We start from the raw sequence: 43,194 nt of genomic DNA on the forward strand, positions 1-43,194 counted from the left end.
CGTTATTCGGGTTACAGATGTGGTGGCTGCGTATGCTCGCCCCGGTCACATAGTGGCCTATGCTCCCGGGGATTCGGCCACTTGCCGTCATCTTGCAGCCGGAATTATTTAGGGTATACCCGTTAACTTGAATGCAGATATGTTGGTTGGATTTGCTCACCCCGGCCTGTGGCCGGGGTTTGCTGTCGAACGAGGAGGGCTAGCGGATATTGGCGCAGGTTAAGCAGAAGGCGTAGCGGTTCTGCGGATCGTTAAACGCCGCCAGCTTGTCGCTTTCGGCTTTCACCGCATTAGCGGCGGCCGCGACGGGCGCAGGCAGCCAGGCCTGCAGCGCCGTCGGCAGAGAGGCGCGAACGGAGCCGGTCAGGCTATCAACCACCATTGAGAAGAAGGTCGGATCTTCCTGGTAGTAGTCGATGTGCCACTGCTTCAGCTTCGCCAGCTCAGCGGCTTTCGCCACCGCGTCATCGAAGTCGCCGAGGCTATCCACCAGGCCGTTGGCTTTGGCATCTTCACCGGTCCAGACGTGGCCTTGGGCAATCTGGTCAACTTTCTCCGGCGTACTCTTACGCGCGTTAGCCACCAGAGTAATAAAGCGCTTATAGCCGTTCTCAATGCTCATCTGCATCATCTGCTGCACTTCTGGCGGCAATGATTTGGTGGTGGAAACATCCGCCAGCGGCGACGTTGATACGCCGTCGGTATGCACGCCGATAGAGCCGAGGGTGTTTTCAACGGTGTTGATCACGCCAAAGATGCCGATTGAACCGGTGAGGGTGCTCGGGTTCGCCACGATGTAGTCCGCAGGGGTAGAGATCCAGTAGCCGCCGGAGGCTGCCATGCCGCCCATGGAAACCACCACCGGTTTGCCTGCCGCTTTCGCCGCCGCCAGCTCTTCGCGAATCACTTCCGAAGCGCTGACGCTGCCGCCGGGGCTGTTAACGCGCAGCACGATGGCTTTCACCTTCGGATCGAGGCGCGCATCGCGGATCTGGGCCGCGGTGGTATCGCCGCCGACGTTGCCCGGCGTTTCTTCACCGTCCATGATCGCGCCGTTGGCGAAGATAACCGCAATCGAGGCGCCCTGGTCGGAAGGCGTCTTAACGCTGTAATCGTAATAGCTGATGGCGCGATAGTTGTTATCCGCCTTGCTCCAGCCAAACTGTTTGGTCAGCGCCTTTTCGATGTCGGTGGAGGTTGCCAGCTCGTCAACCAGCTTGCTGTCCAGGGCGTATTTCGCCGTATCACCATCGACCTTACGCAGGCCGTCGAGCACGCCCTGAGCGCCGGGGAAGAGCTGCTGGGCGGTGATCTGCCGGTTGGCAGCGATGGTATTGAGATAGTTCTGCCACAGCTCGCCTATCCAGCGGCCGTCGGCTTCACGGGCGGCAGGAGACATATCGTCGCGGATAAACGGCTCGACCGCTGACTTGTAGGTGCCGACGCGGAAAACGTGGGTTGAGACCTTCAGCTTGTCGAGCAGCGATTTGTAGTACAGGCCGTTAGTGGCAAAACCGTGCAGATCGACTTCGCCCTGCGGCGAGAGCCAAATTTTATTGGCGAAGCTTGCCAGATAGTACTGCCCCTGGCTGTAGCTGCTGCCGACGGCGTAGACCGGCTTGCCGCTATCGCGGAATTCGCGCAGCGCTTTACCGATGTACTGCATCGACGGCTGGTCACCGCCGGCAAAATTTTTCAGATCCAGCACGATACCCGTGATATTACGGTCGTCTTTGGCCTGACGGATGGTTTGTACGATATCAAACAGCGAGTTTTCCTGCAGGCGATCGGAGCTGGCGCCAAACAGCTGACGGCCAATGACCCCAAGCTTGCTGCTGGCTGAAGGCTTGTCGACCACCACGCCGGTGATATTCATCAGCAGCGCGCCGCGGGCGGCATGCTCGGTAGTGGTGCTGCTGAACTGCGCCCAGATGCCGAAGCAAACCAGCACCAGCAGCAGGAAAACCAGGTTCAGCGCGAGCTGACGAACAAAATTAAGTACTCGCCACGTCCATTTAAAAAATCCGGCAATCAGTCGCCAAAGGGTTCGCATGTATTCTCCCTAACATTATCAAAAGTGGGCTAACCGCAGGGGCTGCCGCGTCTGGCTATCCTAAAGAGACCATCGGCGCTTGTCAGCAGGAATCACCCGTCGGGCTGTAACAAAATTCGTGTGCATGTTAATTTTATGAAAAATAACCTCACAGGAGTCACATAGATGGATGCTCTCGACCTACTGATTAACCGCCGCAGCGCCTCGCGCCTGGCTGAACCAGCCCCGGCCGGCGAACAGCTGGAAAATATCCTGCGCGCCGGCCTGCGCGCCCCGGATCACGGGACCTTACAGCCGTGGCGGTTCTTTATTATTGCCGATGAAGGGCGCGAGCGCTTCAGCCAGCTGTTGGAAAAAGGCGCCGTTGCGGCCGGACAGGATGAAAAGGGCGTCGAGAAAGCGCGCAGCGCGCCGTTCCGGGCGCCGCTGATTATTACCGTGGTTGCCCGCTGCGAGGATCACCCCAAGGTGCCTAAGTGGGAGCAGGAGATGTCGGCGGGCTGTGCGGTTATGGCGATGCAGATGGCCGCGGTTGCTCAGGGATTCAACGGTATCTGGCGCAGCGGAGCGTTAACCGAAAGCGCCATCGTGCGTGAAGGGTTTGCCTGCCGCGAGCAGGATAAGATTGTCGGTTTCCTCTATCTGGGTACGCCGCAGCTGAAGGCATCAACCAGCATCGCTCTGGCCGACACCGCGCCGTTCGTCGTGCGTTTCTGAGGATAAATTGCCCGGCAGGCGACTGCCGCCGGGCTGCTTCAGGCGCTACTTCTGCTGCTTAGCAAACTCATCTTTCGCTTTCTGCAGCTGCTGCTGGAAAGCCGGGTTGGTATGCAGCGTCGCGACGACCGCCGAGCCGACAATGCGCGCGGCGTCGACGTCACTTTGCCAGTGATAGCCGCAGATCACCCGGCTCTCGCCGAGCTCGTAGCCGCGCTTGAGAATCTCATTCTGCCGCTGCGGGTTAACTTCGGCCAGCACCAGCGCCGTGGCCCAGCCGATAGAGGTATGGCCGGAAGGATAGGAGCCATTCTTCGACAGCTTATCCTGCTCGGTGGTGTTGCAGGTGGCGACGCCGTAAAACGCGAACGGACGAATGCGCATGTACTTCTCTTTCGCCCCGCGGGTCGCCAGGTCGCCGGCATCTTCAATCATATTGGTCAGCAGCTTGTGCAGCGCCGGCGCGTCCTTTTCGGTGATCGGGGAGCCGAATGCGCCGGAGAAGGCGTTCGCCACGCCGCCTGCGCTGAGGTTTGCGTCCTCTGCCGCCAGCTTACCGCGCTCGGTGGCCCGCAGCAGACGTCCTTTTTCATACATCGCCTGATCGTTTAAAAAGGCGATGCTGCCCACTTCCGGCGGCGGCGGCAGGAGCGCCAGGCTATCGATGGCCTGAGCATTTTTCAGGTAGTAGAGGTCAGGTTTAGTCGTGGCATCGTTACCCGTTGCCGTCAGGGCAAAAGCGTTAACGGAGAAGAGGCCTGCCAGGCAAAGGGCGAGAACGCGCTTTTTCATCAAAATTTCCTTTCGTTGTTATCACTCCAGAGAGAGCAGAACGTTTTACTGTCACATTTCTGTCATCTTTTAGTTAAAGTTAAAATGACGCTGAAAAAATTGTTCTCTATCGCAAAATCGCATATTTGTCTGCTTAATGAGCAACTATTCGCGATTTCAGACTGTCGTACTTACCACCTTGACGTTTGGGCGCTACCATAGCGGGATTGCAATGACAGGAGATGTCCATGAGCGAGCAAGCTATTCGTTTAACGCAATACAGCCACGGAGCCGGTTGCGGGTGTAAAATTTCCCCTAAAGTGCTGGAAACTATCCTTAAAAGTGACCAGGCAAAATTTATTGACCCCAATCTGCTGGTGGGCAACGAAACCAGCGACGATGCGGCGGTCTACGACCTGGGCAATGGCACGTCCATCATCAGCACCACCGACTTCTTTATGCCGATTGTCGACAGCCCGTTCGACTTTGGCCGCATTGCCGCGACTAACGCCATCAGCGATATTTTCGCCATGGGCGGCAGGCCGATTATGGCGATAGCGATCCTCGGCTGGCCGATTAATACCCTGGCGCCGGAAATCGCTCGTGAAGTGGTTGACGGCGGCCGCTTTGCCTGCCAGCAGGCGGGGATCGCGCTGGCCGGCGGCCACTCCATTGACGCGCCGGAGCCGATTTTTGGCCTCGCGGTGACCGGCGTGGTGCCCACCGAGCGGATCAAGAAAAACAGCACCGCCGAGGCGGGATGCCGGCTGTTCCTCAGCAAACCGCTGGGGATCGGCGTGCTGACCACCGCCGAGAAAAAATCGCTGCTCAAGCCTGAGCATCAGGGGCTGGCTACCGAAACCATGTGTCAGATGAACCTCGCTGGCGCCGCGTTTGCCAATATCGACGGCGTGAAGGCGATGACCGACGTCACCGGCTTTGGCCTGCTTGGCCACCTGAGCGAGGTGTGCCGCGGGGCGGGCGTACAGGCGCAGCTGAACTATGCCGACATCCCCAAACTGCCGGGCGTGGAGGAGTACATTCTCGCCGGCGCGGTTCCCGGCGGCACCGGACGCAATTTCGCCAGCTACGGCCATCTGATGGGCGAAATGCCCGCGGAGTGGCGCGATCTGCTGTGCGATCCGCAAACCTCCGGCGGCCTGCTGCTGGCGGTCTCGCCGGAAGCTGAAGCCGAGGTCCGCGCGGCGGCAGAGGCGTCCGGCGTGACGCTGGCCGCTATCGGCGAGCTGGTTACCGCCCGCGGCGGACGCCCCATGATCGAGATCCGTTGATTACATGCGGCTGTTTATTGCAGAAAAACCGAGCCTCGGCCGCGCCATCGCCGAGGTGTTACCCAAGCCGCATCGCAAGGGTGACGGCTATATTGAGTGCGGCAACGGGCAGGTGGTCACCTGGTGTATTGGCCATCTGCTGGAGCAGGCGCAGCCGGATGTCTACGACGGGCGCTACGCGCGCTGGAACTTGGTCGATCTGCCCATCGTCCCGGATAAGTGGCAGCTACAGCCGAAACCCTCGGTCAGCAAACAGCTTAACGTTATCAAGCGGCTGCTGGGCGACGCCGAGGAGGTGATCCACGCCGGTGACCCGGACAGAGAAGGTCAGTTGCTGGTGGATGAAGTTCTCGACTATCTGCAGCTGGCGCCGGAAAAGCGTCAGCAGGTGCAGCGCTGCCTGATAAACGATCTTAACCCGCAGGCGGTTGAGCGGGCGATTTCTCGCCTGCGCGCCAACAGCGAATTTATTCCGCTCTGCGTATCGGCGCTGGCCCGCGCGCGCGCCGACTGGCTGTACGGGATCAACATGACCCGCGCCTACACGCTGCTCGGGCGCAACGCGGGCTATCAGGGCGTGCTCTCGGTCGGGCGCGTGCAGACGCCGGTGCTCGGGCTGGTGGTGCGCCGTGATGAAGAGATCGAGAACTTTGTGGCGAAGGATTTCTTCGACGTGAAAGCGCATATCGTCACTCCCCAGGACGAGCGCTTTGTCGCGACCTGGCAGCCGAGCGATGCCTGCGAATCCTGGCAGGATGATGAAGGACGCCTCCTGCATCGCCCGCTGGCCGAACACGTCGTCGCGCGAATTACCGGCCAGCCGGCGCTGGTCACCGCCTACAACGATAAGCGGGATTCGGAGCCCGCTCCGCTGCCGTTTTCGCTCTCTGCGCTGCAGATTGAGGCCGCAAAGCGTTTTGGCTTCAGCGCGCAAAACGTGCTGGATATTTGCCAGAAGCTCTACGAGACCCACAAGCTTATCACCTACCCGCGTTCGGACAGCCGCTACCTGCCGGAGGAGCATTTCGCCGGTCGCCATACGGTACTCAACGCCATTGGCGTCCACGCGCCGGATTTACTGCCCCAGCCGGCGGTTAACCCGGGGATCCGCAACCGCTGCTGGGACGATAAAAAGGTTGATGCGCACCATGCCATCATTCCCACCGCGCGCAGCAGCCAGGTGCGGCTGACGGAGAACGAGATCAAGGTCTACGGCCTGATCGCGCGTCAGTACCTGATGCAGTTTTGCCCGGACGCGGTGTTCCGCAAATGCCAGATTGACCTTGAAATCGCCAACGGCAAGTTTGTCGCCAAGGCGCGCTTCCTCGCCGAGGCTGGCTGGCGGGCGCTGCTGGGTAATAAAGAGCGCGACGAAGAGAACGACGGTACGCCGCTGCCGGTGGTGGCGAAAGACGATGAGCTGCTGTGTGAGAAGGGCGAAGTGGTGGAGCGGCAAACCCAGCCGCCGCGCTATTTTACCGACGCGACGCTGCTCTCTGCGATGACCGGGATTGCCCGCTTCGTGCAGGATAAGGATCTGAAGAAGATCCTGCGCGCCACCGACGGTCTGGGCACCGAGGCGACCCGCGCCGGAATTATTGAGCTGTTGTTTAAGCGCGGCTTTTTAGTCAAGAAAGGGCGCTATATCCACTCGTCGGACGCGGGACGGGCGCTGATCCACTCCCTGCCCGAAATGGCCGCTCGGCCGGATATGACCGCGCACTGGGAATCGGTGCTGACGCAAATCAGCGAAAAGCAGTGCCGCTATCAGGACTTTATGCAGCCGCTGGTGGGAACGCTGTATCAGCTTATCGACCAGGCGCGCAGCACGCCCGCGCGTCAGTTCCGCGGTATCGTTGCGCCGGGTGGCGCTAAGAAAGCGTTCAGTAAAGGCAAGCCAGGGGCGAAGGCCAAGGGCAAGGGCAAGAAGCCGGCGGCGGATGCGCCTGCCGACAATCCATAATCAAAGACCCCGCAGGCGGGGTCTTTTTCGTTGGGCTCCGTCAGCGGCTCTCCCGGAAAAGCGCGACCCGGGAGAGTCAGCGGATTAAATCACACCCTGTGCCAGCATCGCATCGGCGACCTTAACGAAGCCGGCGATGTTGGCGCCGCGCACGTAGTTAGTCTGCTTCGCTTCGCCGCCGTACTCCACGCAGGCGTGGTGAATATCGAGCATGATGTGGTGCAGGCGAGCGTCAACCTTCTCTGCTTTCCAGCTCATTCGCGCGGCGTTCTGCGCCATTTCGAGACCGGAAGTCGCTACGCCGCCGGCGTTAGCGGCTTTACCCGGCGCGAACAGCACGTCGGCTTCGAGGAACAGATCGGTTGCCGCGATGGTGGTCGGCATATTGGCGCCTTCGGCCACGGCCTTCACGCCGTTGGCGATCAGCAGGCGGGCGGCGTCAACGTCCAGTTCGTTTTGCGTGGCGCACGGCAGCGCAATATCCACCGGCACGGACCACGGCTGCTGGCCTTCGAGATACTGCAGGCCAAACTCGCGGGCGTAGTCGGCCACGCGACCGTCGCGGCTGGCTTTAATTTCGCACAGGCGCGCCAGCTTCTCTGGGGTAAAGCCCGCTTCATCGACCACGGTTCCGCTGGAGTCGGAGGCGGTAATGACGCGCGCGCCAAGCTCCATGGCTTTTTCGATGGCGTACTGGGCAACGTTACCGGAGCCGGAAACCGCTACGCGCATCCCTTCGAAGCCCAGACCGTGGCGTTTAAGCATCGCTTCGGTGAAGTAGACCAGACCATAGCCGGTTGCTTCCGGGCGAATCAGGCTGCCGCCAAAGGAGAGCCCTTTGCCGGTGAAGACGCAGGCGCTGTTGTTGGAGAGCTTACGCATCATCCCGGCCATAAAGCCCACTTCGCGACCGCCCACCCCGATATCGCCAGCCGGTACGTCGGTGTCCGGGCCTAAGTGACGATACAGTTCGGTCATCAGCGACTGGCAGAAGCGCATCACTTCGCCGTCGCTCTTTCCTTTCGGGTCGAAGTCGCTGCCGCCTTTACCGCCGCCCATAGGCAGGGTGGTCAGGGCGTTTTTGAACGTTTGCTCGAAGCCGAGGAATTTGAGGATCGACAGGTTGACCGACGGGTGGAAGCGCATGCCGCCCTTGTACGGGCCGATAGCGGAGTTGAACTGCACGCGCCAGGCGCGGTTAACCTGAACCTGATTACGGTCATCAACCCATACGACGCGGAACTGGATAGCCCGCTCCGGTTCAACCAAACGTTCCAGCAAATTGAGCTGGCGATAGCGCGGATTTTCCTCAAGGAAAGGCCACAGGGTGGTCATCACCTCGCGGACGGCCTGAGCAAATTCGGTTTGATGAGGATCGCGCTGTTGAACGCGGGCGAGAAAACCTTCCAGAGTGCACGTCTGATCCATAGATATAACTTCCCCTTATAGTTGTGGTTGCGTTTATACATGTCATCCTTCAGCCCGCCTCCCGGCGCTGCAGCGCTCGCTTACCCCGTGCGCTTACTCGCGTAAGCTGCCGGAGAACGACTCTCTTGCCGCCTCGATGCAACCTGAATGATTTTATGGATATTTATTATGATTCGGCCCTTGAAAAAGCCGATTTTCCGACTATAACACCAGCAATCGTTAGGCAAGCAAGGAAAAGTTATCCTGAAAGCAAAATTTATAATCCGCCGGTTGTCATAACTAAAAACGATGACGGCGGCCTGACGGTATTAGCGGGAAAGGAGAGACGCGCTTTGGGCGATAAAGGCTTCCAGCAGGGGGATATCCGCTGGCGCGAGGTTGAAGGTTAAGGCTTCCTGCGGCGAGCACCAGCGCAGCTGGCTGTGGTAGTGCGCGGTTGGCGTACCGCTAAAGTGGGGCACCCACCAGGCGTGAAGATGAATCAGCCGGCCGGAGACCTCCCGCCGATGGCTGGCGATATAGCGGGCGGGAAGGGCGACGATGCCGAGCTCCTCCTGCAGCTCGCGGGCAAGCGCCTGCGCCTGGCTCTCGCCGGACTCCACCTTTCCGCCGGCAAATTCCCACATTCCCGGCTGGTCAGCGTGCGGCGGGCGCTGCGCGAGCAGAATGCTGCCGTCTCGTTCAATAATGGCGGCCACAACATCAATGGTTTTTAGCATCTGAATCATCGTTCCATGAAGGATAATGGCCTATTATCACCGCCTTTGTGACGCCCAGACAACCCCTTAGCCCGCTGGAGATATGCCGTGCTCGACCGCCATCTGCACCCCCGCCTGAAGCCGCTGCTCAACGCCTGCGCCGCGCGGCTCGACCGCCCCGGCATCTCCGCCGATGGCGTAACCCTGCTGGGCTTCGCCGTTGGCGTACTGGCGCTGCCGTTACTGGCGGCGGGATGGTATTACGCGGCGCTGGCGGCCATTGTCGTGAACCGGCTGCTGGACGGGCTTGACGGGGCGTTGGCGCGCCGCAGAGGGCTAAGCGACGCCGGGGGCTTTCTCGATATTGCGCTCGATTTCCTGTTTTATGCGCTGGTGCCGTTTGGCTTTATCCTCGCCGATCCGCTGCACAACGCCGTTGCCGGCGGATGGCTGCTGTTTGCCTTTATCGGTACCGGCAGCAGCTTCCTTGCCTTTGCGGCGCTGGCGGCAAAGCACCAGATTGATAATCCGGGCTATGCGCATAAATCGTTTTACTATATTGGCGGCCTGACGGAGGGGACGGAGACGATCCTGCTGTTCGTACTGTGCTGCCTGTTTCCGGCGCACTTCGTCTGGCTGGCGTGGGTCTTCGGCGGACTGTGCTGGCTGACGACGGCGACCCGCATCTACAGCGGCTACCTGACGCTGAAGCAGGTTCAGCGCCAGGCGTAGGCCAGCTATATGCTGCTATCCGGGCCGCGCTCGCCGCTCTGTACCGGATTTTTAGGATCGCTGCTCCACTCGTACCAGCCGCCGTCGTAGACAGAGACGTTTTTCCAGCCCATCGCGCGGGCGTACATAAAGGTCTCTGAGGCGCGCCAGCCGGTTCCGCAGTAGAAAGAGACCTGCTGATCGGGGCGAATATTCCACTGCTGCCACATGGCGGTAATGTCGTCGGCGCTGCGCATGGTGCCATCCGGATTATGGAAATCCTCCATATGGGTGGAATCGCTTCCCGCATGGCCCCAGCGCGCGCCGGCAATCTCACCTTTGCGCTTGATGTAGCTATAGCCGCTGGTGGTGCCGATAAACTCCTGCCACGAGCGAATGCTGACCAGCGAGGCATCCTGACGATGCAGCAGCCCGCGCGCCTGCTCCATATCCAGCATCAGCTGCGGCTGTCCGGGGATAACGGCGCCAAAGTCCGGCTCCGGCTTCTGCTTCGCCGGCATGCCGCGTTCGACCGGCAGCCCGGCGTCGGACCAGGTTTTCCAGCCGCCGTCGAGCAGGCGGACGTCCTTCACTCCTGCATACAGCATGATCTGCGCCACGCGCGCGGCGGCGTAGACGTCGCGGCCGTAGAGAATGACCGTGGTGTCATGACGAATGCCGTTTTTTGCCAGCAGGGCCTGCAGCTGCGCGTCGGAGACTTTGTTCCACAGCGGTTCGCTCTCCACCTCGTTGGTGTCGATATAGCCGGCGGCAGGAATGTGGTTCAGCAGATAAAATTTCGGCGCGCCCCAGGCGGCTTCAAAAACTTTCCACTGGCCGGCGGGTGCGGCGGCGACCGCTTTACCCTGCTGCAGATCGTGCAGCCACTGAGGGTAGACCAGCTGTTCGACGTGCGGCAGCTTTTGCAGGCGCGCGGGCTGGCTGAGGGCATCGCTCAGGGTGTTGATATGGGTAAAGCCCGCGGCCTTCAGGCGAGCGGCAACCCGGGCGTTGTCCTCATCGCTACCGTACAGCGCAACGGGCGTTGCGGCCTGCAGCCGATGCCTGGCTGCCCATGCGCCGAGCTGCTGGTCGTTCATGGCGCCCAGCCAGCTGGCGGAGAGGTTCAGCGCCTGCGGCTCGTGGCCCTGCGGGCCGCCGTTGGCCTGCGGCCAGCCGTTATAAAACGCGCTCAGGCGGGTATCGATGGCGACGCCGTGCTGTTGTTGCAGGGCGGAGAGCGTCAGCGCTGGCATGGCGTCAGCAGCGAAAGTGGAGGAAGCAGCAAGCCCAACCAGCAGGGCGAGCGCGGTCAATTGAGAAACACGTTTCATCGAAATGCCCGACAGTAGAAAATTGAGCGGCTATTCTCCTCGCTCCCGGCGGTGAATTCTTTGCGATAACGCAGGTCAGGGCGGTTTTCATTGCCAGCGGCTCATCTGCAGGCAGCGGCCGGCGGCGGGGATATCGTGGCCGTCGTGGGTGACCAGCACCGCCGGGATCGCCAGCCGGGCGAGCTCGTCGAACACCCAGCGGCGAAAATCGGCGCGCAGTTCGGCATCGAGGCGGTTAAACGGCTCATCCAGCAGCAGCGCCAGCGGCCGGGCCAGTAGCGCCCGCAGCAGGCTGACGCGCGCGCGCTGTCCGCCGGAGAGCGTCGCCGGATCGCGAGGGTAGAACCCCGCCAGCCCGGCGCGATCCAGGGTGTGCTCCACCAGGGCGCGCCGTTCGGCACCGCGAACCTCAGGCGCCACCGCGAGCATCAGGTTTTGCCCGATGCTAAAGCCATCGAACAGCAGGGCATCCTGAAAAAGGACGCCGATTCGCCGCCGCTCGGTGGGGCGTCCGTCGCAGCGCTCGCCGTCCAGCCACAGTTCGCCTGCGGCGTGAAAATTCTCGTCAAGCGCGCCGGCCATCCAGGCAAACAGCGTCGATTTCCCGCTCCCGGAGGGGCCCATCAGCGTCAGCACTTCCCCCGGGGCGACGCAAAATTCAACGTTCCGCAGCAGCGGCCTGCCATTGAGCGTCAGGGTCAGGTTGTTCACGGTCAGCACTAGCGTAATCCTCGTCGGTAGCGGCCCGCCAGCCAGGCCAGCAGGGCGGTGAGGGTAAAGAAGAGCGCGGGCAGCAGCAGCTGCCATAATGCCTGAGCGGCAAGGTTTTGCGTATCCCCGCCGCTGCTCAGCGCCACGGCTTCGCTGGTTAAGGTCGGCGTGCGTCCGGCGCCCAGCCAGAGCGTTGGCAGATACTGGGCAATACTGACCGAGAAGCCAACCGCCAGCGCCGCCAGCAGCGGGCGAGCGAGCAGCGGCAGCTTAACCAGGCACAATATCCGCCCGCGTCGCCAGCCGAGCGTGCGGGCGATCAGCTCCAGGCGCGGATCGCGGTTGCGCCATGCCGGGCGCAAAATAAACAGCATCCACGGCACGACCCACAGCAGGTGACCCCACAGGACGGTGAAGAGCCGCCCGTCCAGCCACGCGTAGAGCGCCAGCTGATACTGACCGTCCGCCAGCGGCAGCGCCGGGAGAAGCGGCGGCAGCCAGACCCAACCGTCGCCGCGGGAAGGTCCATACTCCAGCCACAGCAGGCAAATGATGCCGCCCAGCGCGCAGGAGAGGAGCGCCAGGCTCAGGCTGTTGGCGACGCTGGCGCCTGCCGGAACGGCGGTTTGCGCGACGGCGGCGAGAAACAGGGCGCAGAGCAGGCCGCTCAGCGGCACGACGATGGCCACCACGCGCCCGACGCCCGCACCGGAGTGGAGACGCCGCACGCCGCGCAGGTCCGGTATCTGCCGACGCCACAGGCGCCAGGCTCCCCACGCGCCGGCGGCCAGCAGCCCCAGAATACCCACCAGCAGCAGGCTGGCGAGCGCCCCTTTTGCCTGCTGCAGTTCGTCTCCCTGGTTTAGCCACTGCCAGGCCAGCACCGCCAGCGTTGGCGGATTTCCCGGACCGAGGATAAGCGCGACGTCTACCGCCGACAGGCTCCAGGCGGTGGTGGCGAGCAGGATAATTGCCAGCGAGGGCATCAGCGTCGGCAGAATAAGCCAGTGCAGGCACTGCCAGCGGCCGTAGCCGAGGCTCTTCAGCACCGTAACCTGCTCAGCCAGCCGCTTTTCGCCCATCAGGCCGTAGATCGCCCACAGCAAAAAGCCGCTCTCCTTCACCGCCAGCGTCAGGCCGAGCCCCAGGCCGTAGCGATCGACGGCGGGCGTGCAGAAGGTACAGACCCGATACCACCAGCCGCCTTCGGCAAACAGCAGCAGCGCGGCGGTGGCGAAGGCCACGTGCGGTACCGCCAGCAGCAGCGGCAGACGCCCGGCCAGCCGCCGCCAGCGTCGGGAGGGCCACAGCGCCCCGGTGACGGTCAGGGTGAGCAGCAGCGCGCCGCCGACCGACAGCAGGGTTGAGACCAGGGTTGCGCTGAGCGCCTGCCACAGCTGCGGATCGGCAAACAGCGCCTGCCAGCGGGAGAGACGCAGCGCGGGGGCAAGCATCAGCCCTGCCGCGGGCAGCAGGGGCAGATAAATCAGCCCCATCGCGCCCCACGCCAGCAGGCTCAGCGCGTGCCGTAGCGGCGCAGCCATTCCTGCTCCAGCGCGTCAACCCAGGCGGCGTGCGGTTCCGCCAGTACCGGCGGCATATTCTGCGGCATCAGCCGCCGCAGGGCTTCGCCCTCGGCCGGCGGCAGATCCTGCGGGTCAAGCACGCTCGGATCGCCCCATACCGCAGGATCGGCCTTGCGCAGCTGCGCCGCCGGCGACAGCAGAAAATTCGCCACCACCTTCGCCCCCGCCGAGGCGCGGGCGTTGGCCGGGATCGTCACAAAGTGCACGTTGCCGAGGGTGCCTTTGGTGAAGCCAAATCCGTAGCTATCCTTCGGCAGCTCGCCGCTGGCGGCCTTCTGCTGCGCATGCAGCGGGTTAAAGGTGAGCGAGAGGCGCAGGGTGCCGTTCGCCAGCATGGTATCCATGCGCGCCGCGGAGGGCGGGAAATCGCCGCCTTCGCGCCACAGCAGCGGATGAAGCTCGTCGAGATAGCGCCACAGCGGGGCGGTGACCTCGGCAAAACTCGCGGCCTGCGGCGGCTGGCGAAGGGCGTCGGGCTGCCGGGTCAGCTCGATAAGCAGCTGCTCCAGCAGAGCGGTACCGATGAAGTCCGGCGGGCGGGGATAGGTGACGCTTCCCGGATGAGCGGCGGCAAACGCCAGCAGCGCCTGCGGGCTTTTCGGCCCGTCCGGGGTTTGCGAGCGGCGGGCGATAAAGGTGAGCTGGGCGCTGCCCCACGGCGACTCCGCGCCGTCGGTGGGCATGGAAAAATCCTCGCTGACCGGCTTCTGCCGATCGACATAGCGCCAGTTGGGCAGCGTCTGCGCCCACCCGGTTTGCAGCAGCCCGGCGGCTTTCAGAGTGTGAAAGTTCTCGCCGTTAACCCACAGCAGGTCAATGGAGCCGCCCCGGCTGCGCCCGGCCCGCGCTTCGGTCTGGATCCGCCTGACGGCATCGGCGGCATCGGCAATATGAACGATCCGCAGGTCAATCGCATAGTCGCGCTTAACCGCTTCGCTGACCCAATCCAGGTAGCGGTTGACCGCCGGATCGCCGCCCCAGGCGTTAAACCACACCGTTTGCCCGCGCGCCTGCGCTTCGGTCTGCTGCCAGCTCTCGCCGGCGTTGACGGCCAGCGGCATCAGTAGCAGCGCCGCCAGCCAAATCCAACAACAACGCATACTCACTCCTTATGATTTGAATCTGCAGGCCCGGAGGTCGGGATCCGACACAGGCCCTGCGCCGGGATGGCCATGGCGGAATTAAAGCGCGCGGAGAGATTTTGCAGGCCGATCAGCGCCGTCAGCTCGGTGAGCGCCCGGGCATCAAAGCGTGCTGCCAGCCGGTCGCGCAGCGCATCGTCAACGGTGGGGGGCGTCAGGCTGGCGGCCTCGGCATATTCCAGCGCCAGCCGCTCGCTATCGCTGAACAGCCCGCTGTGCCGCCAGTCGGCGACCGCCAGTAATTTATCGCGGCCGCCGCTGCGTTGCGCCAGCTTCATCTGCGTAATATCAATACAAAATTCGCACAGGCACATCTGGGCGATACGCGCGCTGACCAGCGAACGCAGCACCGGGTCGAGCGGCGAGCGTCGGCGTTCGAGATAGCCGACAAACATCGACACCAGGTAAAAAATAAACGGAATGCGCCCCCACCAGCGGATGGGGTTGAGCACCTCCCCGTAGTGGCGGCGGTGCAGCCAGGCCTGCGGGCGGAGGATCGGCGGAACGGAGTCCAGCGGCGGCAAACTCATGGTGAATTCCTCTTTTGACGTTCAGAATAGCGCGCTTTGGCGATAGCGATAACCACCGCCAGCGCCAGCAAAATAGAGAGTCCGGTGACCAGCCAGGAGATTCCGCCGGTTAACAGGCTGCCCGCCCAGGAGTAGACGATGGTGGCCGGGAGCTGGCCGATGCCGGTGGCGATCGCAAACTGGCGAAAGCGAATGGAAGTGAGGCCGGCGGCGTAGCTGATAGGATCGAACGGAACAAACGGCAGCAGCCGGCAGACCAGCACGGTGTGCCTGCCGTAGCGATCAAAAAAGGCGTCCATGCTGCGGAGAATCGTTTTTCCGGTCAGCTTCTCAACCGCCTCGCGGCCGAAGACTCTGGCGATGAAAAAGCACAGCGCCGCGCCCGCCATCGCGCTGGCCCAGGAGAGAACGCCGCCCCAGAATGCGCCAAACAGCGAGGCGTTGGCGAAGGTGATTAAAAAGGCGGGCAGCGGGGCGACCACGGCCTGCAGGATCATGAGGGCGAAGGAGACCAGCGCCGCCTGCGGGCCGTACGAGTCGATAAAGCGCTCAATGGCCTGCGGATCTAACGCCGAGAACGCCGCCAGGCTGCGCTGGATAAACTCATTCGCGGCAGGCACCCGCCAGCCGATAAGCAGCGCGGCGGCCAGCGCGACGACGGTCGCGAGCCGAGAGTAGCGGAACGGGCGCGGTTTATCGGGTCTCATCCTCAGCCTTGATATTATCGGGTGCGATCCGCCGACGGCGAGCAAACATTTTTGCCGCCTGAACCAGGCCAAACAGCGCCATGCCGGCGAGGCTCAGTTTAAGCATAAACGCGAGGGTTATTCCCGCCCTGGCGAGCTCGCTGGCCATCAGGGTATAGATAAAGATACCCGGCAGAGTGGTGAGTGCGGAAATAAGCGTAAATGACCAGAACGAAATGGCCGTCAGGCCATAGGCATAGTTTTGGATATTATAGGGAAACAGCGGAACCAGCCGCGTCAGAATTAAAAAATCGCTGCCGTTACGGGCAATGCCGCGCTCGATTGCCCGCAGCGTTGCCGTATCGCCGGCGTATTTCAGCAGCGCGTCGCGGCCCAGCCAGCGGGCCAGCAGAAATGAGAGCGCAGAGCCAACGGTGGCGGCGCAGAGCGATAAAAGCGTGCCCGTCAGCGGGCCAAAGACAATACCGCCGACCGCCACCAGAATAGTGCCAGGGATCAGGCACAGCGTGGCGACAATAAATAGCGCGATATAGAGCAGATAGCCGAAGGCGCCGCTTTGCGCGATCAGCGTCTGCAGATGACGAAAATGGGTCAGCAGCCCGCCGAGGCCGAAGTAATAGACGGCGCTGACGGCAGTGCACAGCAGAATAGCGGCAAGCAGCAGTTTATATTCAGCGCGATAACGGCTTCTTTTGCATTGGGGCCTCCTGTATAAACCGCGCGCCTTGAGCCTGTTCTCGGGAAATAACGGTGCGCGCGACAGTATAGTAAATCGCGCAGCACAACAACGGATTACCGCCGCTTTGTTGATTTTGCTCAGGATAATCAGACTCTCCGCCGGCAGAGGGCGGAGAGTCTGGTCAGCGTGGGTTACGGCTTAAAGCTGGCCCATACCGGCGCGTGATCGGAGGGTTTTTCCATGGCGCGAATTTCGTAATCAATGCCGGTTTCGATACAGCGCTGCGCCAGCGGAGTGCTGGCCAGCAGCAGGTCGATACGCAGGCCGCGATTGTCGTCGAAGCCTTTGGAACGGTAGTCGAACCATGAGAACTGCTCGTTGTTTTCCGGGTTGGCGTGACGCCAGGTATCGACCAGGCCCCAGTCCAGCAGGCGCTGCATCCACTCACGCTCTTCCGGCAGGAACGAACATTTACCGGTGCGCAGCCAGCGCTTGCGGCTCTCTTCGCCGATGCCGATATCGAGATCCGTCGGGCTGATGTTCATATCACCCATGATCAGCACCGGATTGTCCTTTTTCAGCTCGTTATCGAGGTAGTCCTGCAGGTTCTGGTAAAACGCCGCCTTGGCGGGGAATTTTGTCGGATGATCGCGGCTTTCGCCCTGCGGGAAGTAGCCGTTGATCACCGTCACGTTACCTGATGCGCTGGGGATTTCCGCCATGATAATGCGGCGCTGGGCCTCTTCATCATCGCCCGGGAAGCCGCGACGGACGCTAACCGGCGTCTCTTTGGTCAGCAGGGCGACGCCGTAGTGGCCTTTCTGTCCGTGGTAGAACACGTTGTAGCCGAGCTTTGCCACCTCTTCGAGAGGGAACATGTCGTCGTGAACTTTGGTTTCCTGTAGGCCAATGACGTCAGGCTGATGCTTGTCGACGATGGCGGCCAGCTGATGCGGGCGCGCACGCAGGCCGTTGATATTAAAAGAGACAAATTTCATAGTCGCTGCCACTGTGCAAGGTGAATAGTGCAGGGATGTTAGCAGAAATTCGGCAGGCTGGCTGCCGGAAGGCATTTTATTGTCCGCCGCGCCGGGCGCAGGGCGGCGAATGGCCAAATCCTGCACCATTCTGGCGCGTCCCGCGCCAAAAAAGGGCGAATATCTACGATAAATTTCGTAGAGGATCACAAATACAGAATTATATCTTACTGATGAATAAAGTATCTGTTTTATTCACTGTTCATCGGCCTTTATCGGATTGTTATTCACTATTTATGCATTTAATGTGAATATTTCATTTTTGTAAGCTATTGATATTCCGCGATCTACCTCAGTTTATGCATTTTTTCCTCTGGCTGGCACGATGCGTGCAATCTACATTTACAGCGTAATCACTCATAATATTTAACATTATTCATACTTTTTATTTACCGGAAGAGGTCGATATGTCTCAGTCAATTACGCGCAGCAACTTTGATCAATGGATGATGCCGGTTTACGCGCCGGCGGCGTTTATTCCGGTACGCGGTGAGGGCTCACGCCTGTGGGATCAGCAGGGGAAAGAGTATATCGATTTTGCCGGCGGCATCGCGGTGAACGCGCTGGGGCACGCGCACCCTCGGCTGGTGAACGCGCTGACGGAGCAGGCCGGGAAGTTCTGGCATACCGGCAACGGCTACACCAACGAGCCGGCGCTGCGGCTGGCGAAACAGCTTATTGACGCCACCTTTGCCGATCGCGTCTTTTTCTGCAACTCCGGCGCCGAGGCCAACGAAGCGGCGCTGAAGCTGGCGCGCAAATACGCTCATGACCGCTACGGCAGCCAGAAAAGCGGCATCGTGGCGTTCAGGAATGCGTTCCACGGCCGGACGCTGTTTACCGTTTCTGCCGGCGGCCAGCCAGCCTATTCCGCAGACTTTGCGCCGCTGCCGCCGCAGATCCAGCACGCGGTATATAACGATCTGGACTCCGCCAGGGCGCTGATTGACGACAATACCTGTGCGGTTATCGTCGAGCCGATACAGGGTGAAGGCGGCGTGGTGCCGGCAGACCCGGCTTTCCTGCGCGGCCTGCGCGAGCTGTGCGACGCCCACAATGCGCTGCTGATTTTCGATGAGGTGCAAACCGGCGTCGGGCGCACCGGTGAGCTGTATGCCTACATGCACTACGGCGTGACGCCGGACGTGCTGTCGACCGCCAAGGCGCTGGGCGGCGGCTTCCCGATTGGCGCGCTGCTGGCCAGCGAAGAGTGCGCCAGCGTGATGACCGTGGGTACCCACGGCACGACCTACGGCGGCAACCCGCTGGCCTGCGCGGTCGCCGGCGAGGTGCTGTCGATTATCAATACGCCGGCGGTGCTGAACGGCGTTAAGCAGCGGCACCAGTGGTTCAGCGAGCGGCTGGAGGCGATTAACGCCCGCTATGGCCTGTTCAAAGAGACCCGCGGCCTCGGGCTGCTGATTGGCTGCGTGCTGAAGGATGAGTACGCCGGTAAGGCCAAAGCCATCAGCACCCAGGCGGCGGAGGATGGGCTGATGATCCTGATTGCCGGCGCGAACGTGGTGCGCTTCGCGCCGGCGCTAATAGTGAGTGAGGAAGAGGTGAACGCCGGTCTGGATCGCTTTGAGCTGGCCTGCCGTCACTTCCTCGCGGGAGCGTCATCATGATGGTTATCCGTCCGGTGGAACAGGGCGATCTGGCGGGGCTGCTGACGCTGGCGGGTGAAACCGGCGGCGGCCTGACCTCGCTGCCGGCCGACGCAGCGACGCTGGCGGCGCGGATCGAACGCTCGCAAAAGACCTGGCGCGGCGAGCTGCCGAAAGGCGAGCAGGGCTACGTCTTCGTCCTTGAAGATACGGCCAGCGGCGCGGTGGTGGGCATTTGCGCCGTCGAGGTGGCGGTAGGGCTGAACGATCCCTGGTACAACTACCGCGTCGGCACCCAGGTGCACGCCTCAAAAGAGCTGAACGTCTATAACGCGCTGCCGACTCTGTTTCTCAGCAATGACCACACCGGCAGCAGCGAGCTGTGCACGCTGTTTCTCGACCCGGCGTGGCGTAAAGAGGGCAACGGCTACCTGCTGTCGAAATCACGCTTTATGTTTATGGCCGCCTTCCGTGAGCGCTTTAATGAAAAAGTGGTCGCCGAGATGCGCGGCGTCATCGACGACAGCGGCTACTCGCCGTTCTGGGAAAGCCTGGGCAAACGCTTCTTTGCGATGGAGTTTTCCCGCGCTGACTATCTGTGCGGCACCGGGCAGAAGGCGTTTATTGCCGCGCTGATGCCGAAGCATCCGCTCTATATCGACTTTTTATCCGATGAAGCGCGGGCGGTCATTGGCGAAGTGCATCCGCAAACCGCTCCTGCGCGGGCGGTGCTGGAGAAGGAGGGATTCCGCTACCGCAACTATGTCGATATTTTTGACGGCGGCCCAACCCTGGAGTGCGATATCGACCGGGTGCGGGCGATTCGCAAAAGCCGGCTGGTCGCCGTGGCTGAAGGACAGCCGGCGCCGGGCGAGTGGCCGCTGTGCCTGGTCGCCAACGAGCAGTATCAGCAGTTTCGCGCGATGCTGGTGCAGGCCGACCCCGATACCGATCGTCTGCTGCTGAGCGCCCGCGAGCTGGATGCCCTCAAATGTCACCCCGGTGACCGTATCCGCATGGTGCGCCTGATCCCCGAGGAGAAAAAGTGATGAGTCTATGGATTAACGGCGACTGGCAAACCGGGCGCGGCCCGGCCCGCAGTAAAAGCAACCCGGTAAGCGCCGAGCCGCTGTGGCAGGGCAATGACGCCGACACCGGGCAGGTTGCGCAGGCGGTTGAGGCCGCCCGGCGCGCGTTTCCGGCGTGGGCCAAAGCGCCGCTTCGCGTGCGCCAGGCGATCGTCGAAAAGTTTGCCGCCCTGCTGGAGGCCAACAAAGCGCCGCTAACGGCCATCATTGCCGCCGAAACCGGCAAGCCGCGCTGGGAGGCGGCGACGGAAGTTGGCGCGATGATCAATAAAATTGCCATTTCGCTCAAGGCCTACCACAGCCGTACCGGCGAGGCGCAAACCGCCATGGGCGACGGGTCGGCGACGCTGCGCCATCGGCCGCACGGCGTGCTGGCAGTATTCGGTCCGTACAATTTCCCCGGCCATCTGCCAAACGGCCATATCGTACCGGCGCTGCTGGCGGGGAATACGGTGGTGTTTAAACCGAGCGAGCTGACGCCGCAGAGCGGCGAGGCGGTGGTGAAGCTGTGGGCCGAAGCGGGCCTGCCGCCGGGAGTGCTGAACCTGCTGCAGGGCGGGCGCGAAACCGGCGAGGCGCTGAGCGGCCAGCCCGATATTGACGGGCTGCTGTTCACCGGCAGTTCCGCTACCGGCTTTCAGCTGCATCGCCAGCTGGCCGGACAGCCGGAGAAGATCCTCGCGCTCGAAATGGGCGGCAACAATCCGCTGATCGTTGACGAGCCGCAGGATATTGATGCCGCCGTGCATTTGACCATCCAGTCGGCCTTTATTACCGCCGGGCAGCGCTGCACCTGCGCCCGCCGTCTGCTGGTGAAGCGCGGCGAGGCCGGAGATGCGTTCCTGGCGCGATTGGTGGCCGTTGCGCAGCGGCTCATTCCCGGCGCGTGGGACGCTGAGCCCCAGCCGTTCCTCGGCGGCTTAATCTCCCCGCAGGCGGCGCAGAAGGTCCATCAGGCCTGGCTGCAGCACGTCGCCAACGGCGGCAGAACGCTGCTGGAGCCGCGGCTGCTGGCGGCCGGAACCTCGCTGCTGACCCCGGGGATCGTCGAGCTGACCGATGTTGCCGGGGTGAAAGACGAAGAGGTCTTTGGCCCGCTGCTCTGCGTCTGGCGCTATGACGAATTTGAGCAGGCGATCGCGCTGGCCAACGCCACGCGTTTTGGGCTGTCGTGCGGGCTGATTTCTGCCGAGCGCGAGAAGTTTGACCAGCTGCTGCTGGAGGCGCGGGCCGGGATCGTGAACTGGAACAAACCGCTGACCGGCGCCGCCAGCACCGCACCCTTTGGCGGCATCGGCGCGTCCGGCAACCATCGTCCCGGCGCCTGGTACGCGGCGGATTATTGCGCCTGGCCGATGGCAAGCCTGGAGTCTCCGGAGCTGACGCTGCCGGAAACCCTCAGCCCGGGCCTCGACTTCCAGCAAGGAACGGCATGATGAACGCGTGGGAAGTGAATTTTGACGGGCTGCCTGGCCTGACGCACCACTACGCCGGGCTCTCATTTGGCAACGAGGCCTCGACGAAGCATCGCTATCGGGTATCGAACCCGCAGCTGGCGGCGAAGCAGGGGCTAAAAAAAATGAAGGCGCTGGCGGACGCGGGCTATCAGCAGGCGGTGATCCCGCCGCAGGAGCGGCCAAACGTCGCGCTTTTGCGCCAGCTTGGTTTTACCGGCAGCGATGCGCAGGTGGTGGAGCGCGTCGCGCGGCAGGCGCCGGATCTGCTGTCCGCGGCCAGCTCCGCTTCTTCAATGTGGGTGGCCAACGCCGCGACGGTGTCGCCTTCTGCCGATTCGCTGGATGGCAGGGTGCATCTGACCGTCGCCAATCTGAACGACAAATTCCACCGCGCCAGCGAGGCGCCGACCACCGAGGCGCTGTTGCGCGCCATTTTGCCGGATGAGCGGCGGTTTGCCGTACATCCGGCGCTTCCGCAGGTGGCGCTGTTTGGCGATGAAGGCGCGGCGAACCATAACCGCCTCGGCGGCGAGTACGGCGCGCCCGGCCTGCAGCTGTTTGTCTATGGCCGCGAGCAGGGAGGCGACGGCCTGCCCACGCGCTATCCGGCGCGCCAGGCGCTGGAGGCCAGCCAGGCCGTCGCGCGGCTCAATCAGGTTAACCCCCGGCAGATCGTCTTCGCCCGGCAGAACCCGGCGGTTATCGATAAAGGCGTTTTTCATAACGATGTCATTGCGGTGAGCAATCAGCAGGTGCTGTTTTGCCATGAAGAAGCGTTTGTCGATCAGCCGCAGCTGCTGCATCGGCTGGCCGGACAGGTGGCCGGATTTACGCCGGTGGTGGTGCCGACCAGCGCGGTGACGGTTGAAGAGGCGGTGGCGACCTACCTGTTTAACAGCCAGCTGCTGAGTAAACCCGGCGGCGCGATGCGGCTTATTTTGCCCCAGGAGGCGCAGGAGCACGCCGGCGTCTGGCGCTATCTGAACCGGCTGCTGGAGCAGGACAACCCCATCGATGAGCTGCAGGTCTACGATCTGCGCGAGAGCATGGCCAACGGCGGCGGCCCGGCCTGCCTGCGTCTGCGGGTGGTGCTAACGGAAGAGGAGCTGCGGGCGGTCAACCCGGCGGTGCTGATGAACGATCGCCTGTTCATCGCCCTTAACGATTGGGTCGAGCGCTACTACCGCGATCGTCTGACGCAGGCGGATCTGGCTGACCCGCAGCTGCTGAGCGAAGGACGCGAGGCCCTTGACCGGCTGACGCAGATTATGCAGCTCGGTTCCGTTTACCCGTTCCAGCAATAGAGGTGGCGCAGTGGACGACTTTCTGGCATTAACCCTCGCGGGGCGTTTGCCCCATCATTTTCACGGTGAAACGGCGCACTTCCGCTGGCACTGGCTGGACCACGGCGTGCTTCAGCTCACGCCGCATGCGCGCTGCGAGCGGGCGCTGGTGCTCTCTTCCGGACTTCACGGTAATGAAACCGCGCCGGTAGAGATGACCGACATCCTGCTGCGGCAGCTGTTCAGCGGCGAGCTGCCGCTGCGCTGGCGGCTGCTGGTGGTGTTGGGTAATCCTCCGGCGCTGCGGGCCGACAGGCGCTATCTCGATAGCGACATCAACCGCATGTTTAGCGGACGCTGGCAGAGCTTCCCCGCCAGCGATGAAACGAGGCGGGCGCGGCGGCTGGAAACGGTGCTGACGCGGTTTTATGCCGACGCCAGCGGCGCGCGCTGGCATCTCGATCTGCATACCGCCATCCGCGGATCGCATCACGTTCGTTTTGGGGTGCTTCCGGCGCGACCGGCGCCGTGGGATGACGCCTTCCTTAGCTGGCTGGGCGCAGCGGGGCTGGAGGCGCTGGTCTTTCATCAGCAGCCGGCGGGCACGTTTACCCACTTCAGCAGCGACCGCTTTACGGCGCTCGCCTGTACCCTTGAGCTGGGCAAGGCGCTGCCGTTTGGCACGAACGATCTGACGCAGTTTGCCGTGACCCAGCGCGCGCTGATGCGTTTACTGGTCGGCGACCTGGCGGTAGAAGAGGGGCACGAAGCGCTGCGCTATCGGGTGGTACAGCAGATCACCCGCGCCAGCGAATGTTTTCAGCTGCATATGTCGGCGCAGACGCTTAACTTTACGCCGTTTAGCGCCGGGACGCTGCTGGCGGAGGACGGTGAGACTCGCTACGTGGTGGAAAAGGCCGAGGAGTACGTGCTGTTCCCGAACCCTTCGGTCGCGCTGGGCCTGCGCGCCGGGCTGATGCTGGAGCGGCTGCCCTGAACATAAATACGCCCGCTGCCTGACCGCGGCGGCGTAAATTCTCACCGTCGGTCGTCTTGTATAATCTTATTTTTTCGTGCTCTGACGTTTGATTACAGATTATTCCTGGCTAACCGCTTTGTTTTTAATCTCTGCTGCTTTATAATCTCCACGATTTCTTTATAAAACAGCTTCTTAATTATTTTTCGTTGCAATTATCTCCTCATTTTCCTTATTTTCTCCACAATTGGTGAGAAAATGTTTTTTACACTTTCATTGTTTTACGCTTGCTCTGACTAATTGACGATAAACGTCGTAAAGTTTATCTCGTCAACACGGCATCAGGCCGTAAGAATAACTTAAAGTAAGGACTGAATATGAAGAAGATTACTGCTCTGTTTGTTGCCTCTACTCTGGCCCTGGGTGCCGCTAACCTTGCTCACGCTGCGGACACCACCGCGGCCCCGACCGACAGCAAACCTATGATGCACCATAAAGGTATGCCTGGCGGCCAGCACGATATGATGTTTAAAGGTCTGAACCTAACCGATGCGCAGAAACAGCAGATCCGCGACATCATGAAGAGCCAGCGCGAAAATATGAAACGTCCGTCTCTCGACGAGCGCCGCGCGATGCATGCGCTGATTGCCAGCGATACCTTCGATAAGGCGAAAGCGGAAGCGCAAATCGACAAGATGGAAGCGCAGCATAAAGATATGGCGCTCTCTCGTATCGAAACCCAGAACAAGATTTACAACATTCTGACGCCGGAACAGAAAAAACAGTTCAATGCTAATTTTGAGAAGCATCTGACAGATCGTAAAGCGCCGGAAGGTAAAATGCCTCCATCTGCTGAGTAATTCAGCCCGCGGAATGAAGACCGCCGGTTCTGCCCAACATACGCCGTCAGGCTTTGGGCAGGACCGGCGGTTTTTTCGTTTGTTAGAGCCCTGGCTGGAGAGGGTGGAGCGTAAAATCGCCGCGCAGCAGCGGCTTGCAGAGAATTTTGTAGCCGTCATGATCGAAGCCCGCCGGCAGCTGCGTCAGCGTTTGCGCCTGCGCTAGCGTCTCGACCGCCCCCAACCACAGCCAGTTATGAATCACATGATAGCGGGTCATATCGGGCCCTTTCTCTTCCAGCGCGACCGGGCCCGGCCAGGGCCAGCACACCAGCCGCATCTGCGCCATACTGGCGTGCAGCCGCGTGTTGTGGGCTTCAACGCTCTCTTTACCGCAGCAGGCGCCGGCACAGCGCCCCAGCGCGGAACGAAAGCAGGCCCGGCCGCGGCTGAGCGGTTCCAACCCCAATAGCCCGTAGCACAGCCGGTGTTCATCGGCGAGGCTGGTCAGCGCCTGCAGGGCCGCGCGGCGGTTGGCGAACAGGCCGTAAAGATGCTCCTGGCGGGAAAAGTCCAGCTCACGGGCATACGCCACCTGCGGGCGGGCGTCGCTCAGCAGCAGCGAGCAGAGCTGTTTCGTGCGCCGTAGCCGCTTGTTGAACAGCGGCTGCTGCTGCTTAATCAGCTGCGCTTCGAGCAGCAGCGCGCCGAGTTCGCCCGCGGTACGATGCCAGCTAATGCGCCGAGCCTGGCGCAGCATGGCGGCTTCGTCCGGGGTGCGCAGATGCGACAGCACCCGGCTGCGAATGTTGACGCTTTTACCGATATAGAGCGGCAGGGTGTCGCTTTCGCCGTGAAACAGATAGACGCCCGGCAGGCTGGGCAAAGACGCCAGCCAGGGACGCAGATGTTCGGGATATGCATAAATTGCCGCCGCTTCAAACTCCAGACGCGGGGCGGATTGCCTTCTGACCACAATGGCTCCTGATGCTGTTTATTTAACCAGTATAGCAGCCAGGGGAGAGGGCGAAAAGGACAAAAAATAACCCCGGCCGGCGCCGGGGCGATGGGGCAGGACTATCTCTTCCAGAAGTCGTCGAAGACGGTAATCGGCGTCCGACGCTTGTGTTCCGTTTTCAGGTACCAGCCTTCGATAATTTTGGCCGTCTTCTCGTCGAGGGTTTTGCCTTCCAGATAGTCGTCAATATTATCGTAGGTGACGCCCAGCGCGGCTTCATCCGGCAGGGACGGGCGATCGTCTTCCAGATCGGCGGTCGGCAGCTTCTTGTACAGATGCTCCGGGCAGCCCAGGCGCGCCAGCAGCTGTTTACCCTGACGCTTGTTGAGGCGGAAAATCGGGTTGATATCGGTGCCGCCGTCGCCGTATTTGGTAAAGAATCCGGTGATTGCTTCCGCCGCATGGTCGGTGCCGACCACCACGCCGTGAGTCATGCCGGCGATGCTGTACTGCGCCTTCATGCGCTCGCGCGCTTTTTCATTGCCGCGAACAAAGTCGCTGAGCTCAATCCCGGCTTCCCGCAGCGCCTGCTCGCTGGCCAGCACCGCGCCCTTAATATTGACCGTCAGCACGCGATCCGGCTGGATGAAGGCGATGGCATCCTGGCAATCCTGCTCATCCGCCTGCACGCCGTAAGGCAGGCGCACGGCGATAAACTGGCGGCTATCGTCACCCTCTGCCCGCAGCTCATTAATAGCCTGCTGGCACAGTTTACCGGTCAGGGTTGAATCCTGGCCGCCGCTGATGCCCAGAACCAGCGCCTTAATAAAGGGATAGGTCTGCAAATAGGACTTCAAAAAATCTACGCTGCGGCGGATCTCACCGTCTGTATCGATCTGGGGACTGGCACCCAGCGCCTGAATAATTTCTTGTTGTAGCGTCATCGCGCCCTCCGGAAAGTGAATCTGTTTGGCAACCAGCATGGCTTAAAGCTACCTCTTTGCCGTTGAAACGACAAGGATCGTCGTTTTGAGTGCTGCAAAAGAAGGCAATCAATGACATACGATTTTTTTATGGTACGCGCGGCGGCCGGCTGACGGCACGCTGCGGCGGGCTAATCCGGCATATCGCACTGAAATTTCGCTTAAATCGACCTTCGGCTTGAAAAATAACGATATTTATTCCAGGCTTATTCACACGCCAAATAAAAGAGGACGGAATATGAATAAGAATTTAGCAGGACTTATGGGCGCAGCGGCAGTACTGACCATGCTGGCTGGTTGTACAGCCTACGATCGTACTGCAGACCAGTTCACACAGCCGGTTGTTAAAGATGTCAAAAAAGGGATGTCGCGCTCCCAGGTACTGCAGGTGGCGGGCAAACCGTCATCTGAGGTGACGATGATCCACGCCCGCGGCACCTGCCAGACCTACATCCTGGGTCAACGGGATGGTAAAATGGAAACCTATTTTGTGGCGCTTGACGAGACCGGTCACGTCATGAACTCCGGCTACCAGACCTGCTCGGAGTACGATACGGACCCGCGCAACAGCAAGTAGTACGTGATACTGAGCTCTACGAATGCCCGACCCCTGGTCGGGCTTTTTTATGCGTGCTGATGCTTATTTAATTGCGCGAATTATTTGAGGGAAATGTGAAGGTAGTCAAAACGCGAGGTCAATGAGAGACAATTTTGTTTAACCAGGAATTATCCAGGTGCCAGGGGATGCCGTATACTCAATGCATAAACAATATCAATTGAACAGTGTCAGGCCTTACCCGGTTCTTCGGCATAATATTCTGCCAGGAGGCCGCCAGGTTCTACAAATTGAGGAAGCGTTCATGGAAAAGAAACATATCTATTTGTTCTGCTCGGCTGGAATGTCCACTTCGCTGCTGGTATCCAAAATGCGTGCCCAAGCTGAAAAATATGAGGTGCCGGTCATTATTGAAGCATTTCCTGAGACCCTCGCCGGGGAAAAGGGGCCGGAAGCCGACGTGATTTTATTAGGCCCACAGATTGCATATATGCTTCCCGAGATTCAGCGGCTGCTGTCCAATAAGCCGGTGGAAGTGATCGACTCTGCGCTGTACGGCAAGGTTGATGGTTTAGGTGTTCTGAAAGCGGCCGTTGCGGCCATTAAGAAAGCTGCTGCACAATAATTTAATTTTAAAACTCACTTTTCGGGTAACGGGTAAAGTCAATTTCGCTTTCATGAAATATGTACACTGCCGGCTAACCGAATATTAAAGAGTTTATTTCCCGTCAAAGAGTAATTTCATCATTATGCCGTAATTGCACGGTTACGGCTTTTAAAGGGTATTGACTATGAGTAAAGTGATTGACTCGCTTGAAAAGGTACTCCTTCCTTTTGCTGTTAAAATAGGAAAGCAACCGCATATTAATGCGATTAAAAACGGCTTTATTAAATTAATGCCGCTGACCCTCGCCGGGGCCATGTTCGTATTAATTAACAACGTATTTCTTAGCTTTGGTGAAGGCTCGTTCTTCTATTCAATGGGGATCCGCCTGGATGCCTCAACCATTGAAACCTTAAACAGCTTTAAGGCTATCGGCGGTAACGTTTATAACGGTACGCTCGGCATTATGTCGCTGATGGCGCCGTTCTTCATCGGCGCGGCGCTGGCGGAAGAGCGCAAGGTCGACCCGATGGCCGCCGGGCTGTTAGCCGTCGCGGCATTTATGACCGTCACCCCCTATAGCGTCGGCGACGCCTACGCCGTGGGCGCCAACTGGCTGGGCGGGCAAAACATTATATCGGGGATGATTATTGGTCTGGTGGTGGCGGAGCTGTTCACCTTCGTTATTCGCCGCAACTGGGTCATTACCCTGCCGGAGAGCGTGCCGTCATCGGTATCGCGTTCCTTCTCGGCGCTGATCCCGGGCTTCCTGATCCTGTCGATCTTCGGCATCGTCTCCTGGCTGCTGGCCTCGTATGGCAGCAACTTCCACCAGATTATTATGGACTCCATCTCCACGCCGCTGGCGGCGATGGGTAGCGTTGTCGGCTGGGCGTACGTTATTTTCAACTCCCTGCTGTGGTTCTTTGGCGTACACGGTTCGCTGGCGCTGACCGCGCTGGATAACGGCATCATGACCCCATGGGCGTTGGAAAACATCGCGCTGTATAACCAGTATGGCTCCGTTGAAGCGGCCATTGAGGCGGGCAAACAGTTCCACTTCTGGGCCAAGCCGATGCTCGACTCCTACATCCTGCTGGGCGGTTCCGGTGCGACTCTGGGTCTGATTATCGCCATCTTTATCGGCTCACGCCGCGCTGACCATCGTCAGGTTGCTAAGCTGGCGCTGCCGTCAGGCATCTTCCAGATTAACGAACCGATCCTGTTCGGCCTGCCGATTATCATGAACCCGGTGATGTTTATCCCGTTCGTGCTGGTGCAGCCGATTCTGGCAGCCATCACCCTGGCGGCCTACAGCATGGGGATTATTCCACCGGTGACCAACCTGGCTCCGTGGACCATGCCGACCGGCCTCGGCGCCTTCTTTAACAGTAACGGCAGCGTCGCTGCTCTGCTGGTGGCGCTGTTCAACCTGGGTATCTCGACCCTGGTCTACCTGCCGTTTGTCGCGATTTCTAATAAAGCGCAAAGCACCATCGAGCAGGAAGAGAGTGAAGAAGATATCGCTAACGCACTGAAATTCTGATGTCGAGCGGTACGGGAGGCTTCCCGTACCGCCTGAGAAATGAGGGAATATTATGTTTGATCTGGACCATATTGAAGCAACAGAGATGCCTGAGAATGACCTCGAAGAGGTGGTGATGGGGCTGATTATCAACTCCGGACAGGCACGCAGCCTGGCCTATGCCGCGCTGAAGCAGGCGAAACAGGGCGACTTCGCCGCCGCGAAAGCGATGATGGAGCAGTCGCGGATGGCGCTGAGCGAAGCCCACCGCGTACAGACTCAGCTGATTGAGAGCGATGAGGGCGAAGGAAAAATGAAGGTCAGCCTGGTGCTGGTTCATGCGCAGGATCATCTGATGACCTCAATGCTGGCCCGCGAACTGGTTGCCGAATTGATTGAACTCCATGAGAAGGTACAATAGGCCATCTACACGATGAGGCAGCCAAAGATGATGACCACAGAAATTAGTACCGCCCGCGAACAGCAGCTCTTCAACGGCAATAATTTTCATGTGGTTATCTATAACAAGACCGAGAGCGTGAGCGGGCTTCACCAGCATGACTATTACGAATACACCATCGTTTTAACCGGGCGCTATTATCAGGAGATTAACGGCAAACGGGTGCTGCTGGAGCGCGGGGATTTTGTCTTCATCCCAATGGGGTCGCACCATCAAAGCTTTTACGAGTTTGGCGCGACGCGCATTCTTAACGTCGGCATCAGCCGCAGTTTCTTTGAGAAACACTATCTGCCGCTGCTGCCGTTTGGTCTGGTTGCTTCTCAGGTCTACGCGGTCAAAAGCACCTTTCTCAGCTACATCGAATCGGTGATTGCTTCGCTGAACTTTCGCGAAACTGAATTTGACGAATTTATTGAGCTGGTCTCGTTTTATACCATTAACCGTTTACGGCACTACCGCGAGGAGCCGGTGCAGGATGTTATTCCGCAGTGGCTAAAAAATACCGTCGAGGATATGCACGATAAACATAAATTTGGCGAAGGGGCGCTTGAACAGATGGTTGAGCTCTCCGGGAAAACTCAGGAATATTTAACCCGAGCGACCCAACGCTATTATGGTAAAACGCCGATGCAGATTATTAATGACATTCGCATCAACTTCGCTAAGAAACAGCTGGAAATTACCAACTACTCGGTAACCGATATTGCTTACGAATCAGGATACAGCAGCCCCAGTTTGTTTATTAAAACATTCAAAAAGCTGACCTCATTTACGCCAAGCAATTATCGTAAAAAGCTTACCATCCTTAATTAACCGGAGCGGAACCTTCCGCGCTGGAAAATATTCAAGTTAACTCTCCGTATTGATACGGCGAGTGGGCTACGCGCAATTCGTGGCGCCACAAGGGAGAATATGATGAGCCAGAAATTAAAAATCGTTACTATCGGCGGCGGCAGCAGCTATACCCCTGAACTCCTCGAAGGATTTCTCAAGCGTTATCACGAGCTGCCGGTTACGGAGCTGTGGCTGGTGGACGTGGCGGAAGGGCAGGAGAAGCTCGATATTATCTACGCTCTCTGCGAGCGGATGGTCGAAAAAGCCGGCGTTCCGCTGAAAGTCTACAAAACCCTGGATCGCCGCGCGGCGCTGGAAGGCGCGGACTTCGTCACCACTCAGCTGCGCGTTGGCCAGCTGAAGGCGCGTGAGAAAGACGAGAGTATCCCGCTTAGCCACGGCTATCTTGGCCAGGAAACGAACGGCGCCGGCGGCCTGTTCAAAGGCCTGCGCACCATTCCGGTGATTTTTGATATCGTTAAAGATGTGCAGGAGATCTGCCCGGACGCGTGGGTGATTAACTTTACCAACCCGGCGGGAATGGTGACCGAAGCCGTGTATCGCCACACGGGCTTCCGGCGCTTTATCGGCGTGTGCAACATTCCGATCGGCATGAAAATGTTTATCACCGACGTGCTGCGCCTGAGCCCGAGCGATGAGCTGAATATCGACCTGTTTGGCCTCAACCACCTCGTGTTTGTCCGCGACGTGCTGGTGAACGGCGTATCGCGCTTTGACGAACTGCTGGACGGCGTCGCCTCCGGCAGCCTGAGCGCCAACTCGGTGAAAAACATCTTCGACTTGCCGTTCAGCGAAGGGCTGATCCGCTCCCTGCGCCTGATCCCGTGCTCCTATCTGCTGTACTACTTCAAGCCAAAAGAGATGCTGGCGATTGAAATGGGCGAGTACTATAAGGGCGGCGCGCGCGCTCAGGTGGTGCAGAAGGTGGAAAAACAGCTCTTCGAGCTGTATAAAAACCCGGATCTCAACGTTAAGCCGAAGGAGCTGGAGCTGCGCGGCGGAGCCTATTACTCCGACGCGGCCTGCGAAGTGATCAACGCTATCTACAACGATAAGCAGACCGAGCACTACGTGAATATCCCGCACAATGGGCACATCGATAATATTCCGGCCGACTGGGCGGTGGAGATGACCTGTACGCTCGGCCGCGATGGGGCGAAGCCGACGCCGCGCATCACCCATTTCGATGAGAAAGTCCAGGGGCTTATTTACACCATCAAGGGCTTTGAAGTGGCGGCGAGCCAGGCGGCGATAAGCGGTGAGCTGAACGATGTTCTGCTGGCGCTCAATCTGAGCCCGCTGATTCACTCCGACCGCGATGCCGAAATGCTGGCGCGTGAAATGATCCTCGCGCATGAAAAGTGGCTGCCCAACTTTGCGGCGACGATTGCGAAACTGAAACAGTAACGGGAGCGGCTGATGGAACGCGTGTTAATCGTTAATGCCGATGATTTTGGCCTCAGCAAGGGGCAGAACTACGGCATTATTGAAGCCTGCAAAAACGGGCTGGTGACCTCCACCACGGCGCTGGTTAACGGTGCGGCGATCGGCCACGCGGCCCAGCTCAGCCGCTGCGTGCCCGAGCTGGGCGTCGGGATGCACTTTGTCCTGACGCTGGGCGAGCCGCTCTCCGCGATGCCGGGTCTCGTCCGTGAAGGGCGTCTGGGGAAGTGGATCTGGCAGATGGCGGAAGAGGGTAGCCTGCCGCTGGATGAGATCGCGCACGAGCTGGAGTGCCAGTATCGCCGGTTTATCGAGCTGTTTGGCTGTGAACCGACGCATATTGACAGCCATCACCATGTGCATATGATCGCGCCGGTGTACCCCATCGTGGCGGCGTTTGCCCGCGAGAAGGGCGTGGCGCTGCGTATTGACCGCCAGCTGGCGCAGCGCGACGGCCTGGATCAGGATGCGGCGCGCAGCAGCGAGGGTTTTGCCAGCGAGTTCTACGGGGAGGCGATTTCTGAAGCGCTGTTGCTGCAGATCCTGGATGATTCAATCCAGCGGGAAGAGGCGTCGCTGGAGGTGATGTGCCATCCGGCGTTTATTGACCACGCCATCATGAGCAGCGCCTACTGCCACCCGCGGCTGGCGGAGCTGGAGGTGCTGACCTCCGAGGCGCTGAAATATGCGGTTGCCGAACGCGGCTATCGTCTCGGTACCTACCGCGACGTCTAAACAATGGGTTTGCCGGTGATAAGGGCCCGACGGCGGTGACGCCGCCGGGCCTTTTACTATGCCGGGATCGTCGCCGTTTTCCCGCTTCTGGACCACACCCGATGCGCCTTCATCAGGGTTAACAGATTATCCATCGCCGGTGAGTCGACGGCGTCGGTCTCGACAATCCCTTCTTCGCCCTGGCTGGCAACCTGAAGCAGCGACTTGAACTGTCGCGCATCGCCGGCCAGTAGAATGGGCTTCAGGTGTTTGTAGGCCTCCAGCAGATAGTACTGCGCGTCGCCGCTGGCGCTGAGGCTGGCCGCGTTGCCGCCGGGAACAATCACCGCATCCACCGTTAGCGAAGGCGAGCCGGCATAGGTTCCGGCAACGGGTAGCAGGGTCCCGTCATCGGCGCTGACTTCCCCCATCCGTGAGAAAAGTAGCTTAGCATGGACGCCTTTCGCCTGCAGGGCCTGTAGGAGAGTGAGTATTTCCTGGGCAAGCGGACGGTCGTTGAGCAATACCGCCACCACGCGGCCTTTGATCTCCCCGTCGGGAATGGCGTACAGGCTCAGAGAAGGATCTTTTTTCAGGCCGTTGACGTCCGCCGGCGGCGTGATGGCGCGCTGGGCGTCGCTAAGCGCAATACCGAGATTTTTCCCTACCGCCTCGGCCAGCCGGATATCGATATGGGCCAGCTGATCGACCATCCGCTCACGGATCCAGGTTCTGACCACCTTACTCAGCTCAAAGCTGAAGCCGTCGATAATGTGCTGCTGCTCAAACGGGGTCTGGCTGCGCCAGAAGAGCAGCGGATGCGAATAGTATTCGCCGAAGGAGCGGCTGCGCTGGCGAATTTTTTCGCCATCCACGCGCTCGGCGTAGGATTCAAAGCCGCCGCGCCGGGGAGCGGGTGGCGTTTCGCGCGGCCAGTTATCGCCGATCGAATTTGGCTCATAGTTGGCGGGATTGGTGTCGATATCCATCCGGTGCATGCCATCCCGCTGGAAGTTGTGGTACGGGCAGGTGGGCTTGTTGATCGGGATTTCATGGAAATTGGGCCCGCCAAGGCGGCTAATTTGCGTGTCGGTATAGGAGAACAGCCGCCCCTGCAGGAGCGGGTCGTTGCTGAAATCGATCCCCGGCACAATATGGCCTGGATGGAACGCCGCCTGTTCGTTTTCGGCAAAGAAGTTATCCGGGTTGCGGTTGAGGACCATTTTGCCCACCCGCTGCACCGGCACCAGCGCCTCGGGGATCAGCTTGGTTGGGTCCAGCAGATCGAAGTCGAAGGCAAACTCATCCTCTTCGGGGATCAGCTGCAGGCCGAGCTCATACTCGGGAAAGTCACCGGCTTCAATGGCTTCCCACAGATCGCGGCGGTGGAAGTCGGGATCGCGCCCGGTCAGCTTTTGCGACTCGTCCCAAATCAGCGAGGCTTTGCCCGCCACCGGCTTCCAGTGGAAACGGACGAAGGTGGCCTTACCCTGGGCGTTTATCAGGCGGAAGGTATGGATCCCAAAGCCCTCCATCGTCCGGTAGCTGCGCGGCAGCCCGCGATCGGACATCGCCCACATGACGTTATGCAGCGTTTCGGGCTGCAGGGAGACGTAGTCCCAGAAGGTGTCGTGAGCGCTTTGCCCCTGCGGCATGGCGCAGTGCGGTTCGGGCTTCACGGCGTGGACGAAGTCAGGAAATTTCAGCGCGTCCTGGATAAAGAAGATCGGCGTATTGTTGCCCACGAGGTCGAAAATCCCCTCGTCGGTATAGAACTTGGTGGCGAATCCGCGGATATCGCGCACCGTATCGGCGGAGCCGGCGCCGCCCTGCACGGTAGAGAAGCGGACAAATACCGGCGTTTTCTTTGCCGGGTCGGCGAGAAAATCGGCTTTGGTGACGTCGCTCAGGCTGCGATAGGCCTGAAAATAGCCGTGTGCGGCCGAACCGCGGGCGTGGACGATCCTCTCCGGTATGCGTTCGTGGTCAAAGTGGGTAATTTTTTCGCGCAGGATAAAATCTTCCAGCAGCGTCGGGCCGCGGTTTCCCGCGCGCAGGGAGTTCTGATCGTCGGCGATGCGGACGCCCTGGTTGGTGGTGAGCGGGAAATTTTCCCCGCCTTTACGCTGGCTCTGCAGGGCGTCAAGCTTGTCGCTGTGCGTATCGGGCGCTTTCAGGCTGCCGGGGGCGGTTGGCTCTTCGCCAGGGGCGGTGGGGTGCGGGGTTGGCCGCCACTGCTGGTCATCAGGGGCCAGCGAGTCAAGACCGGGTTTCGCTTCGCGGTCATCGTCTACAGACGGTAGGGGGTACTGCGGGTTATGGTGTTTATCAGACATTGCTCGTCTCCTGTTTCCATTACTGAAAATGGTCGTTGCTGAACCAAAACCCTTCTAACTATAGAACATTACGGCCATCGTGCCTTGCTGGAGCAAAACGAGCGGCAAGAGGGGGGCGACGCAAAGGGGGATTTTCGGCTATGATGGCGGTTCTGTTCCCGCTTTGTTTAGTGAATCCATGAGCTATGAAAACACTTCGCCAACAAAATCGCCCTGTCATTAGCTACGTGCCTCGAGCGGAGCCAGCGCCGCCGGAACACGCCGTCAAAATGGACGGTTTTCGCGATGTGTGGCTGCTGCGGGGGAAGTACGTTGCCTTTATTTTGCTCGGAGAGCATTTTCGTCGTTCTCCGCCGTTTAGCGTGCCGGAATCGGCTCAGCGCTGGGCGATGCAAACCCGGCAGGAAAACGAACTGGCTCCCTGAGCGCAGAATTGAGCAATAAAAAAACCGCAGGTAGCGCGCGCTATCTGCGGTTTTTTTTATCCCGGCCTGAGGCTAGCGATGCGCCAGTTCGGCGTTGTCTTCGCTCTCAAGAATGGTTTTATCGGTCTGACGCAGCCACTGGCTGGTCAGGGTCCCGGCGGTCATTGAGCCGTTGACGTTCAGCGCGGTGCGGCCCATATCGATCAGCGGTTCAACCGAAATTAACAGCGCGACCAGCGTTACCGGCAGGCCCATCGCCGGCAGGACGATCAGCGCGGCGAAGGTTGCGCCACCGCCAACGCCGGCGACACCGGCGGAGCTCACGGTCACAATGCCGACGAGGGTGGCAATCCACAGCGGATCGAGCGGGTTGATCCCGACGGTGGGGGCGACCATCACCGCCAGCATGGCCGGATAGAGGCCGGCACAGCCGTTCTGACCAATCGTGGCGCCAAAGGAGGCGGAGAAGCTGGCGATAGATTCCGGGACGCCCAGACGACGGGTCTGCGCTTCCACGTTCAGCGGAATAGACGCGGCGCTGGAGCGGCTGGTGAAGGCAAAGGTCAGCACCGGCCACACTTTACGGAAGTATTTCAGCGGGCTCACGCCGTTCACCGCCAGCAGCAGCCCGTGGACCACGAACATGATGCCAAGGCCGAGGTAGGAGGCGACAACGAAGCTGCCGAGCTTGATGATGTCCTGCAGGTTGGAGCCCGCCACGACTTTGGTCATCAGCGCCAGTACGCCGTACGGCGTCAGCTGCATCACCAGGCGCACCAGCTTCATCACCCAGGCCTGCAGGGTATCGATGGCGGTCAGAACGCGCTGGCCTTTGGCGACGTCATCCTTCAGCAGCTTCAGAGAAGCGACGCCGAGGAAGGCGGCAAAGATAACGATACTGATGATGGAGGTCGGGTTAGCGCCCGTCAGGTCGGCAAACGGGTTCTTCGGCACGAAGGAAAGGATCAGCTGCGGAACGCTGAGGTCCGCGACCTTACCGACGTAGTTGCTCTGAATAGCGTTCAGGCGGGCGGTTTCCGCGCTCCCCTGTACCAGTCCTTCGGCGGTCAGGCCAAACAGGTTGGTCACCAGCACGCCCACCAGGGCAGCAATAAGGGTGGTGAACAGCAGGGTGCCAATGCTCAGGAAGCTGATTTTACCCAGCTGCGAAGCGTTGTGCAGGCGCGCGACGGCGCTCAGAATAGACGCGAACACCAGCGGCATGACGATCATCTGCAGCAGCTGTACGTAGCCGTTGCCAACGATATTGAACCATTGAATGGAATCTTTCAGTACCTGGCTGTCGGAGCCGTAAATCAGCTGTAGCGCAAGACCGAATACCACGCCAATGACCAGACCGACCAGTACTTTTTTGGCAAGGCTCCACTGTTTGTGGCGGGTTTGGGCCAGCGCAAACAGCAAAATCGCGAACACGATAACGTTCGCTATAAGTGGAAAGTTCATCCCCGTTCTCCTGATATCTTTTTATTACCTGGGCTGGCCTGTGGACCAGCTCTTATGGCGCAAGGTTAGCAGAAGCGGAATTCATTCCTTATATTCAAATGGAATTGATTATAACTAATTTGATATTTCGTTTATTTATCGCCCGGTCTGCTGACTAATAAAGCGATTGAAGGTTATCTGCAGCGTATTAATCATGCCGGACGACCAGCGAACGGCGCTATTATCGGCGAAAGTCTGCGGCATCCACACCGCGTAGACAAACAGCGCCATGCACAGTGCGCGCTCCAGCTGGTTGCCCTTGCGCGGCGCCAGGATGGGCAGGCGAAAACGCCAGCGGCAGGGCCACAGCAGCGGCACCCCGGCGGGGGTCAGCATATCGGCAAGAATATGGCTGAGGTAGCCGAGCACCAGCCCCTGCAGCGCGTCGGCGGGCACAAACCAGCTTTCCGGGACTTTCAGATAGAACAGGGTGATCGCCGCGAATACCGCCAGCAGGCTGTGGGTGAATCCCCGATGGCCAAACGCGCGCGCCACCGGCCTGGAGACCCAGCTCAGCCGCTGGCCGAGAAATGATTTAGGGTGATCGATATCGGGCAGCAGGCAGGTCAGTACCGCGGACGGGACGATATGCCACCAGTCGCCCTGTGCCAGCACGGGCGTGAGTTCCGCATTTTTAGCAAATACCGCACAGGCGATAGAAAAGAAGAGATGGCCTTCCGCCGTCATGATAAAAACCCTAAACTGTCAATTCATACAGTATAGGGTTTTTATACAGTGTGTGAAAGAGGTGACGGTGTAACTCTTTGTCACAAAATTGTCAGCGTGCCAGCCACCCGCCGTCCACCGCCAGGGTGTAGCCGTTCACGTAATCCGCCGCGGCGGAGGCGAGGAACACCACCGGTCCCTGCAAATCGTCCGGTCGCCCCCAGCGCCCGGCGGGGATGCGGTCGAGAATCTCTTTACTGCGCTCGCTATCGTCACGCAGCTGCCGGGTATTATTGGTCGCCATATAGCCCGGCGCGATAGCGTTAACGTTAATTCTATGTTCCGCCCATTCGTTGGCCATCAGGCGGGTCAGGCCGAGCACGCCGCTCTTTGAGGCGGTATAGGAGGGGACGCGAATTCCGCCCTGGAAGGAGAGCATCGAGGCGATGTTAACGATCTTGCCGCCGCCGCCCTGCTGAATAAACTGCCGGGCGACCGCCTGGGATAAAAAGAACACCGACTTCAGGTTGAGGTTCATGACATTATCCCAGTCGCGCTCGCTAAACTCGAGCGCGTCGGCGCGACGAATTGTTCCGGCATTGTTGACCAGGATATCTATCCGCCCCATGGCGGCAACGGCTGTCGCCACGATTTGGCGGATCTCGTCCTGGCGGCTGAGATCCGCCTGAATCGCGCTGAAGCGGCGGCCCAGCGCCCGGACTTTTTCTGCGGTTTCGTGCGGGACCTTACGGTTGACGCTGACGATATCGCACCCGGCTTCGGCAAGCCCGACGGCCATTCCCTGACCCAGTCCAGTGTCACATCCCGTCACGATCGCGACCTTACCCGTAAGATCGAAGGCGTTAAGTCCCATATGTCCCTCCGTATGCTGATGTATGCGTGAGTACACGCCGTTACAGCCAGCATAGAGGCACCTGCGGGAAAATACAATTAAAAATGAAACGGTGTTTTATTTTATGTGATGAGGCAGCCGCTGCTCCCTCATCACGCCGGCATGTTAGCCGCGCAGGTCGCTGACGCTAAGCGCCGCCAGCGTCGTTAGCTGAACGTCGGCGAGGGCAAAGCGACGGTCGTGGCTATGCTCCTCGGCGGGAATCACGATTGAGCGCATGCGCGCTGCTTTACAGGCGATCATGCCGTTAATCGAGTCCTCCAGCGCCACGCAGTGCATCGGGTCGACGCCGAGCTTTGCCGCGCAGTCGAGATAGACCTGCGGATGCGGTTTGCTGTAGGTCAGCAGTTCGGCGGAGGCCAGGGCGTCAAACTGGTCGCGCAGCTCAAACATGGTGAGCACTTTTTCCAGCATCCGCAGCGGCGAGGCGGAGGCGAGGCCGATCTTCAGCCCCTGGGCCTTGCACAGCGCCACGGCTTCGCGCACGCCCGGCAGCAGCGGGCGCGAGGCTTCCACCAGCTCAATGGCCCGGCTGATGATACGCGCGGTGACGTCGGCGCGATCCGGCCCGGTCCACGGCTGCTGTGCAAACCACAGGTCCACCACTAAATCGATGCGTAACCCGAGAATATCGGGCAGTTCGCCGCGACGGCTGGTATCTACCCCGAGGCTGGCTATCACCTCCAGCTCCGCCTGATCCCATAGCGGCTCAGAATCAATCAGTAATCCATCCATATCGAAGATTGCGGCATGAATTTGGCGCCTGGCTGACATATGTCCCTCTCCTGTAGCGTAAGTCGATAACCAATTTGCGTTCATGGTATATCATACCGCGCTTTATTGGGCGAAATTCGCCAGTGAAGGTAGACTTAGAACCTGACCGGTTGGTTCTTGGCAGTGAAGGCGTCTTAAACAAGGGGAACCCATGACGTATCAACAAGCTGGACGCATTGCAGTACTTAAACGTATTTTGGGGTGGGTCATCTTTATTCCGGCGATACTATCGACGCTGATTTCCGTACTGAAGTTTATGTATGAGCACAGCGAGAAGAAGCCGGGTATTGACGCGGTGATGATGGATTTTGCGCACGTCATGATTGAAATGATGCGTTTTAATACGCCGTTTCTTAACTTTTTCTGGTACAACTCGCCGCTGCCGGACTTTAAGCACGGCCTCAACGTTGGCTTCTGGATAATCTATATTCTGGTCTTTGTTGGGATGGCGCTGCAGGCATCCGGCGCGCGCATGAGCCGCCAGGCGAAGTTCCTTCGTGAAGGGGTTGAGGATCAGCTGATTCTGGAACAGGCCAAAGGTGCGGAAGGTCTGACGCGGGAGCAAATCGCCGAACGTATCGTGGTGCCGCGCCACACCATCCTGGTGCAGTATTTCCCGCTGTACGTTCTGCCGGTGGTGATCATTATTATCGGCTACTTCTGCTTTTCTCTGCTCGGCTTCCTGTAAGCGATAAATTGCCCGGCACGCCGGGCAATGTGTCACTCGCCGGGAATGGCGCGCGGTTTGCCCTGGTTATCCACCGCCACGTAAATAAATAGCGCTTCCGTTGCCTTGTAGCGCTGGCCAATAGGCTCAGATGAGACCTTTTTCACCCACACTTCGATATTAATGGTGATAGAAGTATTGCCGCGTTTTACGCAGCGAGCGTAGCAGCACACCACGTCGCCGACGGCCACCGGGCGCAAAAAGGTCATGCCGTCCACGCGGACGGTAACCACGCGGCCGTGGGCAATCTCTTTGGCCATAATCGCGCCGCCGATATCCATCTGCGACATCAGCCAGCCGCCAAAAATATCGCCATTCGCATTGGTATCTGCCGGCATTGCCAGGGTGCGTAAAACCATTTCGCCCTTCGGGACGAGATCCGTTGTTGTCATTCTGTACTCTGTCAGGGTCAATGAAGATTTGGCGCGATGCTACTATGAAAACCGCCGCGTGAGAATAGCCGTTGCTGCTCTGGCCGTTAGCCAGCGCCGGGCCGGCTAAAAAATTAAGGGGTATGGAAAATGTATGGCGGCTAAATCATACTCACTTCCTCTGTATAAGTTGAGGACGCGGGCATGAACGACGATTTCCAGGCGATAAAAGATGAATTCGAGAAGCACGGGGAAGAGGCCGGGGAAGGGATCGCCCAGGCAATGTACGTGGCCTTATCGCAGCGCCTGGCGCCTTACTTCTTTAACCTGGATGACATCAATAAGCGCAGATTTCTCATCAAGTTAGATGAGGGAGAAAAAGAGATCGGCACGCGGCAGAAGTATGACTGGTTTGCCGCCCTCAGCAGGAGCAAACCCTAGGCCGGATATTGCCGCAAACCCTGCGCTGCGGCGAAAAAAAAGCACGCTTTGCGTTTTTTGAATCCGCAGGCGTGCTTTTTAGCGTTAAACACGCAATCAGCGCGACGGGCCTTTATCGATTACTTGTCATCCTGCGGCATATGGCGGTAGATATAGACGCCGCTCAGCAGGGTGAAGACCAGGGTCAGGGCGGTCAGGCCAAAGACCTTGAAGTTGACCCAAATATTCTGCGGCAGCCAGAATGCAATGTAGATATTCGCCAGCCCGCAGAGGATGAAAAACACCGCCCAGGCGAGGTTTAAACGTGACCACACGTGCTGCGGCAGCGTCAGCTCTTTGCCGAGCATGCGCTGAATCAGCGGCTTTTTCATGACCCACTGGCTGAACAGCAGGGCGCCGGCGAACAGCACGTAGATAACGGTCACCTTCCATTTAATAAACTCGTCGTTATGGAAGAAGATCGTCAGGCCGCCAAAAACGGCGACCAGCACGAAGGTGATCAGCGCCATTTTCTCAATTTTGCGATAGCGCACCCAGGTGTAGATCAGCACCACCGCGGTGGCGACAATCAGCGCCGTGGTGGCGGCGTAGATATCGTAGAGCTTATAGAATGCGAAGAAGACGACCAGCGGTAAAAAATCCAGAAACTGCTTCATGCATAGGTTCCGTAGTTCAGAGCGGGTCGGGAGGTTTCCCGACCCTGGTTAAATTTAGTTGCGGATAAGCATATACAGGCGGAATAAATAGATCAGCAACAGTGCGGAAATCAGGTTGCTGATGGTATTGATAACCACCGCGCCGACGTTTGGCGTCAGCACTGCAAAGCTGGAAGCCAGCAGCAGCAGCGCGGTTTTGGCCAGCAGCCAGCCGAGCACCGCCGGCGCCACCAGGCGCATATTTGCCCACGCCAGGCGGATGCTGCCGCGCATAGCGCTGAGGATCCCCAGCTTATCCTGCACCAGCATAATCGGGGCAAAGGCCAGCACGATGGCTAACAGCACGCCCGGCACCAGCACCAGCATCATCCCGATCTGCACCAGGAAGGTGGTGAACAGGATCAGCAGCAGCAGCTTTGGCAGAACCGGCGCCGCGGCGCCAATCGCGCGCAGAGCGCTGACGCGCTGCCCGGCAGAGACCAGCTGAATCATCAGCAGCACGCCGCCTGCAAGGATGGCGTTACCCACCAGTCCGGAGAAGGTTGAGGCCGCAGAGGCGCGCAGCAGAACCTGCTGCTGCTCCGGCGTCATGTTCTGTACCAGCTCAAACAAGCCTGCGCTACCCGCCAGATTATCGCCTTCGCTCAGAATCGAGAGCTGCTCTTCGCTGGGTGAAAACGCGTGACCAAGGACTACCGTTATTAGCGCGCACAACAACGCAACCAGCAAAATGGTAATGAACTGATTACGAAAAAAATTTCCCGTGTCACGGTAGACGGACTTCGCCGTGATAGACATGCACTCTCCTTGAGTATTGCAGGTGTTAACTAGCCGGCGATTGTACCGCAAATCGCTTCAGCGTAGCAGCCTCTGCTCACGCCAGGCTAAGTATATCTTTGTAAAGAGGAGTGAGCGCCGTATCCCGCTGAGTATGGCTTTTGCCGCGGGCGCTGTCGCCGTAAAAGCGGGGCGCCGGTGCGTCGGCGACGAAATATGGCGAAAATTGATCTGCTTAATCATTCGCTTATTGCATCCTGCTGTAAAAATTAATCTGGATCAACAAATGTTAAAACTAATGATTTTGTGTGATCTATGTTGGATCAAACCTAACTCATTGTGGGTATATTCTCCGCGCTGAATAACCATAATGAGGAAGTGGATATGAAGAAGTTAGCAGCGGTAGGATTAATTTTGAGTACGCTTTCCGGGGGCGTCTGGGCGCACGAAGCCGGAGAGTTTTTCATTCGCGCAGGTTCGGCCACCGTGCGTCCGACGGAAGGTTCTGACAACGTGTTAAATAGTCTGGGCAGCTTTAACGTCAGCAATAACACGCAGCTGGGATTAACCTTCACCTATATGGCGACGGATAATATCGGCATCGAGCTGCTGGCGGCCACGCCGTTCCGCCATAAGGTCGGCACCGGCCCGACGGGCACTATCGCCACGGTACACCAGCTGCCGCCAACCCTGATGGCGCAGTGGTATTTTGGCGATGCGCAAAGCAAGGTGCGCCCTTATATCGGCGCCGGTATTAACTACACCACCTTCTTTAACGAAGACTTTAACGACACCGGCAAAGACGCCGGGCTCTCCGATCTGAGCCTCAAGGATTCGTGGGGCGCCGCCGGGCAGGTAGGTCTGGACTATCTGATTAACCGCGACTGGCTGCTCAATA

Annotated in this window: 43 protein-coding genes; 21 read left to right on the top strand and 22 right to left on the bottom strand. The window is 59.6% G+C overall.

Annotation, left to right across the window (positions count from 1 at the left end; all coding sequences use genetic code 11):
* Positions 1-199: 199 nt before the first annotated feature.
* Positions 200-2,053 (bottom strand): signal peptide peptidase SppA, encoded by a 1,854-nt coding sequence (sppA, locus tag RTE01_RS04710; protein WP_041145113.1) that lies wholly within the window; start codon positions 2,051-2,053, stop codon positions 200-202.
* Between the two features lie 165 nt (positions 2,054-2,218).
* Between sppA and RTE01_RS04715 the strand changes: the two genes are divergently transcribed.
* On the top strand, positions 2,219-2,770 hold the full coding sequence (locus RTE01_RS04715) for an NAD(P)H nitroreductase (protein WP_041145114.1): 552 nt from the start codon (positions 2,219-2,221) through the stop codon (positions 2,768-2,770).
* 45 nt (positions 2,771-2,815) lie between these two features.
* Here the strand turns inward: RTE01_RS04715 and phoC are convergent, their stop codons facing one another.
* Positions 2,816-3,562: an acid phosphatase PhoC gene (gene phoC / locus RTE01_RS04720; RefSeq protein ID WP_041145115.1), complete on the bottom strand. Its 747-nt coding sequence runs from the start codon at positions 3,560-3,562 to the stop codon at positions 2,816-2,818.
* Between the two features lie 227 nt (positions 3,563-3,789).
* On the opposite strand from phoC, the gene selD reads away from it, so the two are divergent.
* Together selD and RTE01_RS04730 are read left to right on the top strand one after the other, a co-directional pair.
* Positions 3,790-4,833 (top strand): selenide, water dikinase SelD, encoded by a 1,044-nt coding sequence (selD, locus tag RTE01_RS04725; protein WP_041145116.1) that lies wholly within the window; start codon positions 3,790-3,792, stop codon positions 4,831-4,833.
* Between the two features lie 4 nt (positions 4,834-4,837).
* Positions 4,838-6,796 (top strand): DNA topoisomerase III, encoded by a 1,959-nt coding sequence (locus RTE01_RS04730; protein WP_141334738.1) that lies wholly within the window; start codon positions 4,838-4,840, stop codon positions 6,794-6,796.
* An 84-nt stretch (positions 6,797-6,880) separates the two neighbouring features.
* Here the strand turns inward: RTE01_RS04730 and gdhA are convergent, their stop codons facing one another.
* Together gdhA and RTE01_RS04740 are read right to left on the bottom strand one after the other, a co-directional pair.
* Positions 6,881-8,224, bottom strand: a complete 1,344-nt coding sequence (gdhA, locus tag RTE01_RS04735; protein WP_123551298.1) for an NADP-specific glutamate dehydrogenase — start codon at positions 8,222-8,224, stop codon at positions 6,881-6,883.
* Between the two features lie 308 nt (positions 8,225-8,532).
* Positions 8,533-8,943 (bottom strand): pyrimidine (deoxy)nucleoside triphosphate diphosphatase, encoded by a 411-nt coding sequence (locus RTE01_RS04740; protein ID WP_041147588.1) that lies wholly within the window; start codon positions 8,941-8,943, stop codon positions 8,533-8,535.
* Between the two features lie 87 nt (positions 8,944-9,030).
* Between RTE01_RS04740 and RTE01_RS04745 the strand changes: the two genes are divergently transcribed.
* Positions 9,031-9,654: a CDP-alcohol phosphatidyltransferase family protein gene (locus tag RTE01_RS04745; protein ID WP_115193071.1), complete on the top strand. Its 624-nt coding sequence runs from the start codon at positions 9,031-9,033 to the stop codon at positions 9,652-9,654.
* Positions 9,655-9,659: 5 nt separating this feature from the next.
* Here the strand turns inward: RTE01_RS04745 and RTE01_RS04750 are convergent, their stop codons facing one another.
* The 8 genes from RTE01_RS04750 to xthA form a co-directional block, all read right to left on the bottom strand.
* A complete protein-coding gene (locus RTE01_RS04750; RefSeq protein WP_134525649.1) occupies positions 9,660-10,967 on the bottom strand; it encodes a sulfurtransferase in 1,308 nt (435 codons plus the stop codon).
* Between the two features lie 87 nt (positions 10,968-11,054).
* Positions 11,055-11,687 carry an ATP-binding cassette domain-containing protein gene (locus RTE01_RS04755; RefSeq protein WP_134525651.1) on the bottom strand — a complete coding sequence of 211 codons (633 nt, stop codon included), beginning with the start codon at positions 11,685-11,687 and terminating at the stop codon, positions 11,055-11,057.
* Positions 11,687-13,222 (bottom strand): ABC transporter permease subunit, encoded by a 1,536-nt coding sequence (locus RTE01_RS04760; protein WP_134525653.1) that lies wholly within the window; start codon positions 13,220-13,222, stop codon positions 11,687-11,689. The genes RTE01_RS04755 and RTE01_RS04760 overlap by 1 nt, the downstream gene beginning before the upstream one ends.
* Positions 13,195-14,364, bottom strand: a complete 1,170-nt coding sequence (locus tag RTE01_RS04765) for an ABC transporter substrate-binding protein (RefSeq protein ID WP_134525656.1) — start codon at positions 14,362-14,364, stop codon at positions 13,195-13,197. The genes RTE01_RS04760 and RTE01_RS04765 overlap by 28 nt, the downstream gene beginning before the upstream one ends.
* 2 nt (positions 14,365-14,366) lie before the next feature.
* The gene (locus RTE01_RS04770; protein ID WP_076945342.1) at positions 14,367-14,936 is read right to left on the bottom strand and encodes a carboxymuconolactone decarboxylase family protein; all 570 of its coding nucleotides are present in this window, start codon (positions 14,934-14,936) and stop codon (positions 14,367-14,369) included.
* Complete coding sequence (locus RTE01_RS04775) at positions 14,933-15,643, bottom strand: TVP38/TMEM64 family protein (protein ID WP_134525658.1); 711 nt, start codon at positions 15,641-15,643, stop codon at positions 14,933-14,935. Before RTE01_RS04775 ends, RTE01_RS04770 begins: the two co-directional genes overlap by 4 nt.
* Positions 15,630-16,289 carry a TVP38/TMEM64 family protein gene (locus RTE01_RS04780; protein WP_134525660.1) on the bottom strand — a complete coding sequence of 220 codons (660 nt, stop codon included), beginning with the start codon at positions 16,287-16,289 and terminating at the stop codon, positions 15,630-15,632. The genes RTE01_RS04775 and RTE01_RS04780 overlap by 14 nt, the downstream gene beginning before the upstream one ends.
* A gap of 224 nt (positions 16,290-16,513) precedes the next feature.
* On the bottom strand, positions 16,514-17,320 hold the full coding sequence (gene xthA / locus RTE01_RS04785; RefSeq protein WP_076945345.1) for an exodeoxyribonuclease III: 807 nt from the start codon (positions 17,318-17,320) through the stop codon (positions 16,514-16,516).
* A gap of 446 nt (positions 17,321-17,766) precedes the next feature.
* Between xthA and astC the strand changes: the two genes are divergently transcribed.
* From astC to spy, 6 genes are all read left to right on the top strand, one after another.
* On the top strand, positions 17,767-18,987 hold the full coding sequence (astC, locus tag RTE01_RS04790) for a succinylornithine/acetylornithine transaminase (RefSeq protein WP_041145128.1): 1,221 nt from the start codon (positions 17,767-17,769) through the stop codon (positions 18,985-18,987).
* The gene (gene astA / locus RTE01_RS04795; protein ID WP_115193063.1) at positions 18,984-20,015 is read left to right on the top strand and encodes an arginine N-succinyltransferase; all 1,032 of its coding nucleotides are present in this window, start codon (positions 18,984-18,986) and stop codon (positions 20,013-20,015) included. Before astC ends, astA begins: the two co-directional genes overlap by 4 nt.
* Positions 20,015-21,490: a succinylglutamate-semialdehyde dehydrogenase gene (gene astD / locus RTE01_RS04800; protein WP_141334740.1), complete on the top strand. Its 1,476-nt coding sequence runs from the start codon at positions 20,015-20,017 to the stop codon at positions 21,488-21,490. Before astA ends, astD begins: the two co-directional genes overlap by 1 nt.
* On the top strand, positions 21,490-22,815 hold the full coding sequence (gene astB, locus RTE01_RS04805; protein WP_141334746.1) for an N-succinylarginine dihydrolase: 1,326 nt from the start codon (positions 21,490-21,492) through the stop codon (positions 22,813-22,815). Before astD ends, astB begins: the two co-directional genes overlap by 1 nt.
* A 10-nt stretch (positions 22,816-22,825) precedes the next feature.
* Positions 22,826-23,791 (top strand): succinylglutamate desuccinylase, encoded by a 966-nt coding sequence (astE, locus tag RTE01_RS04810; RefSeq protein ID WP_134525662.1) that lies wholly within the window; start codon positions 22,826-22,828, stop codon positions 23,789-23,791.
* 356 nt (positions 23,792-24,147) lie between these two features.
* Entirely contained in the window at positions 24,148-24,630 is a 483-nt protein-coding gene (gene spy / locus RTE01_RS04815; protein WP_076945352.1) for an ATP-independent periplasmic protein-refolding chaperone Spy, read from the top strand.
* Positions 24,631-24,712: 82 nt separating this feature from the next.
* Here spy and cho read toward each other — a convergent pair whose 3' ends face one another.
* Positions 24,713-25,585 carry an excinuclease Cho gene (cho, locus tag RTE01_RS04820; protein ID WP_134525664.1) on the bottom strand — a complete coding sequence of 291 codons (873 nt, stop codon included), beginning with the start codon at positions 25,583-25,585 and terminating at the stop codon, positions 24,713-24,715.
* A gap of 101 nt (positions 25,586-25,686) precedes the next feature.
* Positions 25,687-26,511 carry an ammonia-dependent NAD(+) synthetase gene (gene nadE / locus RTE01_RS04825; RefSeq protein WP_045855467.1) on the bottom strand — a complete coding sequence of 275 codons (825 nt, stop codon included), beginning with the start codon at positions 26,509-26,511 and terminating at the stop codon, positions 25,687-25,689.
* Between the two features lie 277 nt (positions 26,512-26,788).
* Here nadE and osmE point away from each other — a divergent pair, with 277 nt between their 5' ends.
* The 7 genes from osmE (at position 26,789) to chbG (ending at position 32,728) form a co-directional block, all read left to right on the top strand.
* Positions 26,789-27,127 (top strand): osmotically-inducible lipoprotein OsmE, encoded by a 339-nt coding sequence (gene osmE / locus RTE01_RS04830; protein ID WP_041145135.1) that lies wholly within the window; start codon positions 26,789-26,791, stop codon positions 27,125-27,127.
* Positions 27,128-27,410: 283 nt separating this feature from the next.
* Positions 27,411-27,731: a PTS N,N'-diacetylchitobiose transporter subunit IIB gene (gene chbB / locus RTE01_RS04835; RefSeq protein ID WP_041145136.1), complete on the top strand. Its 321-nt coding sequence runs from the start codon at positions 27,411-27,413 to the stop codon at positions 27,729-27,731.
* Positions 27,732-27,897: 166 nt separating this feature from the next.
* Entirely contained in the window at positions 27,898-29,256 is a 1,359-nt protein-coding gene (gene chbC, locus RTE01_RS04840) for a PTS N,N'-diacetylchitobiose transporter subunit IIC (protein WP_041145137.1), read from the top strand.
* Between the two features lie 52 nt (positions 29,257-29,308).
* A complete protein-coding gene (gene chbA, locus RTE01_RS04845) occupies positions 29,309-29,656 on the top strand; it encodes a PTS N,N'-diacetylchitobiose transporter subunit IIA (RefSeq protein ID WP_041145138.1) in 348 nt (115 codons plus the stop codon).
* Between the two features lie 12 nt (positions 29,657-29,668).
* Complete coding sequence (gene chbR, locus RTE01_RS04850; RefSeq protein WP_045855029.1) at positions 29,669-30,508, top strand: transcriptional regulator ChbR; 840 nt, start codon at positions 29,669-29,671, stop codon at positions 30,506-30,508.
* Between the two features lie 102 nt (positions 30,509-30,610).
* Entirely contained in the window at positions 30,611-31,957 is a 1,347-nt protein-coding gene (locus RTE01_RS04855) for a 6-phospho-beta-glucosidase (protein WP_141334742.1), read from the top strand.
* 12 nt (positions 31,958-31,969) lie between these two features.
* Complete coding sequence (gene chbG / locus RTE01_RS04860; protein ID WP_123551310.1) at positions 31,970-32,728, top strand: chitin disaccharide deacetylase; 759 nt, start codon at positions 31,970-31,972, stop codon at positions 32,726-32,728.
* A 56-nt stretch (positions 32,729-32,784) separates the two neighbouring features.
* Here the strand turns inward: chbG and katE are convergent, their stop codons facing one another.
* Positions 32,785-35,043 carry a catalase HPII gene (gene katE / locus RTE01_RS04865; protein WP_134525666.1) on the bottom strand — a complete coding sequence of 753 codons (2,259 nt, stop codon included), beginning with the start codon at positions 35,041-35,043 and terminating at the stop codon, positions 32,785-32,787.
* 185 nt (positions 35,044-35,228) lie between these two features.
* On the opposite strand from katE, the gene cedA reads away from it, so the two are divergent.
* On the top strand, positions 35,229-35,468 hold the full coding sequence (gene cedA / locus RTE01_RS04870) for a cell division activator CedA (RefSeq protein ID WP_041145143.1): 240 nt from the start codon (positions 35,229-35,231) through the stop codon (positions 35,466-35,468).
* A 72-nt stretch (positions 35,469-35,540) separates the two neighbouring features.
* Here cedA and RTE01_RS04875 read toward each other — a convergent pair whose 3' ends face one another.
* The 4 genes from RTE01_RS04875 to hxpB all read right to left on the bottom strand — a co-directional run bounded on the left by RTE01_RS04875 (position 35,541) and on the right by hxpB (position 39,324).
* Positions 35,541-36,932, bottom strand: coding sequence for an L-cystine transporter (locus tag RTE01_RS04875; protein ID WP_076945358.1), 1,392 nt, complete (start codon positions 36,930-36,932; stop codon positions 35,541-35,543).
* A gap of 135 nt (positions 36,933-37,067) precedes the next feature.
* Entirely contained in the window at positions 37,068-37,658 is a 591-nt protein-coding gene (locus RTE01_RS04880; protein WP_041145145.1) for a metal-dependent hydrolase, read from the bottom strand.
* A 91-nt stretch (positions 37,659-37,749) separates the two neighbouring features.
* Positions 37,750-38,511 (bottom strand): 2-dehydro-3-deoxy-D-gluconate 5-dehydrogenase KduD, encoded by a 762-nt coding sequence (gene kduD, locus RTE01_RS04885; protein ID WP_134525668.1) that lies wholly within the window; start codon positions 38,509-38,511, stop codon positions 37,750-37,752.
* Between the two features lie 144 nt (positions 38,512-38,655).
* Complete coding sequence (gene hxpB, locus RTE01_RS04890) at positions 38,656-39,324, bottom strand: hexitol phosphatase HxpB (protein WP_115193052.1); 669 nt, start codon at positions 39,322-39,324, stop codon at positions 38,656-38,658.
* Between the two features lie 151 nt (positions 39,325-39,475).
* Between hxpB and RTE01_RS04895 the strand changes: the two genes are divergently transcribed.
* Positions 39,476-40,012, top strand: coding sequence for a YniB family protein (locus RTE01_RS04895; protein WP_076945361.1), 537 nt, complete (start codon positions 39,476-39,478; stop codon positions 40,010-40,012).
* Positions 40,013-40,044: 32 nt separating this feature from the next.
* On the opposite strand, the gene yciA is transcribed toward RTE01_RS04895, so the two are convergent.
* Entirely contained in the window at positions 40,045-40,443 is a 399-nt protein-coding gene (gene yciA / locus RTE01_RS04900) for an acyl-CoA thioester hydrolase YciA (protein ID WP_041145149.1), read from the bottom strand.
* Between the two features lie 183 nt (positions 40,444-40,626).
* Here yciA and RTE01_RS04905 point away from each other — a divergent pair, with 183 nt between their 5' ends.
* Positions 40,627-40,863, top strand: a complete 237-nt coding sequence (locus RTE01_RS04905; protein ID WP_134525670.1) for a hypothetical protein — start codon at positions 40,627-40,629, stop codon at positions 40,861-40,863.
* Between the two features lie 119 nt (positions 40,864-40,982).
* Here RTE01_RS04905 and RTE01_RS04910 read toward each other — a convergent pair whose 3' ends face one another.
* The gene (locus RTE01_RS04910; protein ID WP_045855040.1) at positions 40,983-41,519 is read right to left on the bottom strand and encodes a septation protein A; all 537 of its coding nucleotides are present in this window, start codon (positions 41,517-41,519) and stop codon (positions 40,983-40,985) included.
* A 54-nt stretch (positions 41,520-41,573) separates the two neighbouring features.
* Positions 41,574-42,317, bottom strand: a complete 744-nt coding sequence (locus RTE01_RS04915) for a YciC family protein (protein ID WP_041145152.1) — start codon at positions 42,315-42,317, stop codon at positions 41,574-41,576.
* Between the two features lie 363 nt (positions 42,318-42,680).
* Between RTE01_RS04915 and ompW the strand changes: the two genes are divergently transcribed.
* Positions 42,681-43,194 (top strand): outer membrane protein OmpW (gene ompW / locus RTE01_RS04920; protein ID WP_141334744.1); only part of this gene is annotated, 514 nt, incomplete at its 3' end.

Source organism: Klebsiella terrigena (assembly GCF_006539725.1).
GTDB lineage: Bacteria > Pseudomonadota > Gammaproteobacteria > Enterobacterales > Enterobacteriaceae > Klebsiella > Klebsiella terrigena.

Coding starts and splice junctions, on each gene's coding strand:
- astA (WP_115193063.1), top strand. CDS start 18,984: ATGATGGTTATCCGTCCGGTGGAACAGGGCGATCTGGCGGGGCTGCTG.
- katE (WP_134525666.1), bottom strand. CDS start 35,043: ATGTCTGATAAACACCATAACCCGCAGTACCCCCTACCGTCTGTAGAC.
- RTE01_RS04740 (WP_041147588.1), bottom strand. CDS start 8,943: ATGCTAAAAACCATTGATGTTGTGGCCGCCATTATTGAACGAGACGGC.
- cedA (WP_041145143.1), top strand. CDS start 35,229: ATGAAAACACTTCGCCAACAAAATCGCCCTGTCATTAGCTACGTGCCT.
- gdhA (WP_123551298.1), bottom strand. CDS start 8,224: ATGGATCAGACGTGCACTCTGGAAGGTTTTCTCGCCCGCGTTCAACAG.
- chbB (WP_041145136.1), top strand. CDS start 27,411: ATGGAAAAGAAACATATCTATTTGTTCTGCTCGGCTGGAATGTCCACT.
- astC (WP_041145128.1), top strand. CDS start 17,767: ATGTCTCAGTCAATTACGCGCAGCAACTTTGATCAATGGATGATGCCG.
- RTE01_RS04880 (WP_041145145.1), bottom strand. CDS start 37,658: ATGACGGCGGAAGGCCATCTCTTCTTTTCTATCGCCTGTGCGGTATTT.
- RTE01_RS04775 (WP_134525658.1), bottom strand. CDS start 15,643: ATGAGACCCGATAAACCGCGCCCGTTCCGCTACTCTCGGCTCGCGACC.
- RTE01_RS04760 (WP_134525653.1), bottom strand. CDS start 13,222: ATGGCTGCGCCGCTACGGCACGCGCTGAGCCTGCTGGCGTGGGGCGCG.
- hxpB (WP_115193052.1), bottom strand. CDS start 39,324: ATGTCAGCCAGGCGCCAAATTCATGCCGCAATCTTCGATATGGATGGA.
- nadE (WP_045855467.1), bottom strand. CDS start 26,511: ATGACGCTACAACAAGAAATTATTCAGGCGCTGGGTGCCAGTCCCCAG.
- kduD (WP_134525668.1), bottom strand. CDS start 38,511: ATGGGACTTAACGCCTTCGATCTTACGGGTAAGGTCGCGATCGTGACG.
- RTE01_RS04905 (WP_134525670.1), top strand. CDS start 40,627: ATGAACGACGATTTCCAGGCGATAAAAGATGAATTCGAGAAGCACGGG.
- astB (WP_141334746.1), top strand. CDS start 21,490: ATGAACGCGTGGGAAGTGAATTTTGACGGGCTGCCTGGCCTGACGCAC.
- sppA (WP_041145113.1), bottom strand. CDS start 2,053: ATGCGAACCCTTTGGCGACTGATTGCCGGATTTTTTAAATGGACGTGG.
- chbA (WP_041145138.1), top strand. CDS start 29,309: ATGTTTGATCTGGACCATATTGAAGCAACAGAGATGCCTGAGAATGAC.
- RTE01_RS04875 (WP_076945358.1), bottom strand. CDS start 36,932: ATGAACTTTCCACTTATAGCGAACGTTATCGTGTTCGCGATTTTGCTG.
- selD (WP_041145116.1), top strand. CDS start 3,790: ATGAGCGAGCAAGCTATTCGTTTAACGCAATACAGCCACGGAGCCGGT.
- RTE01_RS04915 (WP_041145152.1), bottom strand. CDS start 42,317: ATGTCTATCACGGCGAAGTCCGTCTACCGTGACACGGGAAATTTTTTT.
- RTE01_RS04910 (WP_045855040.1), bottom strand. CDS start 41,519: ATGAAGCAGTTTCTGGATTTTTTACCGCTGGTCGTCTTCTTCGCATTC.
- yciA (WP_041145149.1), bottom strand. CDS start 40,443: ATGACAACAACGGATCTCGTCCCGAAGGGCGAAATGGTTTTACGCACC.
- phoC (WP_041145115.1), bottom strand. CDS start 3,562: ATGAAAAAGCGCGTTCTCGCCCTTTGCCTGGCAGGCCTCTTCTCCGTT.
- RTE01_RS04715 (WP_041145114.1), top strand. CDS start 2,219: ATGGATGCTCTCGACCTACTGATTAACCGCCGCAGCGCCTCGCGCCTG.
- chbC (WP_041145137.1), top strand. CDS start 27,898: ATGAGTAAAGTGATTGACTCGCTTGAAAAGGTACTCCTTCCTTTTGCT.
- chbG (WP_123551310.1), top strand. CDS start 31,970: ATGGAACGCGTGTTAATCGTTAATGCCGATGATTTTGGCCTCAGCAAG.
- RTE01_RS04730 (WP_141334738.1), top strand. CDS start 4,838: ATGCGGCTGTTTATTGCAGAAAAACCGAGCCTCGGCCGCGCCATCGCC.
- xthA (WP_076945345.1), bottom strand. CDS start 17,320: ATGAAATTTGTCTCTTTTAATATCAACGGCCTGCGTGCGCGCCCGCAT.
- astD (WP_141334740.1), top strand. CDS start 20,015: ATGAGTCTATGGATTAACGGCGACTGGCAAACCGGGCGCGGCCCGGCC.
- spy (WP_076945352.1), top strand. CDS start 24,148: ATGAAGAAGATTACTGCTCTGTTTGTTGCCTCTACTCTGGCCCTGGGT.
- RTE01_RS04770 (WP_076945342.1), bottom strand. CDS start 14,936: ATGAGTTTGCCGCCGCTGGACTCCGTTCCGCCGATCCTCCGCCCGCAG.
- chbR (WP_045855029.1), top strand. CDS start 29,669: ATGAGGCAGCCAAAGATGATGACCACAGAAATTAGTACCGCCCGCGAA.
- osmE (WP_041145135.1), top strand. CDS start 26,789: ATGAATAAGAATTTAGCAGGACTTATGGGCGCAGCGGCAGTACTGACC.
- RTE01_RS04895 (WP_076945361.1), top strand. CDS start 39,476: ATGACGTATCAACAAGCTGGACGCATTGCAGTACTTAAACGTATTTTG.
- RTE01_RS04750 (WP_134525649.1), bottom strand. CDS start 10,967: ATGAAACGTGTTTCTCAATTGACCGCGCTCGCCCTGCTGGTTGGGCTT.
- RTE01_RS04855 (WP_141334742.1), top strand. CDS start 30,611: ATGAGCCAGAAATTAAAAATCGTTACTATCGGCGGCGGCAGCAGCTAT.
- RTE01_RS04765 (WP_134525656.1), bottom strand. CDS start 14,364: ATGCGTTGTTGTTGGATTTGGCTGGCGGCGCTGCTACTGATGCCGCTG.